Origin of the sequence: Kitasatospora sp. Root107 (assembly GCF_001424875.1) — a bacterium.
Classification (GTDB): Bacteria; Actinomycetota; Actinomycetes; order Streptomycetales; family Streptomycetaceae; genus Kitasatospora.
Genome location: NZ_LMCT01000029.1, coordinates 1 through 57,391 on the forward strand (window position 1 = coordinate 1; position 57,391 = coordinate 57,391).

At 70.2% G+C, this 57,391-nt stretch carries 47 protein-coding genes and 4 pseudogenes; 30 read left to right on the forward strand and 21 right to left on the reverse strand.

Annotated features, from left to right (window positions below; genetic code table 11):
- Nucleotides 1-559: 559 nt before the first annotated feature.
- The gene (locus ASC99_RS23835; protein ID WP_157543726.1) at nt 560-904 is read right to left on the reverse strand and encodes a hypothetical protein; all 345 of its coding nucleotides are present in this window, start codon (nt 902-904) and stop codon (nt 560-562) included.
- A gap of 539 nt (nt 905-1,443) precedes the next feature.
- On the opposite strand from ASC99_RS23835, the gene ASC99_RS23840 reads away from it, so the two are divergent.
- The 9 genes from ASC99_RS23840 to ASC99_RS23880 all read left to right on the forward strand — a co-directional run bounded on the left by ASC99_RS23840 (nt 1,444) and on the right by ASC99_RS23880 (nt 12,578).
- The gene (locus ASC99_RS23840) at nt 1,444-2,436 is read left to right on the forward strand and encodes a LacI family DNA-binding transcriptional regulator (RefSeq protein WP_057235590.1); all 993 of its coding nucleotides are present in this window, start codon (nt 1,444-1,446) and stop codon (nt 2,434-2,436) included.
- Nucleotides 2,437-2,745: 309 nt separating this feature from the next.
- Nucleotides 2,746-3,732: an ABC transporter substrate-binding protein gene (locus ASC99_RS23845; RefSeq protein ID WP_057235424.1), complete on the forward strand. Its 987-nt coding sequence runs from the start codon at nt 2,746-2,748 to the stop codon at nt 3,730-3,732.
- 70 nt (nt 3,733-3,802) lie between these two features.
- Nucleotides 3,803-5,314 carry a sugar ABC transporter ATP-binding protein gene (locus tag ASC99_RS23850; RefSeq protein ID WP_057235427.1) on the forward strand — a complete coding sequence of 504 codons (1,512 nt, stop codon included), beginning with the start codon at nt 3,803-3,805 and terminating at the stop codon, nt 5,312-5,314.
- A complete protein-coding gene (locus tag ASC99_RS23855; RefSeq protein ID WP_057235430.1) occupies nt 5,311-6,360 on the forward strand; it encodes an ABC transporter permease in 1,050 nt (349 codons plus the stop codon). Before ASC99_RS23850 ends, ASC99_RS23855 begins: the two co-directional genes overlap by 4 nt.
- Nucleotides 6,357-7,343, forward strand: a complete 987-nt coding sequence (yjfF, locus tag ASC99_RS23860) for a galactofuranose ABC transporter, permease protein YjfF (RefSeq protein WP_157531707.1) — start codon at nt 6,357-6,359, stop codon at nt 7,341-7,343. The genes ASC99_RS23855 and yjfF overlap by 4 nt, the downstream gene beginning before the upstream one ends.
- 200 nt (nt 7,344-7,543) lie before the next feature.
- Nucleotides 7,544-9,238 carry a ribulokinase gene (locus ASC99_RS23865; RefSeq protein WP_057235434.1) on the forward strand — a complete coding sequence of 565 codons (1,695 nt, stop codon included), beginning with the start codon at nt 7,544-7,546 and terminating at the stop codon, nt 9,236-9,238.
- On the forward strand, nt 9,235-9,915 hold the full coding sequence (locus ASC99_RS23870) for an L-ribulose-5-phosphate 4-epimerase (protein ID WP_057235437.1): 681 nt from the start codon (nt 9,235-9,237) through the stop codon (nt 9,913-9,915). Before ASC99_RS23865 ends, ASC99_RS23870 begins: the two co-directional genes overlap by 4 nt.
- On the forward strand, nt 9,912-11,414 hold the full coding sequence (gene araA, locus ASC99_RS23875; RefSeq protein ID WP_057235440.1) for an L-arabinose isomerase: 1,503 nt from the start codon (nt 9,912-9,914) through the stop codon (nt 11,412-11,414). Before ASC99_RS23870 ends, araA begins: the two co-directional genes overlap by 4 nt.
- Before the next feature lie 93 nt (nt 11,415-11,507).
- The gene (locus ASC99_RS23880; protein WP_057235443.1) at nt 11,508-12,578 is read left to right on the forward strand and encodes an aldose epimerase family protein; all 1,071 of its coding nucleotides are present in this window, start codon (nt 11,508-11,510) and stop codon (nt 12,576-12,578) included.
- A 9-nt stretch (nt 12,579-12,587) separates the two neighbouring features.
- Here the strand turns inward: ASC99_RS23880 and ASC99_RS23885 are convergent, their stop codons facing one another.
- Nucleotides 12,588-13,568 carry an ArsR family transcriptional regulator gene (locus ASC99_RS23885; RefSeq protein WP_057235446.1) on the reverse strand — a complete coding sequence of 327 codons (981 nt, stop codon included), beginning with the start codon at nt 13,566-13,568 and terminating at the stop codon, nt 12,588-12,590.
- Between the two features lie 89 nt (nt 13,569-13,657).
- On the opposite strand from ASC99_RS23885, the gene ASC99_RS23890 reads away from it, so the two are divergent.
- The 5 genes from ASC99_RS23890 to ASC99_RS23910 all read left to right on the forward strand — a co-directional run.
- A partial coding sequence (locus tag ASC99_RS23890) for an MFS transporter (protein ID WP_235583107.1) occupies nt 13,658-14,762 on the forward strand: 1,105 nt, incomplete at its 3' end.
- 355 nt (nt 14,763-15,117) lie between these two features.
- The gene (locus ASC99_RS23895) at nt 15,118-16,596 is read left to right on the forward strand and encodes a family 43 glycosylhydrolase (protein WP_057235453.1); all 1,479 of its coding nucleotides are present in this window, start codon (nt 15,118-15,120) and stop codon (nt 16,594-16,596) included.
- A gap of 11 nt (nt 16,597-16,607) precedes the next feature.
- Nucleotides 16,608-18,050 carry a family 43 glycosylhydrolase gene (locus ASC99_RS23900; protein ID WP_057235456.1) on the forward strand — a complete coding sequence of 481 codons (1,443 nt, stop codon included), beginning with the start codon at nt 16,608-16,610 and terminating at the stop codon, nt 18,048-18,050.
- A 77-nt stretch (nt 18,051-18,127) separates the two neighbouring features.
- Complete coding sequence (locus ASC99_RS23905) at nt 18,128-19,474, forward strand: glycoside hydrolase family 43 protein (protein WP_057235458.1); 1,347 nt, start codon at nt 18,128-18,130, stop codon at nt 19,472-19,474.
- 87 nt (nt 19,475-19,561) lie between these two features.
- Nucleotides 19,562-20,377 (forward strand): alpha/beta fold hydrolase, encoded by an 816-nt coding sequence (locus ASC99_RS23910; protein WP_157531708.1) that lies wholly within the window; start codon nt 19,562-19,564, stop codon nt 20,375-20,377.
- Nucleotides 20,378-20,431: 54 nt separating this feature from the next.
- Here ASC99_RS23910 and ASC99_RS23915 read toward each other — a convergent pair whose 3' ends face one another.
- Nucleotides 20,432-20,779 carry a hypothetical protein gene (locus ASC99_RS23915; RefSeq protein WP_157531709.1) on the reverse strand — a complete coding sequence of 116 codons (348 nt, stop codon included), beginning with the start codon at nt 20,777-20,779 and terminating at the stop codon, nt 20,432-20,434.
- A 111-nt stretch (nt 20,780-20,890) separates the two neighbouring features.
- Nucleotides 20,891-21,577: a TetR/AcrR family transcriptional regulator C-terminal domain-containing protein gene (locus ASC99_RS23920; RefSeq protein ID WP_057235467.1), complete on the reverse strand. Its 687-nt coding sequence runs from the start codon at nt 21,575-21,577 to the stop codon at nt 20,891-20,893.
- A 100-nt stretch (nt 21,578-21,677) separates the two neighbouring features.
- Between ASC99_RS23920 and ASC99_RS23925 the strand changes: the two genes are divergently transcribed.
- The 3 genes from ASC99_RS23925 (at nt 21,678) to ASC99_RS23935 (ending at nt 24,141) form a co-directional block, all read left to right on the forward strand.
- Entirely contained in the window at nt 21,678-22,328 is a 651-nt protein-coding gene (locus ASC99_RS23925) for a DUF4386 domain-containing protein (RefSeq protein ID WP_057235469.1), read from the forward strand.
- A gap of 153 nt (nt 22,329-22,481) precedes the next feature.
- Complete coding sequence (locus ASC99_RS23930) at nt 22,482-23,219, forward strand: Mut7-C RNAse domain-containing protein (protein WP_057235473.1); 738 nt, start codon at nt 22,482-22,484, stop codon at nt 23,217-23,219.
- Nucleotides 23,220-23,307: 88 nt separating this feature from the next.
- Nucleotides 23,308-24,141, forward strand: coding sequence for a PIG-L family deacetylase (locus ASC99_RS23935; RefSeq protein ID WP_057235477.1), 834 nt, complete (start codon nt 23,308-23,310; stop codon nt 24,139-24,141).
- A gap of 7 nt (nt 24,142-24,148) precedes the next feature.
- Here ASC99_RS23935 and ASC99_RS23940 read toward each other — a convergent pair.
- A pseudogene (locus tag ASC99_RS23940) lies at nt 24,149-24,589 on the reverse strand (flavodoxin family protein); the annotation flags it as partial.
- 1,326 nt (nt 24,590-25,915) lie between these two features.
- On the opposite strand from ASC99_RS23940, the gene ASC99_RS40995 reads away from it, so the two are divergent.
- From ASC99_RS40995 to ASC99_RS41010, 4 genes and pseudogenes are all read left to right on the forward strand, one after another.
- Nucleotides 25,916-27,049: a PP2C family protein-serine/threonine phosphatase gene (locus ASC99_RS40995; RefSeq protein WP_235583108.1), complete on the forward strand. Its 1,134-nt coding sequence runs from the start codon at nt 25,916-25,918 to the stop codon at nt 27,047-27,049.
- Nucleotides 27,050-27,130: 81 nt separating this feature from the next.
- Entirely contained in the window at nt 27,131-28,918 is a 1,788-nt protein-coding gene (locus ASC99_RS42190) for a SpoIIE family protein phosphatase (protein ID WP_369825151.1), read from the forward strand.
- Between the two features lie 81 nt (nt 28,919-28,999).
- Nucleotides 29,000-29,236, forward strand: a pseudogene (locus ASC99_RS23955) (carbohydrate-binding protein); the annotation flags it as partial.
- Between the two features lie 132 nt (nt 29,237-29,368).
- Nucleotides 29,369-29,925 (forward strand): annotated as a pseudogene (locus tag ASC99_RS41010) (hypothetical protein); the annotation flags it as partial.
- Nucleotides 29,926-30,024: 99 nt separating this feature from the next.
- Here the strand turns inward: ASC99_RS41010 and ASC99_RS23960 are convergent.
- The 3 genes from ASC99_RS23960 to ASC99_RS23970 all read right to left on the reverse strand — a co-directional run bounded on the left by ASC99_RS23960 (nt 30,025) and on the right by ASC99_RS23970 (nt 33,074).
- Nucleotides 30,025-30,681, reverse strand: a complete 657-nt coding sequence (locus tag ASC99_RS23960; protein WP_057235484.1) for a dihydrofolate reductase family protein — start codon at nt 30,679-30,681, stop codon at nt 30,025-30,027.
- A gap of 976 nt (nt 30,682-31,657) precedes the next feature.
- Nucleotides 31,658-32,308, reverse strand: a complete 651-nt coding sequence (locus ASC99_RS23965) for an HAD family hydrolase (RefSeq protein WP_063857164.1) — start codon at nt 32,306-32,308, stop codon at nt 31,658-31,660.
- Nucleotides 32,309-32,312: 4 nt separating this feature from the next.
- Nucleotides 32,313-33,074, reverse strand: a complete 762-nt coding sequence (locus ASC99_RS23970) for a DeoR/GlpR family DNA-binding transcription regulator (RefSeq protein WP_057235487.1) — start codon at nt 33,072-33,074, stop codon at nt 32,313-32,315.
- 73 nt (nt 33,075-33,147) lie between these two features.
- On the opposite strand from ASC99_RS23970, the gene ASC99_RS23975 reads away from it, so the two are divergent.
- Nucleotides 33,148-34,341, forward strand: coding sequence for an MFS transporter (locus ASC99_RS23975; protein ID WP_057235594.1), 1,194 nt, complete (start codon nt 33,148-33,150; stop codon nt 34,339-34,341).
- A gap of 580 nt (nt 34,342-34,921) precedes the next feature.
- Here the strand turns inward: ASC99_RS23975 and ASC99_RS23985 are convergent.
- Nucleotides 34,922-35,362: pseudogene (locus tag ASC99_RS23985) on the reverse strand (flavodoxin family protein); the annotation flags it as partial.
- Nucleotides 35,363-35,869: 507 nt separating this feature from the next.
- Between ASC99_RS23985 and ASC99_RS23990 the strand changes: the two are divergent.
- Nucleotides 35,870-38,305, forward strand: a complete 2,436-nt coding sequence (locus tag ASC99_RS23990; protein ID WP_057235492.1) for a SpoIIE family protein phosphatase — start codon at nt 35,870-35,872, stop codon at nt 38,303-38,305.
- A 1,013-nt stretch (nt 38,306-39,318) separates the two neighbouring features.
- On the opposite strand, the gene ASC99_RS23995 is transcribed toward ASC99_RS23990, so the two are convergent.
- Nucleotides 39,319-40,035 (reverse strand): flavodoxin family protein, encoded by a 717-nt coding sequence (locus ASC99_RS23995; protein WP_057235597.1) that lies wholly within the window; start codon nt 40,033-40,035, stop codon nt 39,319-39,321.
- 289 nt (nt 40,036-40,324) lie between these two features.
- Between ASC99_RS23995 and ASC99_RS24000 the strand changes: the two genes are divergently transcribed.
- Nucleotides 40,325-41,977 (forward strand): hypothetical protein, encoded by a 1,653-nt coding sequence (locus tag ASC99_RS24000; RefSeq protein WP_157531710.1) that lies wholly within the window; start codon nt 40,325-40,327, stop codon nt 41,975-41,977.
- 73 nt (nt 41,978-42,050) lie between these two features.
- Here the strand turns inward: ASC99_RS24000 and mmsB are convergent, their stop codons facing one another.
- The 6 genes from mmsB to ASC99_RS24035 form a co-directional block, all read right to left on the reverse strand.
- Complete coding sequence (gene mmsB, locus ASC99_RS24005; RefSeq protein WP_057235499.1) at nt 42,051-43,262, reverse strand: multiple monosaccharide ABC transporter permease; 1,212 nt, start codon at nt 43,260-43,262, stop codon at nt 42,051-42,053.
- A gap of 4 nt (nt 43,263-43,266) precedes the next feature.
- Nucleotides 43,267-44,808, reverse strand: a complete 1,542-nt coding sequence (gene mmsA / locus ASC99_RS24010; protein WP_057235503.1) for a multiple monosaccharide ABC transporter ATP-binding protein — start codon at nt 44,806-44,808, stop codon at nt 43,267-43,269.
- A 63-nt stretch (nt 44,809-44,871) separates the two neighbouring features.
- Nucleotides 44,872-45,972, reverse strand: a complete 1,101-nt coding sequence (gene chvE / locus ASC99_RS24015; protein ID WP_057235506.1) for a multiple monosaccharide ABC transporter substrate-binding protein — start codon at nt 45,970-45,972, stop codon at nt 44,872-44,874.
- Nucleotides 45,973-46,289: 317 nt separating this feature from the next.
- A complete protein-coding gene (locus ASC99_RS24020; protein WP_057235509.1) occupies nt 46,290-47,018 on the reverse strand; it encodes a glycoside hydrolase domain-containing protein in 729 nt (242 codons plus the stop codon).
- Between the two features lie 521 nt (nt 47,019-47,539).
- On the reverse strand, nt 47,540-47,836 hold the full coding sequence (locus ASC99_RS24030) for a hypothetical protein (RefSeq protein WP_057235515.1): 297 nt from the start codon (nt 47,834-47,836) through the stop codon (nt 47,540-47,542).
- A gap of 207 nt (nt 47,837-48,043) precedes the next feature.
- Nucleotides 48,044-48,277: an alpha/beta fold hydrolase gene (locus tag ASC99_RS24035; protein WP_057235518.1), complete on the reverse strand. Its 234-nt coding sequence runs from the start codon at nt 48,275-48,277 to the stop codon at nt 48,044-48,046.
- A 42-nt stretch (nt 48,278-48,319) separates the two neighbouring features.
- Between ASC99_RS24035 and ASC99_RS24040 the strand changes: the two genes are divergently transcribed.
- Nucleotides 48,320-48,895 carry a PadR family transcriptional regulator gene (locus ASC99_RS24040; RefSeq protein ID WP_057235520.1) on the forward strand — a complete coding sequence of 192 codons (576 nt, stop codon included), beginning with the start codon at nt 48,320-48,322 and terminating at the stop codon, nt 48,893-48,895.
- Nucleotides 48,896-48,897: 2 nt separating this feature from the next.
- On the forward strand, nt 48,898-49,878 hold the full coding sequence (locus tag ASC99_RS24045) for an NADPH:quinone reductase (RefSeq protein WP_057235522.1): 981 nt from the start codon (nt 48,898-48,900) through the stop codon (nt 49,876-49,878).
- A 225-nt stretch (nt 49,879-50,103) separates the two neighbouring features.
- On the opposite strand, the gene ASC99_RS39800 is transcribed toward ASC99_RS24045, so the two are convergent.
- Nucleotides 50,104-50,334 (reverse strand): Tn3 family transposase, encoded by a 231-nt coding sequence (locus tag ASC99_RS39800; protein WP_200948398.1) that lies wholly within the window; start codon nt 50,332-50,334, stop codon nt 50,104-50,106.
- Between ASC99_RS39800 and ASC99_RS37655 the strand changes: the two genes are divergently transcribed.
- Nucleotides 50,333-50,482 (forward strand): hypothetical protein, encoded by a 150-nt coding sequence (locus tag ASC99_RS37655; protein WP_162257914.1) that lies wholly within the window; start codon nt 50,333-50,335, stop codon nt 50,480-50,482. The genes ASC99_RS39800 and ASC99_RS37655 overlap by 2 nt on opposite strands.
- 57 nt (nt 50,483-50,539) lie before the next feature.
- Here ASC99_RS37655 and ASC99_RS24050 read toward each other — a convergent pair whose 3' ends face one another.
- From ASC99_RS24050 to ASC99_RS24060, 3 genes are all read right to left on the reverse strand, one after another.
- Nucleotides 50,540-51,640 carry a calcium:proton antiporter gene (locus ASC99_RS24050; RefSeq protein ID WP_057235525.1) on the reverse strand — a complete coding sequence of 367 codons (1,101 nt, stop codon included), beginning with the start codon at nt 51,638-51,640 and terminating at the stop codon, nt 50,540-50,542.
- Between the two features lie 123 nt (nt 51,641-51,763).
- Nucleotides 51,764-52,291: a peptidylprolyl isomerase gene (locus ASC99_RS24055; protein ID WP_057235528.1), complete on the reverse strand. Its 528-nt coding sequence runs from the start codon at nt 52,289-52,291 to the stop codon at nt 51,764-51,766.
- Between the two features lie 98 nt (nt 52,292-52,389).
- Nucleotides 52,390-52,905, reverse strand: coding sequence for a GNAT family N-acetyltransferase (locus ASC99_RS24060; RefSeq protein ID WP_057235530.1), 516 nt, complete (start codon nt 52,903-52,905; stop codon nt 52,390-52,392).
- A 128-nt stretch (nt 52,906-53,033) separates the two neighbouring features.
- Between ASC99_RS24060 and ASC99_RS24065 the strand changes: the two genes are divergently transcribed.
- From ASC99_RS24065 to ASC99_RS24075, 3 genes are all read left to right on the forward strand, one after another.
- On the forward strand, nt 53,034-54,230 hold the full coding sequence (locus tag ASC99_RS24065; protein WP_063857165.1) for an Ig-like domain-containing protein: 1,197 nt from the start codon (nt 53,034-53,036) through the stop codon (nt 54,228-54,230).
- 165 nt (nt 54,231-54,395) lie between these two features.
- Nucleotides 54,396-56,039 (forward strand): phosphoglucomutase (alpha-D-glucose-1,6-bisphosphate-dependent), encoded by a 1,644-nt coding sequence (pgm, locus tag ASC99_RS24070; protein ID WP_057235536.1) that lies wholly within the window; start codon nt 54,396-54,398, stop codon nt 56,037-56,039.
- Nucleotides 56,040-56,113: 74 nt separating this feature from the next.
- On the forward strand, nt 56,114-56,440 hold the full coding sequence (locus tag ASC99_RS24075; protein ID WP_057235600.1) for a hypothetical protein: 327 nt from the start codon (nt 56,114-56,116) through the stop codon (nt 56,438-56,440).
- A gap of 31 nt (nt 56,441-56,471) precedes the next feature.
- Here the strand turns inward: ASC99_RS24075 and ASC99_RS24080 are convergent, their stop codons facing one another.
- Nucleotides 56,472-57,254 carry a hypothetical protein gene (locus ASC99_RS24080; RefSeq protein ID WP_057235539.1) on the reverse strand — a complete coding sequence of 261 codons (783 nt, stop codon included), beginning with the start codon at nt 57,252-57,254 and terminating at the stop codon, nt 56,472-56,474.
- Nucleotides 57,255-57,391: the final 137 nt, after the last annotated feature.

Consider the following 57,391-nt stretch of genomic DNA (forward strand, 5'->3'; position numbering starts at 1 on the left):
TCAGATCCGACGGATACCCGCCCCCGGAACCACTCACGCACGGCTCAACGACCCCGCCAGCCACGGGACACGGCAGATCTCAAACACGGTCTCAGAGAGCTCCGGATGGAGTGGGCGGGCGTTCGGCGGAAGGGTGGCGTGTGATGGCGTGGGTGAGCTCGAACTTGTCTGCGCACTACCGGGTGTCGTTGATCTTGACGATGACGCCGACGGGGCTGGTCGCGGTGCGCGCGATGCGCAGCGGTGGGGTGCCCTTGGTCAGGTGGAGTTCGGCGGTTTCCGGGGAAGCCGTGGCGCCGACGTCTCACCGAACCGCAGGTGTCCCTGCGTCCTGGCCTCGGCCGACGCAGGTCGGCGCAGTCTGCGCCGCAGTCGCCGTACGCCGCAGCCGTCGGCCGATCGGGTCAAGAGACCGGACGGCGAGAGGTCGCGAGCCGGCCGGTGCAGGTCCGGGGTGGGCCAGTGCGGTGGGTGAGCCTGAAGTGGAGCCGCGTGGCCGGGAGTTGTGGCCCGGGTTCGGCTGGTCGTCCGGCGGATCCGACAGCTGCGGCCGCCCGGCTTACCCGGCCGAGGCGTAGGGCCAGGCCGGCGGGCCGGGAGGAAAGTACCCGGTCGCCTGGGCCCGGCGGGTGGACCATGCCACGCCGCCGGCCCCCGAGGCGAGTGTGGCCAGGCCGACCAGGAAGGCGACGGCCGGTATCAGGTAGCCGGAGGGGAGCAGGAGCGCCCACACCGCCGTCTGACCCGAGGCCACCAGCAGGAGCAGGCCGATCCGCACGGGCACTGCCAGCTTGGCGGTCAGCAGGCCGGTGACCAGACCGAGCACGGCGGCCGGTCCCGCCGTGATGAGCACTCCGGCAGCCAGGAAGAAGATCAGGGCGAAGATCACGTCGTACGCTCCCAATTGTTGGGACGGCAGGGGTACGTGACAGCCGATCGGCTGCCGCCGTGTTGCCCGGCCGACATCGAGTGATGCCATCCTGGCAGATACTTTGAACGTGTTCAATATTGATTCGGGGCAGTGTGACCGGAGTGGCTCTGCGTGCTGATGATCAGGTTGGTGAGGGTGTCTCCGCAGACCTCGCGCACTTTCTCCGAACGCTGCCGACGGCCGGCCGGTGAAGATCGTTCCTGCTGTCTGCGGCAGGTGCGCCGGGTGCGCGTTCTCCGTGCTCGTCGACGATGTTGAGCGCGTGCGTGCCGGGCGGGCCGGCCCCGACGGGATTGTGCGAGAGGCCCGCGGTCTGCGGAGCGATGGCCGAACGGGGCGCGGGTGCAGGTGTCCACGGCCGGTGGCAGGGAAGAAGCGGGCCGGTCGTGCAGGTCCGGGGTGGGCCAGTACGGTCTGTGAGCGTGAACAAGAAGTACGCTCTGCTGAACGCCATCAGGAAACCTAGGGGGCCATTCGTGGGGACCGACAGTGCCGAGCTCCGGCAGCCGGTGATGGCGGACGTGGCGAAGCTCGCCGGGGTGTCGCACCAGACCGTCTCGCGGGTGCTCAACGGTGCGCCGCACGTCCGCCCCGACACCCGGGACCGGGTGCTGGCCGCGATCCGGGAGTTGGACTACCGGCCGAACTCGGCAGCCCGGGCGCTGGTCACCAAGCGGTCCCAGACGCTCGGTGTGGTCAGCTTCGACAGCACCCTGTACGGTCCGGCCTCGATGTTGGACGGGATCGAGCAGGCCGCCCGCAGCGCCGGGTACTTCGTCAGCGTCGCGAGCCTGCGCTCGCTGGACAGCCGCTCGGTGCAGGAGGCGGTGGACCGGCTGCGCGACCAGGGCGTCGAGGGTGTGGTGGTGATCGCCCCGCAGATCTCGGCGGTCAGCGCGGTGGCCAAGCTGTCCAGTTCGGTGCCGGTGGTCGCGGTCGGTTCGGGGAACCAGGCCCGGGTGCCGATGGTGTCGGTCGACAACCAGGCAGGCGCCGCGGCGGCGACCCGGCACCTGCTGGACCTCGGCCACCGGACCGTCCATCACCTGGGCGGGCCGAGCGGCTGGTTGGAGAGCCAGGACCGGCAGGCCGGCTGGCGGCAGACGCTGGAAGCAGCCGGTGCCCAGGCGCCGGAGGTGCACAGCGGTGACTGGAGTGCCCGGTCGGGCTACCAGGCCGGGCTGCGGCTGGCCGAGGATCCCGAGGTCAGTGCGGTGTTCTGCGCGAACGACCACATGGCGCTCGGACTGCTGCGGGCCCTGCACGAGGCGGGCCGGTCGATCCCGGGGGACATCTCGGTGGTGGGCTTCGACGACATCCACGAGGCGGCGTACTTCACCCCGCCGCTGACCACCGTCCGGCAGGACTTCGGGGAGCTGGGCCGCCGGGCCCTGGGGCTGCTGGTCGACGCGGTCGCCGGTGTCGGGCACGCCCGCGAGCACGTACTGATCTCGGCGGAGCTGGTGCTGCGCCGCAGCAGCGGCCCGTTCGCCACCCGCCGCTGACGCCTGGTCGATCCCGCTGCGGCTGCTCCGCCGCAGCGGGCTGACGCCTGCCCGGAATCGACAGGACCCGGGCCGGTGGGCTTCGGGCTGCCGCGGCCCTGGGCGGCGGGGCTGGTCAAGATTGGGTAACTGGTCGCTGGGCCCTTGCCTCGGCCAATTGTTAGCGTTAACAATCTCACTCAGACGAAACATCACCGGCATCCCCCGTTCACCGAGGGGCGCCGGTGGTGGCCCCACCCTTTCGTGCTCGGGTCGCGCATCGCCCCCGGCCGCACCCTGCATCGCCCCCACCCGAGAGGAACCCCCAACATGTCCAAGAGAGCTGCGGTGGCCCTGGTCGCCACCGCGATGGCCGTCGCCCTCACCGCCTGTGGTTCCGGCGGCGGCTCGGGAGACAAGGCGGGCGGCAGCGGCGACAAGGCGCTCACCGTCGGTTTCTCCCAGGTCGGTGCGGAGAGCGGCTGGCGCACCGCCAACACCAAGTCGGTCCAGGATGCGGCGAAGAAGGCCGGGATCACCCTCAAGTTCTCCGATGCGCAGCAGAAGCAGGAGAACCAGATCAAGGCGATCCGCTCGTTCATCCAGCAGAAGGTGGACGTCATCGCCTTCTCGCCGGTGGTCGAGTCCGGCTGGGACACGGTGCTCAAGGAGGCCAAGGACGCCAAGATCCCGGTCGTCCTGACGGACCGTGCGGTGGACTCCAAGGACGAGTCGCTGTACGCCACCTTCCTCGGCTCCGACTTCGTCGAGGAGGGCAAGAAGGCCGGCGACTGGCTGGTCAAGGAGTACCAGGGCAAGACCGAGCCGGTGAACATCGTCGAGCTCCAGGGCACCACCGGCTCCGCCCCGGCGAACGACCGCAAGTCCGGCTTCGGCGACGTCATCAAGGGCGACGCGAAGTTCAAGGTGGTCGCCTCGCAGACCGGTGACTTCACCCGGGCCAAGGGCAAGGAGGTCATGCAGGCCTTCCTGAAGTCCCAGCCGAAGATCGACGTGCTCTACGCGCACAACGACGACATGGCGCTCGGCGCGATCCAGGCGATCGAGGAGGCCGGCAAGACGCCCGGCAAGGACATCAAGATCATCTCGGTGGACGGTGTCAAGGACGCCTTCACCGCGATGGCCGCGAGCAAGATCAACGTCGTGGTCGAGTGCAACCCGCTGCTCGGTGACCAGCTCATGGAGCTGATCAAGAAGGTCAAGAAGGGCGAGACCGTCGAGCGCCGGATCAAGACCGTCGAGGGCGTCTTCACCATGGACCAGGCAGCCGCCGCGCTGCCGACCCGTCAGTACTGACCCAGCCCGGTGAGGTGGGCGGCCGTCGGCGGACGGCCGCCCACCTCACCGACCACGAGAGGAGGAGCGGGTGCGAGCGCAACCGGTCCTGGAAGTACGGGGGATCCGCAAGGAGTTCCCCGGCGTGGTGGCACTGGACGGGGTCGACTTCCGACTCTTCCCCGGCGAGGTGCACGCGCTGATGGGCGAGAACGGCGCGGGCAAGTCCACCCTGATCAAGGTGCTCACCGGCGTGTACGAGTCGGACGGCGGCGAGGTCAGCCTGGCCGGGCAGACGGTACGGATCGGCGGTCCGCTGGAGGCCCAGCAGGCCGGCATCAGCACCGTCTACCAGGAGGTCAACCTCTGCCCGAACCTCTCGGTCGCGGAGAACATCTTCATCGGCCGCGAGCCCCGCCGGTTCGGTCTGATCCACTGGGCCGAACTCCGGCGCAGGGCCGCCGCGTCGGTGGCCGCGCTCGACCTGGACATCGACGTCACCGCCCCGCTGAACAGCCACTCGATCGCCGTCCAGCAACTGGTCGCGATCGTCCGCGCGGTGGACGTGCAGGCCAAGGTCCTGATCCTGGACGAGCCGACCTCCAGCCTGGACCGCGACGAGGTCCGCCAGCTCTTCACCGTGCTGCGCCGGCTGCGCGACCAGGGCGTGGCGATCCTGTTCGTCTCGCACTTCCTGGACCAGATCTACGAGATCTGCGACCGGCTGACCATCCTGCGCGGTGGCCGCCAGGAGGGCGAGTACCTGACCAGCGAGCTGAACCAGACCCAGCTGGTCGCCCAGATGATCGGCGGCGAGCTGACCGGTCTGGCCGAACTCGCCGACGCCACCCGCACCGAGCCCACCGGCACCTCCTTCCTGCGCGCCGAGGGCCTCGGCCGCCGGGGTGCGGTGGAGCCGTACGACCTGGCGATCCGGCCCGGTGAAGTGGTCGGCCTGGCGGGCCTGTTGGGCTCCGGTCGGACCGAGGCGGCCCGGCTGCTGTTCGGTGCGGACCAGAGCGACCAGGGGACCGTGAAGATCGACGGCGCCGTCACGGCGCTGCGCAGCCCCCGGTCCGCGATCGGGCACGGCATCGCGTTCTGCTCGGAGAACCGCAAGACCGAGGGCCTGGTCGGAGAACTGACGGTCCGGGAGAACATCGTGCTGGCCCTGCAGGCCGCGCGCGGCTGGACCCGACCGCTCTCCCGCGCGGCCCAGGACGAGCTGGCGATCCGCTGGATCCGGGCCCTGGACATCCGCCCGAACAACCCCGAGGCGCTGATCCGCAACCTCAGCGGCGGCAACCAGCAGAAGGTGCTGCTGGCGCGCTGGCTGATCACCGACCCCAAGCTGCTGATCCTGGACGAGCCGACCCGGGGCATCGACATCGGTGCCAAGACCCAGATCCAGAAACTGGTCGCCAAGCTGGCCGGTGACGGTATGTCGGTGCTGTTCATCTCGGCCGAGCTGGAGGAGGTGCTGCGCCTCAGCCACCGGGTCGGGGTGCTGCGCGACCACCGGTTGGTGGCCGAGCTGCGCAACGACGGCACGCTCACCCCGGAGCGGATCATGTCGACCATCGCGAGCGGAGCCACCTCATGAAGCTGGTGACCGGACACCGCCTGTTCTGGCCCGCCGTGGTGCTGATCGCACTGCTGCTCGCCAACCTGGCGTTCACCCCCGACTTCTTCGCGATCCGGCTCAGGGACGGGCACCTGTACGGGAGCCTGATCGACATCCTGCACTTCGGCTCGCCGCTGATCCTGGTCGCGCTCGGCATGACGCTGGTGATCGCCACCGGCGGGATCGACCTCTCGGTCGGTTCCACCGTGGCCATCGCGGCAGCGCTGGCCTGCCTGCACATCAGCGAGTCCGACGACCCGGGCAGCGTCGGCACGGTGCTGACGGCGGTGGCGATCGCGCTCGGCGTGGCGCTGCTGCTCGGCGCCGCCAACGGTGTGCTGGTGGCCCGGATCGGGGTACAGCCGATCATCGCCACCCTGATCCTGATGGTCGCCGGGCGCGGCGTGGCCCAGCTCATCACGGACGGTCAGATCATCACCGTCACCAGCGAGCCCTTCAAGCTGATCGGCGGCGGGTACTGGCTCACCGTGCCGTTCTCGATCCTGCTGGCCGCCGCCGTGGTGCTGTTCGCCTCGATGCTCACCCGGCGCACCGCGCTCGGGCTGCTGCTCGAGTCGGTCGGCGGCAACCCGGTGGCCAGCCGGCTGGTCGGCATCCGGGCGGCCGGTCTGATCGGGCTGGTCTACGTGGTCAGCGCGCTCTGTGCGGCGCTGGCCGGGCTGATGATCAGCTCCAACGTCTCGGCGGCGGACGGCAACAACGCCGGGCTCTGGATCGAGTTGGACGCCATCCTCGCGGTGGTGGTCGGCGGCACCTCGCTGAACGGCGGGCGGTTCTCGCTCGGCGGCACGGTGCTCGGCGCACTGGTCATCCAGACCCTGTCCACCACCGTCTACACCATCGGCATCCCGCCGGAGACCACCCTGGTCTTCAAGGCCGTCGTGGTGATCGCCGTCTGTCTGGTCCAGTCGCCGGTGTTCCGGGCCAAGGCCGCCCGCCGCAAGTCCGGCGCGCGGCACGGCAACCGGCCGGTGGCATCGAAGAAGCTGGAGGTCGGCGCATGAGCACCGACACCGTCCTGTCCACGCTGACCCGGCGCGGCCGGGGCCAGATCCCGATGCTGGTCACCTCCGTCCTGCTGGTGGTGATGTTCGCCGCCGGGTCGGTGAGTTACGACGGTTTCCTCTCCGGTCAGGTGCTGCTCAACCTGCTGATCGACAACGCCTTCCTGCTGGTGGTCGCGGTCGGGATGACCTTCGTGATCCTGACCGGCGGCATCGACCTCTCGGTCGGCGCGATGGTCGCACTGTCCACCATGATCTCCGCCTGGCTGGTCCAACTGCACGGCTGGCCACCACTGTTGGTGATCCCGCTGGTGCTGGCGATCGGCACCGGGGCGGGCCTGGCGATGGGCTGGGTGATCCACACCTTCGAGATCCAGCCGTTCATCGTCACGCTGGCCGGCATGTTCCTGGCCCGCGGCCTCTGCTACACGATCAGCATCGACTCGATCTCGATCACCGACCCGACGTACACCTCGATGGCCCAGACCCGCATCCCGCTGGGCGAGTTGTTCATCTCGCCGAGCGTGCTGATCGCCGTGCTGGCGGTCGTGGCGGCGTTCGTGGTGCTGCACTACAGCCGCTTCGGCCGGAACGTGTACGCGCTCGGCGGCAGCGAGCAGTCCTCGGTGCTGATGGGGCTGCCGGTGTCCCGGACGAAGATCGGCGTGTACGGCGTGAGCGGCTTCTGCTCGGCGCTCGGCGGCGTGCTGATGACCTTCTACATGCTCTCCGGCTACGGCCTGCACGCGGTGGGGCTGGAGCTGGACGCGATCGCCGCCGTGGTGATCGGCGGCACGCTGCTCACCGGTGGCACCGGCTACCTGCTCGGCACCGTGCTGGGTGTGCTGGTGCTCGGCCTGATCCAGACCGTGATCAGCTTCCAGGGCACGCTCAGCTCGTGGTGGACCAGGATCGTGATCGGCGCCCTGCTGTTCGTCTTCATCCTGCTCCAGCGGGTGCTGACGTCCCGTCGGCGCACCTAGTAACCAACGCACACAGTCTCCGCTCGCTGGACCGGCCCACCCGCTTCGGTCGCCCAGCAACGCGGCCCCGTTCCCAGGAGTTTCCCCGGAACGGCGGNNNCGGCGGACCGGCCGCCGGGCCCGCACCGTCGCGGACCCGCCCGGCGGCCGGAACCAGTACCCAGTGCAAGACCAACTCTCCAAGAACTTCCCAGAAGGACGTGAACGTGCCCTCTTCCCCCGAGGCCCCGGAGCGCTACGTCGTCGGCGTCGACTTCGGTACCCTGTCCGGCCGCGCCGTGGTGGTGCGGGTACGCGACGGCGAGGAGCTCGGCACCGCCGTCCACGAGTACCCGCACGGTGTGATCGAGCACCGACTGCCCGGCACTGACGCCCTGTTGCCCCCCGACTGGGCACTCCAGCACCCCGAGGACTGGCGCGAGGTGCTGCGCACCGCCGTCCCCGCCGCGCTGGCCGCGAGCGGCGTCGACCCGGCCGCCGTGATCGGCATCGCCACCGACTTCACCGCCTGCACCGTGCTCCCCGTGCGGGCCGACGGCACCCCGCTGGCCGAGACCGAGCTGGCCGAACGCCCGCATGCCTGGCCGAAGTTGTGGAAGCACCACGCGGCCCAGGGGCAGGCCGACCGGATCAACGAGCTGGCGCACCAGCGCGGGGAGAAGTGGATCAGCCGCTACGGCGGGAAGATCTCCGCCGAGTGGCAGTTCGCCAAGGCCCTCCAGCTGCTGGAGGAGGACCCGGCGGTCTACGCGGCCACCGAACGGTGGATCGAGGCCGCCGACTGGATCGTCTGGCAGCTCACCGGTGCCGAGAGCCGCAACACCTGTACGGCCGGCTACAAGGGCATCCTCCAGGACGGCAGTTACCCCTCCGAGGACTATCTCGCCGCCCTGCACCCCGACTTCGCCGACTTCGCCCGGACCCGCCTGGAGCACCCGCTCGCCCAACTCGGCTCCCGGGTCGGATCGCTTAACCCCGAGGCGGCCGGCTGGACCGGCCTGCCCGAGGGCATCGCGGTCGCCGCGGGCAATGTGGACGCCCACGTCGCCGCGCCCGCAGCCCAGGCCGTCGAGAACGGCCAGCTCCTCGCCATCATGGGCACCTCCACCTGCCACGTGGTCAACGGCGCCACCCTGGCCGACGTCCCCGGCATCTGCGGCGTGGTTGAGGGCGGTATCGTCCAGGGCGCCTACGGCTACGAGGCCGGGCAGAGTGCGGTCGGCGACATCTTCGCCTGGTGGCTGCGCCAGGGCCTGCCTGCCGACTACCTGGCCGAGGCCGAGGCGGCCGGCTTGGACGCCCACCAGCTGCTCACCGACAAGGCCGCCGGCCAGCCGGTCGGCGGGCACGGACTGGTTGCGCTGGACTGGCTGAACGGCAACCGCTCCACCCTGGTGGACCACCACCTCTCCGGTGTGATCGTCGGCCTGACCCTGGCCACCCGGCCGGAGGAGATCTACCGCGCGCTGCTCGAGTCCACCGCCTACGGCACCCGTACCATCGTCGAGGCGTTGGAGCAGGGCGGCGTGCCCGTCACCGAGTTCATCGTCACCGGCGGGCTGAAGAAGAACGCCCTGCTGATGCAGATCTACGCCGACGTGCTGCGCCGCCCGGTCTCGCTCGCCGCCTCCGCCCAGGGCCCGGCGCTCGGCTCCGCCATCCACGCCGCCGTCGCCGCCGGGGCCCACCCCGACGTCCGGACCGCCGCCGCCGCGATGGGCCGGGTGGAACGGAGCGCGTACCTGCCGGACCCCGAGCGGGCCGACGCCTACGACGCGCTGTTCGCCGAGTACGCCGAACTGCACCGGCACTTCGGCACCGGCGCCGACAAGCAGCTGCACCGGCTGCGCCGCATCCGCAACACCGCACTCACCCAGATTGGCGAGGCCTCATGACCGACCTCATCCAGCTGCTCCGACGCCAGGTCAGCGACCTGCACCAGGAGTTGGTCCGCTACCAGCTGGTGGTCTGGACGGCAGGCAACGTCTCCGCCCGGGTCCCCGGCGAGAACCTGATGGTGATCAAGCCCAGCGGCGTCTCGTACGACGAGCTGACGCCCGAGAACATGATCCTGTGCGACCTCGACGGCACGGTGATCGAGGGCGCGCACTCGCCGTCCTCCGACACCGCCGCGCACGCCTACGTCTACCGCCACATGCCCGAGGTCGGGGGAGTGGTGCACACCCACTCCACGTACGCCTGCGCCTGGGCCGCCCGGGGCGAGGCCGTCCCGTGCGTACTCACCGCGATGGCCGACGAGTTCGGCGCCGAGATCCCGATCGGCCCGTTCGCGCTGATCGGTGACGACTCGATCGGGCGCGGCATCGTGGAGACCCTGCGCGGCCACCGCTCGCCCGCCGTGCTGATGAAGAGTCACGGCGTCTTCACCATCGGCAAGGACGCCAAGGCCGCCGTCAAGGCCGCCGTGATGTGCGAGGACGTCGCCCGCACCGTGCACATCTCCCGCCAGCTCGGCGAACCGCTGCCGATCGCGCAGAGCGACATCGACAGCCTCAACTTCCGGTACCAGAACGTGTACGGCCAGCAGTCAGTCAAGGAGACCCACGCATGAAGTCGACCGAAGGCCGCGAGATCTGGTTCCTGACCGGCAGCCAGGGCCTCTACGGCGAGGACACGCTCCGTCAGGTGGCCGAACAGTCCCAGCAGATCGCCGAGACCCTGGGCGCCTCCGGCCTCCCGGTCAAGGTGGTCTGGAAGCCCGTGCTGACCGACGCGAGCGCGATCCGGCGGATGTGCCTGGACGCCAACTCGGCGGACGAGTGCGTCGGCCTGATCGCCTGGATGCACACCTTCTCGCCGGCCAAGATGTGGATCGCCGGGCTGGACGCCCTGCGCAAGCCGCTGCTCCACCTGCACACCCAGGCCAACGTCGAACTGCCCTGGGGCACCATCGACATGGACTTCATGAACCTGAACCAGGCCGCCCACGGCGACCGCGAGTTCGGCCACATCCAGTCCCGTCTCGGCGTCGCCCGCAAGACCGTCGCCGGGCACGTCAGTGACCCCTCGGTGGTCCGTCGGGTGGCGTCCTGGGCCCGGGCCGCCGCAGGCCGCGCCGAGCTCTCCCAGCTCAAGCTCGCCCGGTTCGGCGACAACATGCGCGACGTCGCGGTGACCGAGGGCGACAAGGTCGAGGCGCAGCGGCGGTTCGGCGTCTCGGTCAACACCTACGGCGTCAACGACCTGGTCGACGTGGTCGACGCGACCGGTGACGCCGAGATCAGCGATCTGGTCAAGGAGTACGAGGAGCTCTACCGGCTCGCCCCCGAGCTGCGTCTGGGCGGCGAGCGGCACGACTCGCTGCGGTACGCCGCCCGGATCGAGCTCGGCCTGCGCAGCTTCCTGGAGGAGGGCGGCTTCCGCGCCTTCACCACCAACTTCGAGGACCTCGGCGGGCTGCGCCAGCTGCCCGGCCTGGCCGTCCAGCGCCTGATGGCCGACGGGTACGGCTTCGGCGGCGAGGGCGACTGGAAGACGTCCGTGCTGCTGCGCACCCTCAAGGTGATGGCCAACGGCCTGGAGGGTGGCACCTCCTTCATGGAGGACTACACCTACCACCTGGAGCCCGGGCGGGAGTTGATCCTCGGTGCGCACATGCTGGAGGTCTGCCCGAGCATCGCCGCCGCCACCCCGTCCTGCGAGATCCACCCGCTCGGCATCGGCGGCCGGGAGGACCCGGTCCGGCTGGTCTTCGACGCCGCGCCCGGCCCGGCCGTGGTGGTCGGCCTGGCCGACATGGGCGACCGGTTCCGGCTGGTGGCCAACGAGATCGACGTGGTCGAGCCCGCCGCCCCGCTGCCCAGCCTTCCGGTGGCCCGCGCGGTCTGGCAGCCCCGGCCCGACTTCCGGACCTCGGCCGAGGCCTGGCTGGCCGCGGGTGCGCCGCACCACACCGTGCTCAGCAGCGCGCTGGGCGCGGAGGAACTGGACGACCTGGCCGAGATGCTCTCCACCGAACTGGTGCTGATCGACGCCGACACCACCATCCGTCAGCTCACCAAGGAGCTGCGCTGGAACCAGGCGTACCACCGCCTGGCGCAGGGCTTCTGAGCCCCCAATTGCCGGTCGGTCTAAGCCCGCTGGGGCGGCACCCGCACGGGTGCCGCCCCACACGTATTGACCTCACGAACGGAGCGCCGCGCGATGACCGGTGACCTGACCATCCAGCACCACCCGGCAGGCGAGCTGCCGGACGGCCGAACCATCGACCGCTGGGTCTTCGGCACGGCGGGCGGTGTCACGGCGGAGGTGCTGAGCCTCGGCGCCCGCCTGCAGTCGCTGCACGCCCCGGACCGGGACGGCCGACGGGCCAACGTGGTGCTCGGTGGCACCTCGACCGCTGAACTACTCGGCGAAGCGGCGTACTTCGGCGCCACCGTGGGCCGCTACGGCAACCGGATCGCGGGCGGCGAGCTGCTACTGGACGGGGCCGTGCACCGGCTCGCCACCCAGCCGAACGGCCACACCCTGCACGGCGGCCCGGACGGCTTCGCCACCCGACTGTGGGGCGGGGAGCAGGTGCGGGACGCCGGCCGGGTGGGCGTCCGGCTGACGTTGCACAGCGCGGACGGTGACCAGGGCTTCCCCGGTGCGCTGGACGTGACGGTGACGTACCTGCTGGACGGCGCAGGTGAGCTGACGGTCTCGTACGAGGCGGTCACCGATGCCCCGACCGTGGTGAACCTGACCAACCACGCCTACTTCAACCTGGGCGGCGAGGGCAGCGGGATGGTGCTGGACCACCTGCTTCAGGTGGCGGCGGACCAGTACCTGCCGGTGGACCGGGAGTTGATCCCGTTCGGGGCGCCCGAACCGGTCACGGGGACGCCGTTCGACCTCACCGCGCCGACCGGCCTGGGCGGGCGGGTCTCGGCGGCGCACCCGCAGATCTGGCTGGCCGGGGACGGGTTCGACCACAACTGGGTGCTCCGGCCGGGAGAGGGGCTGCGGCAGGCGGCCACGCTGTTCCACCCGGGCTCCGGCCGGCGGTTGGACTGCCTGACCACCGAGCCCGGCCTGCAGGTCTACACCGGCAACCACTTCGACGGCGGGCTGACCGGCCCTGGCGGCAGCCCGTACCGCCGGTACGCGGGCATCGCGCTGGAGACCCAGCACTTCCCGGACTCGCCGCACTTCCCCGACTACCCCTCCACCGTCCTGCGCCCGGGGGAGCGGTACCGGTCGACCACGGTCTACCGGCTGTCGGCGGCGTGACGCGCCCGTTCAGCCGACCAGCTGGTCGCCGAGCGTGCTGCGGCGGTACAGGACCTGCCGTCCGTCGCGCGCCCGGGTCAGCAGGCCGGTGGCGTGCAGGACGCGCAGATGCTGGGACACGGCACTGGGCGTGACCCGGAACCGGCGAGCGATCTCGGTGGTGGGCAGCGGCTCCTCGAGGAGAACGAGCAGCCGCGCCCTCGCCGCGCCGAGAAGTGACACCAGATCAGCGGAGCCGGCGGTCGTCGTCGCGGTCCACAAGGTCGCCACGCCACGGCTGGGGTACACCAGTACCGGCGCCTCCCCCGGGCCGACCGGGGGAGCGGGCTGGTGAGCGAAGACGGAGGGCACCAGGAGCAGTCCGCGACCGGACGCGGTGACCTCGTGACTGCTGATCATCTTCTCGATCCGCAGCACACCGTCCTGCCAGTGCAGGTTGGGGTGCATGCCGGCGAACAGCAGACGGGCGCCGCCCACGGCCAACTGCCGTGCGCGGTAGGTCATGTCGGCTTCCAGCAGCAGCCGCATCCGGGGCCAGGCCGGCTCCACGGCGATCTCCCAGTAGCGCCGCAGGAGCTCGCAGACGGTGTCACGGAGCTCGATGACCGGTGCCTCGGTGGTGGCGGTGGCGCCGGACAGGGCCGCGGGGAGCGGATCGGGTGCGTGGGCGGCCAGCAGATCGCGGCGCACCCGGTCCGGAGAGGTCGCGCCCACCACGGCCAGTTCGTCTTCGAAGGCGGGGGCGAAGCAGGCCGGACGGGGGGTCAGGAAGTCGGGGAGAGTGCGCCGCTGCGCCACCAGCGACATCAGCAGGTCCACGTCCAGGTCGAGCCCGCCCAGCCGGCCGAGGACGGATCTGCGCCATGGCAGGTGCAGGGCGGAGAGACCCGGGTCGCGCAGCACCCGCAGGCTGAAGACGGTCTCGCTCAGCGGCGAGAGCGCGAACCGGGTGTCCGCAAGGTCCTCGACGCCGAGCACGAAGCTGATCATTAAGTCACACGCTACATCGGTTGGCGGCGGGACGCGGATGTCGTGAACTTCCGGGCATGACAGAGACAGCTCCCGAGTTGAGCCGACGGATGCTCCTGCTGCTGGCCGTGACCTGTGCCGTGGCGGTGGGTACCGTCTACTTCCCGCAGGCGATCAGCCCCCTGGTCGCCACCGCCCTGCACGTGTCCGCCGATTCAGCCTCCCTGACGGTGACGGCCACTCAGATCGGCTACACCGCCGGGATGTTCCTGCTGGTGCCGCTCGGCGACCGGCTGCCGCATCGGCCGTTCCTGGTCACCCTGCTCGCCCTCACCGGGCTCGGCCTGCTCGCGGCGGGATGCGCGCCCACGCTGCCGCTCCTGGTCGCCGCCGGCCTGCTCGTCGGGACCACCACCGTGGCCGCGCCGGTCATCGGCCCGCTGGCGGCCGGCCTGGTGGCGGGCGATCGCCGGGGGGAGGTGACCGGCACCCTGCTGAGCGGGTCGATCGGCGGCATGCTGCTGGCCCGCACCTTCAGCGGGGCCCTCGGTGAGTGGCTGGGGTGGCGGGCCCCCTACCTGGTGGCCGGTGTCGTGGTCCTCCTGCTGGCGGCTGTCCTGGCCTGCACGCTGCCGCGGACCTCCGCGTCGTCGCGAGAGCCGTACCGGGTGTTGCTGACCGGGTCGCTGCGGTTGCTGCGCACCGAGCCGGAACTGCGGCGTTCCTGCTGCTACCAGGCGACGGTCTTCGCGGGGTTCTCGGCCGTGTGGACCTGCCTGGCGCTACTGCTCACCGGTCCGGCCTACGACTTCGGCAGCCAGGCGGTGGGGATGCTCGCCCTGGTCGGCGCGGCCACCATGCTCTGCACTCCGCTCGCCGGGCGGCTGGTGGACCGCAAGGGGCCCGATCCGGTGAACCTGGTCTGCCTGCTCGGGGTGGTGCTCGCGGCCGCGGTTCTCGCCGCGGGCGGCTCAGGCGGTGCAGTGGGGCTGACCGCACTGACGGTCGGCACGCTGCTGCTCGACGTGGCGATGCAGTGCGGGATGGTGGCCAATCTGGCGCGGGTCTTCAGCCTCCGCCCCGACGCGCGCAGTCGGTTGAACACCGCCTACATGACCTGCGCGTACCTGGGTGGCAGTGCGGGGTCCTGGCTCGGGGTCAGGGTGTACGGCCGGGCCGGGTGGTGGGGCGTGTGCGTGCTCGTCGCGGCGCTCGNCGTAGGGCACCCTTTGCGCGCCCTTACGGTGCACGACACACCCCTGATGGGGCGTGGGACGAGACGAGTCCCACGCCCCATCGGTGCGTCGGCTCTGGCCCGCCACCTAGTGCCGTGCCCCAGGCCGGTGGCGAGGTGATCCGACCGAGACCGTCCAGTGCCTTGACTGATCGACTGTGAGCGTTAACATTCTCGACACGCGGTCGAGACGAACGGCGGGGTGTCGGCGGAATCCACGAGCCCTCGCGCCGAACAGCCGCGCCCCGCCCCGCCTTTGACGGAGAGCACCCTGTGCCCGCGGGAGAGCCGCTCCGCGTCCCCCCGCGCGGTGCGAACGTCCGGAAGGGACCCTCAGTGACCCGTACTCGTCCGTGGCTCGCGCTGCTGTTCGCGCTGGTGGCGCTGATCGGCAGCAGCCTGACCTTCGCCGGGCAGCCGGCCACCGCCGCCGCCGGGCGCGCGTACACCAACCCGGTCAAGTCCCAGAAGGGGGCGGACCCTTGGCTGGAGTACTACAACGGCAACTACTACCTGGTGACCACCTCCTGGTCGTCCGAGATCACCATGCGCAAGTCGCCGACCCTGGCCGGGCTGGCGACCGCCCCGAGCGTGCAGATCTTCAAGGACACCAACCCGAACCGGTGTTGCAACATCTGGGCCCCGGAGATCCACCTTCTGAACGGGAAGTGGTACCTGTACTACGTCGCCGGCCAGGGCATCGCGGACTACAACTCCACCCAGCGGATGCACGTCGCGGAGAGCGCCGGCACCGACCCGATGGGCCCGTACACCTTCAAGAACGACCTGGGAGCACCAGGTAACGACACCTGGCTGATCGACGGCAGCGTGCTCAAGGTCGGCAGCGCGCTCTACCTGCTCGGCAGCGCCTTCAGCGGCGGCACGCAGAACCTGGTGATCGCGCCGATGAGCAACCCGTACACGGTGAGTGGTGCGCTGAGCGTCATCTCGACGCCGACGTACAGCTGGGAGAAGTCCGGCGCGGCCGTCAACGAGGGCCCGGAGCCGCTGTATCACGACGGCAAGACCTTCATCGTGTACTCCGGGAGCTACTGCACCACACCCGACTACAAGCTCGGCCAGCTGGAACTGACCGGCAGCAACCCGCTGTTGGCCTCGTCCTGGACGAAGAGGTCGACGCCGGTGTTCCAGCGCAACGATGCGGCGGGGGTGTACGGACCGGGGCACAACGGGTTCTTCAAGTCACCCGACGGGACCGAGGACTGGATCGTCTACCACGCCAACAACTCGGCGAGTGGCGGCTGCGACAACAACCGGACCACCCGGGCGCAGAAGTTCACCTGGAACGCGGACGGTACGCCGAACTTCGGGGTGCCGGTCGGAGCGGGTGTGACGCTGTCCGGCCCGTCGGGGGAGACGGCGGCGACGCCGACGAGCTACTCCCTGGTGAACCGGAACAGTGGAAAGTGCCTTGACCTGGTGGACGGTTCGTCGGCCGACGGGGCGAACGTGCGGCAGTTCACCTGCAACGGTGCGGCTGCTCAGAAGTGGCGGGTGGAGGACCAGGCGGACGACACCAGCCGGCTGGTGAACGTCGCGAGCGGCAAGGTGCTGGATCTGGCGGACTGTTCCGGCGCCGACGGTGCCGATCTGCGGCAGTGGTCGTGGCTGAACAACAGCTGCCAGCGGTTCCGGCTGGTGATCAGCGACTCCGGCGGCTGGGTCCGGCTGGTGAACGCGAGCAGCGGCAAGGTCGCCGATGTCGCCAACTGCGGTACGGCCGACGGCGCCGACGTCCGGCAGTGGACCTGGTTGAACAACGCCTGCCAGCAGTGGCAGCTCACCGCGAACTGAGGAGAAGAGCCATGACGAAGACCCGTTCGCTGGCGGTCGGTGCCGCCGTGCTGGCCGCGCTGATGCTGCCGGTGGCCCCCGCGCAGGCAGCCACCCCTGCCTCGCCGGCCGTCTCGTACAGCAACACCCTGATCAGCCAGCGTGCCGACGCGCAGATCTACAAGCACACCGACGGCTACTACTACTTCACGGCCACCGCCCCGGAGTACGACCGGATCATCCTGCGCCGGGCCACCAGCATCCAGGGCCTGGCCACCGCGCCGGAGACGGTGATCTGGACCAAGCACGCGAGCGGCGCGATGGCCAACCACATCTGGGCGCCGGAGATCCACTTCATCGACGGCAAGTGGTACGTCTACTTCGCAGCCGGGGACTCCGCCGACCAGTGGAAGATCCGGATGTACGTGCTGGAGAGCTCGGCCGCCAACCCGGTCACCGGCGGTTGGACCGAGAAGGGCCAGATCGCCACCCCGATGGACAGTTTCGCGCTGGACGCCACCACCTTCGTGGTCAACGGCACCCGCTACCTGAGCTGGGCCCAGAAGGACCCGGCGATCGCGACCAACTCCAACGTCTACATCGCCAAGCTCGCCAACCCCTGGACCATCAGCGGGACTCCGGCCCGGCTGACCGTGCCGACGTACGCCTGGGAGACGGTCGGCTACAAGGTCAACGAGGGCCCCGCGGTGATCCAGCACGGCGGGAAGGTCTTCATGACCTTCTCCGCCGCCGCCACCGACAGCAACTACTGCCTCGGCCTGCTCACGGCTTCGGCGAGCAGTGACCTGACCAACCCGGCCTCCTGGGCCAAGACCGCGACCCCGGTCTTCACCAGCAACGCGGCGACCTCCCAGTACGGCCCCGGGCACAACCAGTTCACCACCTCCGAGGACGGCAAGAGCGACATCCTCGTCTACCACGACCGGGGCTACAAGGACATCACCGGCGACCCGCTGAACGACCCGAACCGCCGGACCCGGGTGCAGAAGCTGTACTGGAACTCCGACGGCACGCCCAACTTCGGTATCCCGGTGGCGGACGGGACGACGCCGGTGCGGCTGTCCTCGTACAACTACCCCGACCGGTACATCCGCCACTGGGAGTACCGGGCCCGGCTGGACGCGGACGTCGCCAACCTGGCCGACTCGCAGTTCCGCACGGTCACGGGTCTCGCCGGCTCCGGCACGGTGTCGCTGGAGTCCGCCAACTTCCCGGGCTACTACCTGCACTCGCGCAGCAACGGCGAGGTCTGGGTGGAGAAGAACGACGGCACCACCGCGTTCAAGGACAGCGCCAGCTTCTACCAGCGGGCCGGTCTCGCCGACGCGGCGGGCGTCTCCTACGAGTCGTACAGCCTGCCGGGCCGGTACGTGCGGCACTACGACTACCTGCTCCAGGTGCAGGCGGTGAGCACCACGGTCGCCAAGGCCGACGCGACGTTCTACCAGCAGTAGCCCCCCATTACGTCCGGCCGTGCCCTCCCCCAACCTCTGCGGGTACGGCCGGACCTGTCTCCGATGGAGTAGACACCTTGTCAGGAACCCTTCGCCGCCTCGCGGCCACGCTCGCAGCCACCTTCGTCCTCGCGGGCCTGCCCGTCGGCGGGGCCGAAGCCGCCGCGCCCCCGGCCGGCTCGGCGACGCGGTACACGATGACCGCGTTCACCAACACCAGCGAGTCCAACATGTACGTCTACGACTCCCCGGACGGCACCGGCTACCGGCTGGTCAAGTCCTCGGCGTACACGCCGCCTTCGGGCCTGATCCGCGACCCGAGCATCATCCGGCACACCGACGGCAAGTACTACATCACGTACACCACGAACTGGTCCGGCGACACCATCGGCTTCGCCTCCAGCACCGACCGGGTGAACTGGACCTTCCTCGGCAACCACACCATCCCGCTGGCCGGCCTGCAGCGCACTTGGGCGCCCGAGTGGCACGTGGACACCGACGGCAGCGTCAACGTGATCGTCTCGCTCTCCACCTCGGCCTCGGGCGCGGACTTCCAGCCGTACCGGCTGACGGCGACCAACTCGGCGCTCACGTCGTGGAGTTCGCCGACGGCGCTGGCCGGGATCACGGGGAACCACATCGACACCTTCGTGGTGAAGATCGGCTCGACCTACCACGCGATCACCAAGAACGAGACCACCAAGTACCTGGAGCACGCCACCTCGAGCAGCCTCGGCGGCCCGTACACGATCACCGGTACCGGGAACTGGTCCGGCTGGGGCAACTGGGTGGAGGGCCCGGCGCTGGTGCAGCTCGACAACGGCGGCTGGCGGATCTACTACGACGGCTACAGCGCGCACAAGTACTACTACAGCGACAGCTACGACGGACTCGCCACCTGGTCCACGCCGACCGAACTGCCCGGACTCACCGGTTTCGCCCGGCACTTCACCGTGCTGAAGGAGACCGTCGCCGGGGGCGCCACGCTGCCGGTCAACACCACCCGTTCGCTGCAGTCCGTGAACTACCCCGGACGGTACGTCAGTTCGCGCAGCGGCCTCGGCTACCTCGACCCGGTGACCACCGCCAGCAGCGCCACCGTCAAGCAGGACGCCACCGTGACGGTGGTGCCCGGCCTGGCCGACGCCAACTGCTACTCGCTGCGCGCCGCCGACGGCCGCTACCTGCGCCACTGGGACTTCAAGCTCCGGCTCGACAGCAACGACGGCAGCACCGCCTTCCGGGGCGACGCCACCTACTGCGCCCGCCCCGGCTCGGCGGCCGGCTCGGTCTCGCTGGAGTCCTACAACTACCCCGGGCGCTACCTGCGCCACTACAACTACGAGCTGCGGGCCGACGTCTACCAGGACAGCGACACCTTCCGCGCCGACAGCTCCTTCCAGGTGGTCAGCCCCTGGGCCTGATGCTGATCCCGCCGTGACGGTCGGCGACACACCGCGTCCGGAGCAGGGTGATTGCCTGGGCCGGGCGGGGGGATCAGGCTGTGGCACATGAGCACGGAGAGTGGGCGCGCGGGCTGGGACATCCGGAGGGCCGGGCCGGAGGGGGCCGGGCGTCGGGTGCTGATGCTTCCGGGCGGGATGTGTACGACGGAGTTCTACGCGGATCTGATGGCCGAGCCCGCGCTGGCGGATGCCGGGCTCGGCATGGTGGCGGTGACGCTGCCGGGGTTCGGGCGGACCCCGCCGCCGGAGGATCTGACGATGGAGAACTACGCCAGGCTGATGGGGGAGTTCGCCGCCGAGGCGGGCTGCGACGTGCTGGTGGGGCACAGCATGGGAGCGAACGTGGCGATCGAGATGGCGGCGGCCGGGGTGTTCTCGGGGCCGGTGGTGCTGCTGTCGCCGACGTTCTCCCGCCGGGACGAGGCGAAGTTCCTGGAGGTGATGGACCACGTGGGCCGGGTGCCGGGCCTGGGCCCGCTGGCGTGGGCGGCGATGATGAAGACCTTGCCGAGGGCGATGAAGCGCGAGCTCCCGCCGGAGCGCGCGGACGTGTTGGCGGCGGACCTCGGCCGGAACGATCCGAGGTTCTGTCGCCGGAGTGTGCGGCGCTACTACGAGTACCTGGACCGGCACGGGTCCCTGGTCGCCCGGCTGTGCGACTCGGGGGTGCCGGCGTGGGTGGTGCGCGGCGACCGCGACGAGATCGGGCTGGCTGAGGAGGAACTCCAGGGGTTGCGGGCGTGCTCCCGGGTCACGATGGTCACGGTGCCGGACGCGGGGCACATGGCGCTGGTGGAGCAGCCCGCGCGGATCGCCGAGGTGATCGTCGAGGCGGCCGGGGCGGGCCCGGGGCGGGGGTGACCGCAAGACGGCAGGCCGGATCTCCGCTTGCGGCCCACACCGGCCGGCGCGTCGTCAGGGCGGCGTCGGGCAGGAGGTGTCGCCCGAGCCGGCCAGCGTGATCAGGACCACCGCCACCGTGAGCACCGCGAAGGCCGTCGACAGCAGCTCGGTGAACGTCCTGGCCTCGGGCTCGAAGTCGGCTTTCCTGGCGATCCAGCCGCCTGTCCAACCGCCGAGGTACACCGCTGCGAGCTCCAGGACGAACGCCACGGGCAGTGCGGCCGACAGTGCGGCTTGTGAGCCGGGCTCCAGGTGGCTCTCACACCCCTGCCATCGCTGCCCGATCTCGATGACCGTCCCCACCGCCCCGAGCCCCGCCGCTATCGGCCCCAGGCAACCGAGCTTGACCCACATGCGCAACTTCAACCCCCTCTGTCACAGCCTCGGACGCCAATCGGTGACGGGCGGTTGCGTTGGCCACCGTCACCGTCGCATCCGGCTCGGTCCGGTGAGATGCGCCGTCATAGCCTGCTAGCCGCCGGAGGACCAGCCTCGGCGGCGGAGGCGTTCGAAGCCGTCGAGGAGCAGGTCCAGGGCGAACTCGAACTCGAACTGGTCGTCACATCCGGGGCCCACGACGGAAGTCTCGTCGTGGGCCCCGGCCATGGCCAGCTCGGCGATGTGCGGGTAGTTCGCCGCCAGCGCCTGCAGTACGGCCGGGTCGGCCGGGCCGGGGCCGGGGGAGTCGTCGAAGAGTTCCTGGGTGAAGCCGAGCAGCCGGCTGCCGAGCGCGTGCATCGCGTGGTGGGTGAGGTCGACCGAGAATCCGCCGGTACGGAAGAGGCCGATCACCGAGTCGGTGTACCCGAGCAGCGCCGGGGTCGGGGCGGTGCGGGACTGGATCACCCTGGCCGCCCAGGCGTGGCCGAGCAGCGCGCTGCGGGCGGCGAGGATGCGCGCCCGGACGGTGCTCTGCCAGTCCGGGCCCGGGACCGGCGGGCCGATCTCGCCGAGCACGAAATCGACCATGCCGTCCAGGAGTTGGTCCTTGTTGGCGACGTGCTTGTAGAGCGCCATCGGCACCACGCCCAGCTCCTGCGCGAGCTTGCGCATGCTGAGGGCGTCGATCCCGGTCTCGTCCGCGAGCGCGACGGCGGCGCGCAGTACCCGGTCGCGGCTCAGCGGCGCCCGGCGGGTCGGCTCCGGCAGCCGAGTCATCGTCAACTCCCTCGTGGTGGCCGGCGGACCCGAGTGTACGGCGTACGCCTAATCTCTGCGGAAGGTGTACGCCGTACACCTGTCCGTGGGGAGGGTACTGATGAGCTCAACCAGAAGGACCGCGTTGGTCGCGGGTGTGCTGTTCCTGATCACCGAGGTCGCCGCGATCGGCGGCCTGCTGCTGTACGGTCCGGCGCTGAAGGCCGGCTACGTGGCCGGCGCCGGGGCGGATGCCCGGGTGTTCGCGGGGGCGCTGTGCGAGATCGTCCTGGTGCTGGCGGTGATCGGGACCGGGGTGGTGCTGTATCCGGTCGTCAAGCGGCAGAACGAGGGCGCCGCGCTCGGCTACGTCTGCGGACGGCTGCTGGAGGCCGCCGTGATCGCGGTCGGCATCGTCGCGGTCCTGTCGGTGGTGACGCTGCGTCAGGAGGCGCCGGGTGGCGACGTGGCCACGGTGGCCCGCGCGCTGGTGGCCGTCCACGACTGGACGTTCCTGCTCGGGCCGAACTTCGTACTGGGGGCGAACACGCTGGTGCTGGCGGTCCTGATGTACCGCTCGCGGCTGGTGCCCCGGTTCATCGCCGTTCTGGGGCTGGTCGGCGGTCCGCTGATCTGCGCCTCGGCCGTCGCGGTGCTGTTCGGGCTCTACGGGCAGGTCTCCCCGCTGGGGTCGCTCGCGGCCTTGCCGGTGTTCGCCTGGGAGGTGACGCTCGCCGTTCGGCTGATCGCCCGTGGCTTCAGCGAGAACTGATGCACCGTCACCCGTTGACCACAGCTCGGGCCCCCGGCGCATCTGTCACCCGGGTCCAACTCGAGGCGGACGCCCGGCTGCTCGCGGCCGCGTTCGCCGCGACCTCGGGCACCTGACGGCAGCCGACACAGCGGCGGCTGGCATGCTGTCGGTGTGGAGAAGCCGGAGATCTGGATCGAGTTCGCTGCCGAGCTGCACGTCTTCGTCGGCGCGCCCCGGCGGGCCGGCTGGTCGGCGGTGCGGACCGACGGCACGGCGACGCTCGGCCACGTGGTGGAGTCGCTCGGCGTGCCGCTCACCGAGGTCGGCTCGCTGCGGGCAGCCGGGGGGCCGGTGGCCGCCGCCCACGTCCCGGTGGACGGTGAGCGGTTCTCGGTGCTGGCCGTGGCCAGGCCCCAGCAACTACCCGGCCCGGCCCGCTTCCTGCTCGATGTCCACCTCGGGACGCTGGCGCGTCGGCTCCGGCTGCTGGGCGTCGACGCGGCGTACGAGAGCGTGGACATCGGGGACCCGGCCCTGGCGGCGCGTTCGGCCGCCGAGCAGCGGGTGATGCTCTCCCGCGACCGGGGGCTGCTGCACCGCCGGGAGCTGTGGGCGGGCGGCTACGTGTACAGCCACCGACCCGTCGAGCAGCTGCGGGACGTGCTCTCCCGGTTCGCTCCGCCGCTCGCGCCCTGGACCAGGTGCACGGCCTGCAACGGGACGCTCCGGACTGCCGAAAAGGCGGAGGTCAGGAAGCAGCTGCAGGACGGCACCGAGCGGGCGTACGACGTGTTCGCGCAGTGCGCCGACTGCGCGCAGGTGTACTGGCGCGGTGCGCACCACTCGCAGTTGGACGCGATCGTGGCGGCGGCGGTGGACGAGTTCGGCGGGCCGGGCCGGCCGGCCTGAGCGGGACGCCTGAGATATTGCGGGCGGCAGCCTGCCCGCCTACCGCAGACTGGGGCCGAGTACTTTTCAGACCGGAGGATGGTTTTTCATGGTTGACCGGCCCTTGACGCTGATGGCAGTTCACGCCCACCCCGACGACGAGGCCACCGGGACAGGGGGTGTCCTGGCGCGGTATGCGGCGGAGGGCATCCGCACGGTGCTCGTCACGTGTACCGACGGCGGTTGCGGTGACGGACCGGGGGGTGTCAAGCCGGGCGAGCCCGGGCACGATCCGGCGGCTGTCGCCGCGATGCGCCGTCAGGAACTCGAGGCGAGCTGCGAGGTGCTGAAGGTCAGTCACCTGGAGCTGCTGGACTACGCCGACTCCGGGATGATGGGCTGGCCGGCCAACGACGCGCCAGGTTCCTTCTGGCAGACGCCCGTGGAGGAGGGCGCCGCCCGCCTCGCCGAACTGTTGCGGCGCTACCAGCCCGACGTGGTCGTGACGTACGACGAGAACGGGTTCTACGGCCACCCCGACCACATCCAGGCGAACCGCATCACGATGGCGGCGCTGGCGATGACGGGGATGACGCCGAAGGTGTACTGGACGACGGCGCCGCGCTCGATGATGCAGCGGTTCGGTGAGGTCATGCGCGAGTTCGGCGCGGACTGGGAGGAGCCGGATCCGGCCGAGGCCGCCGCGATGGCCGAGATCGGACTCCCCGACGAGGAGATCACCACCTGGGTGGACACCACCGAGTTCGGCGGGCAGAAGTTCGACGCACTGGCCGCGCATGCCAGCCAGGGCGAGAACATCTTCTTCCTGAAGATGGGCAAGGAGAGGTTCACCGAGCTGATGGGCGTGGAGACCTTCGTGCGGGTCCAGGACACGACCGACGCGGCCGTCCCCGAGAGCGACCTCTTCGCCGGGCTGCGCTGACCCCCACTCAGCGGTGCTCGGGGTTCTCGAAGTCGAAGCGGCAGCCGGCGTCCCATTCGGAGCGCTGGTTGCCGTGGGCCGGGATGCCTCCGGCGTCCTTGAGCATGCGGGCGAGGTGGAGCTGGTTCCAGGTCATGAAGGTGGTGTTGCGGTTGGTGAAGTCGTTCTCCGGGCCGCCGGAGCCGGGGTCGAGGTAGGAGGGACCGGGCCCGGCCGGGCCGACCCAGCCGGCGTCGGCCTGCGGCGGGACGGTGTACCCGAGGTGCTGGAGGCTGTACAGGACGTTCATCGCGCAGTGCTTGGCGCCGTCCTCGTTGCCGGTGATCAGGCAGCCGCCGACCCGGCCGTAATAGGCGTACTGGCCCTGGGAGTTGAGGACCGACGAGCAGGCGTACAGTCGCTCGACGACCTTCTTCATGACGGAGGAGTTGTCGCCCAGCAAGGTGGGCGGAATACCCTGGCACCACGCCTGACCAGCAGGAATGTGAGAACCAAGTCCCGGATGGCGTTTGGCCTCGCGGGCTCCGGCCCGTCCGGATTCGGATGCCTCACCGGTCGAAGGTGGATCGCCGGCGGGACGGCCTCGGGGCCCGGCCGCGAAGCGGCGGCGGGACATCCGGTGTCGGCGAGGCCAAGATGGGAGGGAGGCCACCGGTCCACTCGTCGGCTCGAATGGAGTTGCCGCCGTGGACATGTCACTGAATCCATTGCCGCGGCCCGGACGCGAGCCCGCCGAGGCGACGGCGAAGCACGGCCTTGAGGTCCTGGCACAGAAGCTCCGGTCGGCGCAGAATCGGCTCGACGCGCACATCGGCGGCCTCTACCTGCTGTCGGAGGACCGTCAGCTGCTCGAACTCGCGGTCACGATCGGTGCCGCCCGGCAGTTCACCAGGCCGTGGCAGCACGTCGGCGTTTCCGCACCGATCCCGGTGGCCGATGCCGTGCGCAGCGGCCACGTCGTGTGGGTGGGCGGTGCACAGGAGATGGCACGCCGCTATCCGAGGGTCGCGGTCGCCATGCCGTACCCGTTCTGCCTCGGGGCCGTGCCGCTCGTCGCGCGGCGGACCATGTACGGGGCCGTCTTCCTGATCTGGCCCGCGTCGCATCCGCCGGACCTGTCGCCCGGTGAGCGCGACGGGCTCGACGCGCTCACCTCCGAGCTGGCCGGGGTGCTGGCCGAGGCAGACGGCTCAGGCTGCCCGATCCGCCCCGGCCCGCGCCCTGTCGTGACGCAGGAACGTTCCGTCGATCCGATCACCGCGATGACCGCCCGGCTGCCGGACGGCTTCTGCGACATCGACCTGGACGGCCGGCTGGCAGCGGTCACCCCGGCCGCCGCCGAGCTACTCGGCGAGCCGGTCGAGCGGCTGCTGGGCGCGCGTCCGTGGACGGCACTGCCGTGGCTGCGCGATCCGGTGTACGAGTACCACTACCNGGGGAGCCGGTCGAGCGGCTGCTGGGCGCGCGTCCGTGGACGGCACTGCCGTGGCTGCGCGATCCGGTGTACGAGTACCACTACCGGGCGGCGGTCATCAGCGGGCAGTCCACCTCGTTCGTCGCACTGCGACCGCCGGACCGGTGGCTGTCCTTCCAGCTCTTCCCGGACACCACCGGACTCACCGCTCGGATCACCGCGGCCGATGCCTTCGGCCACGGCCCGCCCGCCGAAGCGCCCGCCGAGCCTGCGGTGCACACCCGACCCGGAGCGCTCTACCACATCCTTCACCTCGCCAGCGCGCTGACCGAGGCGGTCAGCGTGCAGGACGTGGTGAGCATGGTCTCCGAGCAGATCGTGCCGGCCTTCGGCGGCCAGGCTGTCGCGGTGCTGCTGGCCGAGAGCGGCCGACTGCGCATCGTGGGCCACCACGGCTATCCCCCCGGCCTGGTCGACCGGTTCGACGGCACCCCGCTGACGGAGGCCACGCCCGGTGTGCGGGCGTCGACCAGCCCGGTGCCGGCCTTCTTCGAGAGCCGCGCGGAGCTGGAAGGGCTCTACCCCGACCGCCCCGAGACCCGGGACGGGATGGCCGCGTGGGCCTATCTGCCGCTGGTGACCTCGCGCAGGCTGATCGGTACCTGCGTGCTTGCGTTCGCCGAGCAGCACCGCTTCAGCACGGAGGAGCGCACCATCCTCACCTCACTCGGCGGTCTGATCGCCCAGGCACTGGACCGGGCCCGGCTGTACGACACCAAGCTCGGCCTCGCTCGCGGACTCCAGGACAGCCTGCTGCCCCACGCGCTGCCCGCCGTCCCGGGCCTGCAGACCAGCGCGCGCTACCTGCCGGGCACCGAGGGCATGGACGTCGGAGGCGACTTCTACGACATCATCCGCGTCGGGCCCGACACTGTGGCCGTCGTCATCGGCGACGTCGAGGGCCACAATGTCAACGCCGCCGCGCTGATGGGCCAGATCCGCACCGCTGTGCGCGCCTTCGCAGCGGCCGACGCCGATCCCAGCACCGTGCTCGCGCGCACCAACCGCCTCCTGGCCGACCTGGACACCGCCCTGCTGGCCAGCTGCGCCTACCTTCGCGTCGATCTCAGCCACCGCGTGGCCTGGCTGGCCGATGCCGGCCACCCCGTGCCTTTGCTGTACGGCCCGGACGGGCGGGCGCGGCCGCTGGAGCCGCCCAGCGGAGTAGTGCTGAACGTCGACCCCGACGCCGAGTACCCGCAGATGCGCATCGACCTTCCGATCGGCACCACCCTGGTCCTCTACACCGACGGCCTCGTCGACACACCCGGTGCCGACCTCGATCAGGCCCTGGCCGACCTCACCGCCACGCTCGCCCGCCACGGCGGCGACCCGCTCGACCAGCTGGCCGACGCGCTCGTCGGCCGGGCCAGACAAGCAGAGCACCGGACCGATGACATCGCGCTGCTGCTGGTCCGGTCCGTCGCCCGGTGAAGCGCGACGGGGAAGGAGACGGTTTCCGTGGCACGCACTCCCCTGCTGGCCCTGCGCGGCATCTCCAAGCGGTTCGGTTCCGTGCAGGCCCTCAGCGACGTCGGCCTCGACGTCGCTGAGGGGGAGGTCGTCGCGCTGGTCGGGGACAATGGTGCCGGCAAGTCCACCCTGGTCAAGATCATTGCCGGAGTGTGCCCGCCGGACAGCGGCGTCATCGAATGGGAGGGAAACCGGGTTAACCTCCGCCAGCCGATGGACGCCCAGAACCTCGGCATCGCCACCGTCTACCAGGATCTGTCGTTGTGCGACAACCTGGACACGGTTGGCAATGTCTTCCTCGGCCGCGAACTGCGCAGGTTCGGCATCCTCAACGAGGTCGAGATGGAACGCCGCTGCCGCGAGCTGCTGAGCGCCCTATCCATCCGGATACCCAGTCTGCGCGTCCCGGTCGGCTCGCTCTCCGGCGGCCAGCGGCAGACCGTCGCGATCGCGCGCTCACTGATCGGCCAGCCCCGGATCGTGATCCTGGACGAGCCCACCGCCGCCCTCGGCATCGGACAGACCGCCCTGGTCCTGGAGCTGGTCGAGCAGCTGCGTGCCCAGCGGCTCGGTGTGCTGATGGTCAGCCACGACCTGGAGAACGTACGGGCGGTCGCCGACCGGGTGGCGGTGCTGCGTCTCGGCCGCAACGGCGGCTCCTTCGACACGAGGTTCGCCACGCACGAGCAGCTCGTCGCGGCCGTCACCGGCGACCACAGCACGGCCGTGACCCTCCAACAGAGCCTGCTGCCACATGGACTGCCCGAGCAGAACGCGCTCGACGTCGCCTACCGCTACCTGCCCGCACAGCAGGGCGTCGGCGGAGACTGGTTCGATGTCATCCCGCTGTCCGGCAGCCGCGTCGCGCTGGTCGTGGGAGACATCGTCGGACACGGCGTACACGCCGCCGCCACCATGGGCCGCCTCAGAACGGCGGTGCACAACTTCTCGATGCTGGACCTGCCGCCCGACGACCTCCTGGCCCACCTCGACGAGCTCGTCAGCCGGATCGACAAGGACGAGGCCATCGCGCACAGTGATCCCGGGATCACCGGGGCCACCTGCCTGTACGCGATCTACGACCCGGTGTCGGGATACTGCGAGCTGGCCCGGGCCGGTCATCTTCCACCCGCGCTCATCGCGCCCGACGGCACGGCGGAGTACGTCGACCTGCCGGCCGGCCCGCCGCTCGGCGTGGGCGGACTGCCCTTCGAGACGGCACAGCTGAAGGTGCCCGAGGGCAGTCGGCTGGTGCTGTACACCAACGGCCTCGTCGTGGACCGCAGCCGGGACATCGACCATGGACTCGAGATCCTCCGCGACACCCTGGCCGGTGCCAACCGGACGCCCGAGGAGACCTGCGACGCCGTGCTCGACACACTGCTGCCCACGAGCTCAAGGGACGATGTCGCCCTTCTCGTGGCGCGCACCCGCGCATTGGCGGACGACCGCGTCGCCCAGTGGGACGTGCCCTCGGACCCTGCCGCGGTGGCCGACATCCGGGCCCGGGCCACGGTGCAGCTGGCCGAGTGGGGCCTGGAGGAGATGGCGTTCAGCACCGAGCTGATCCTCAGCGAGCTGGTCACCAACGCGATCCGGTACGGCGGCGCGCCGATCACCGCCCGCCTGCTGTGGGACCGCACGCTGATCTGCGAAGTCTCGGATACCAGCAGCAGTGCCCCACACCTGCGCTATGCCGCGACCACGGACGAAGGCGGGCGCGGACTGTTCCTCGTCGCCCAGATCGCCGAGCGCTGGGGCAGCCGGTACAGTCCAGCCTGCAAGATCATCTGGGCGGAGCAGCAACTCCCCACGGCGCCGCTCCGCTGAACGATCGGGCTCCGTGCGGCCGCACTGAGAGCCCTCTCCGCACATCAAGCAAGGCTTAAGGGAACGTCAAGTCGCGAGTCCGCCCGCTTCGCATCCGGCGCGGCCGCCGGGGTGAGCGGCCTGGTGCAGGTCCGGCTCGGCAGCCCCACGGCCCCGCCGGTCGGCAGCTTCGCCATCGCCTCCACCGGCGGCTGGCAGAGCTGGCGCACGGTCCCGGCCGACATCGGCCGGACCACCGGCACCCACGACGTCTACCTCACCTTCGACAGCGGCCAGCCCGCCGACTTCGCCAACCTCAACTGGTTCACCTTCGGGTAGCACCACGCCCGAACCGACGTCGTGCCGCGTCCGACCCGTGGCAGCGCCGAGTCCGGTCCCCGTCCAGCAGGCCAGGGACCGGACGTCCCCGGCCTCGTGCTCGTCCAGTTCACTCGGCCCGCCGAGGGTGGACAGCTCGGAGGCGAACTGGGTGTGAAGGTCCTGCCCGTTCAACGGGCGCGCCGCGGCGAGGATCCGCAGGCGCGGCGCGCTGCACTCGCCGACCATCTGCGCGAGAGCGGCCGCCTGAGCGCTGAGATCAGGGTTGATGACACCCTCGGAAACATCGCGATCGTTGCCGACCTCCGCGTCGGAAAGCTGCGGACCTCCATTGAGATCCTGGCTCCAGAGCAGGTATATCCGCTGAGCTGGGTCAAGCGCCTGGTCCGGCAACTCGCCGAGGCACCGGCGGACCTGCATATCGAGACCCTGACGGACGGCACCGGCCTCGGCCCGCGGGGAACCTTGGAGAGGCTCCGCCCGAGCCGGGCGACCTGCTGCCGAAGGATGCTTCCAAGATTACTGGCTTCCGGCTGTCCCTCTCCAAGAGCGTGGGAAGCACCCGCGGCAAGGCCGAGTCCAGCTTCATCCGCAGTGTCGACGCCGCCGTAGAGCGATTCCACCACGGTGTGGTCGCCTGTCTCGATCATCGCGCAATCCGCCGACCGCAGTCGGTCGGCGTGGCGGCAGCCGGTATCGGACGACCCGTCCCAACTCGAGGCCGCGGACTGGACGGCAGGACCTGCGAGCCCCGGCCCAGCCTCCGGAGCTCTCCCCGACCCGTCCGGTCAGCCGTCTGACTCCGTCCGGCGCATGGTGATGTGCGTGACGCCGCTGGGGGTGGTCACGGACTCGATCCCGAAACGCTTCTCAACACCTTCGAGGCCGTCCCACAGCCGCACGCCCCGGCCCAGGACCATGGGGACGACGACGACGTGCAGATGGTCGATGAGGTCCGCGGCCAGGAACTCCCGGACGGTGCTCGGCCCGCCGCCGATCCGCACGTCCAGGCCGCCCGCGGCCCTACGCGCCTGGCGAAGCGCCTCCTCGGGCGTGGCGTCGATGAAGTGGAAGGTGGTACCCCCTTCCATCTCGACCGAAGGGCGACGGTGGTGGGTCAGGACGAACACCGGCGTGTGGAACGGCGGATTGGGCCCCCACCACCCGGTCCACTCATGGTTCTCCCACGGGCCGCGCTGGGGCCCGAACTTGTTCCGCCCCATGATCTCCGCGCCGATGCCCGTAGCCCAGGTGTTCGCCATCGCGTCATCGACCCCGGCGCCGCCCCCGCTCTCCCCGCGCATCTCATGGAAACTCCGCGTCTGGAAGAACCACTCGTGCAATCGCCCGCCCGCATGCCCGAACGGCGCGTCGAGACTCTGCCCTTCACCGGTCGCGAAGCCGTCCAGGGATACCGAGAAGTTGTGCACTCTCACACCCGACATGACGCACCCTCCTACTACCTCGCACCCATGTGAACCGACAGACCCGCCCATCAAAGCCCTTCGCACCGATGCCGTCACGCACCATCACCCACAAGTGGTCATGTCGGGCCACATGGTGACCCCGCGGCCCGAGGCCGCTTCCGGCGTTCGAGCTGCGGCCGATCAGCATCAGCGCTGCGTCGGCCGGTGCCGGATCCTTCGACGCCGACGTGAGACGGTCGGCAGCCAGAGCCTCGTGTCACTGTTCACGCTGTGTGCATCGGTCTTCGGCATCGCCGGCACGGACGCGGGCCGTTGACGAGTGCCCGCCGAAGGAAGCCAACTTCAGCCGGCGCATCGGTTCTCCAGACGAGTGAAGGTGTCTCACCCGGTGTACTTGACGAATCGCCGGCTCAGCCGGGCGACCCAGCTGTCGCCCGCCTACAGCTCTCCTGCCGTGGAACCCGTCACGGGCGGATCTTTCAACTGTCGACGGCGACGCGGCCGGAGATGCAGGCGATGCCATGGGGGCCGCTCTCGCCAGGCGTCGCCGATGGCGATGTCGCCGGCCACTGCCGCGCTCTTGAGGTGACCACGGTGACCGTGACGCCGGGCCGCGTTGGAGACGTACGCGAAGGCGCTGTCAGGCGAGGAGCTGATCGTCAGCGGCGTCAGTCCCACCTCGACGCTGCCGCGGGGCTCGAATGTCCCGGCCGCGAACAGGTGGAGCCGTCCGGGTGTGAGCTTGGGCAGGTCTCCCTCAACCGCGGCGGGATGAAGCCGACCTCGCCCGCCAGCAGCGTGCCGTCAGCGGTGATGTGACGGGACAGCAGGTCCGGGGAGTCGGACGGTCCGCACGAGCGTGTCCGTCACGGTGTCGAACACACTCAAGCGGGAGGTTCGGCGCTGTTGCCGGTGAGAGAGAGTTTGGGTGTGGCGACGACGACCCAGCGGCCGTCGGGTGTCACCACCAGGCCCTCGCTTCCGGACATCAGGATCACGTCGGCCAGCTTGCGGGCCGTAGTTGGCGTCTGCCCTGAGTTTCGGTCAACGAGCTGTTCTCGTAGCTGCGCGGGCGTGGTGAACAGGTGGGTGCAGACCGAAAGAGCACGCGGCCTGGATGTTGTCGCTGCGGTCGTCGACGAAGAGGACCTGTTCGGCACGGGTGTCGAGCGCGTCCAGGCACCATGCGAAAGCGGCCGGCAGCGGGCTTGGCGTGGCCGATACGACAGGCGTAGGCACGCAGCTCGAAGTGGTCGAGCCAGGCGTGGCGACTGTCGTAGTGGACGGCGAGTTCCTCGGGAATGTTGGACAGCAGGGCGAGGCGGAGCCCGGACGAGGCGAGCTCGCCGAGGAGGTCGACCATGGCGCCGTCGACGGAGCTCCAGCTTGCGATATCGGACGCGACGAGGTCGGCGATCTGCCGGTCGTCGAAGCCGGTGCCCAGCGAGCGGGCGACCTGCTGCCAGTAGCCGGGGCCGGTGGTCAGACCCTGATCGTAGGGCGGGCGAAGTTGCCAGTACGCGTCCCAGAAGGCCCGTTCACCTACGTCGCTCACGCCGGCCAGGGAGGCCAGACGGTTCCGGCCGTCGGAAGCCTGGTCGTGGGCGATGACACCGAAGAGATCGAAGAGGACGGTGTCGGTCATGGGGTCATACTTTTCGGACCGTTACGCCGGCGGCCGTGATGGCCGCGACCTCGTCGTCGGGAGCGGATGTGTCGGTGACCAGCGCATGCAGGGAGGTGACGGGTGCGACGAAGGCGAGGGCGGTGCGGTGGAGTTTGCCGGCCTCGGTGACGGCGATGACCCGGCGCGCCGAGGCGATGGCAGCGCGTTTGATGTCGGCGTCCTCCAAGTCGTAGGCGGTCAGGCCGTGTTCCGCGTTCAGGCCGCAGCAGCCGATGACCGCGGTGTCGAAGCGGAGAGCCGCCAGGGAAGCCCGGGTCAGCGGACCGGTCAGGGCCCCTTCACCCGGTCGGGGCCGGCCGCCGGGGATCAGCAGGGTCAGCTGTCCTGGGGACTCGGCGAGGCTGTTCACCGCCTGCAGTGACAGCGGCATCACGGTCACACGCCGCTCCCGCAGGACGCGGGCCACCTCAAGACAGGTGGTGCCGCTGTCGACCACCACCGACTCCCCGTCCGCGATCAGCCCGACGACCTCCGCGGCGATCCGCTGCTTCACCTCCAGACCCTCCTGGGCCCGGAGGGCGAAGGGCAGCTCCTCGCCGCGCAGGAGCAGATTCCTGGCCCCGCCCCGGTAGCGCTCCAGAGCACCCTGCCCGGCGAGCGTCTCCAGGTCGCGCCGGATGGTCATCTCCGACGCCCCGGTCAGCGCTGCCAGCTCCGCGACCCCGAGGCTGCCCGCCTCGCGTACCGCGTCTGTGATCTGCCTCAGTCGGTCCGTGTTCGCCATGAACTCATTGAACAGTTTTGATGTTTGAAAAGCAAGTATTCAAACATCTACTGTGTTTGCTATGTTCGTTGGCATGGATCGAGCCTTGCGTGCCGCACGACTGGCCACCTTCGCCCACTTCACCCTCAACGGCGCCCTCATGGGCATGTGGATCGTTCAGATCCCTGCCGTCGAGCACCGCGTCGGCATCAGCCACGCCGTCCTGGGAGGGCTCCTGCTCCTGCTCGCGGGAGGAGCTTTCGCGGGTATGCGCCTGGTCGGCCCCCTCACTGACCGCCTGGGCGCTCGCATCGTCGTGCCGGGTAGCGCCGCGTTATGCAGCGCCGCCCTCGCGCTCCCGGGCCTCGCGACGAACGCGTGGGAACTCGCGGCAGCGCTCTTCGTACTCGGCGTCGGCAACGGCTGTCTGGACGTCAGCATGAACACCCACGCCGTCCAGGTCGAACGCGCCTACGGGCGGCCGATCCTGGCCGCGTTCCACGCGGCCTTCTCCGTCGGCGGCGTCCTGGCAGCGCTCGCCGGCGCCCGTGCGGCGAGCTGGAACTGGACCCCCGCCGCCGCGCTCGGCACCTCGTCCCTGCTCGGCATCGCGATCGCCGTCGCGGCGGCCCCCGCGCTCCTGCCCCGAGACACCAGCACGGCTCCGGCCAGCGATGCGGCCGCGAAGGCCTCACGTGCGGCCCCGCCGCGCATCTGGGCCCTGGCTGCGCTCGCTCTGATGATCATGCTTTGCGAGGGGGTAGCCAACGACTGGAGCGCGTTGCACCTGCGGAACGTCCTCGACGCACCGGCCGCCACCGCCGCCCTCGCATACGGCGCCTTCTCGTTCGCGATGACAGCCGGCCGAGTCCTGACCGACCGAACCGCCGCGCGATTCGGCGCGGTGACCGTGCTGCGGTACGGGGCAGCCGTCGCGACCCTCGGCATAACGGTGGCCGCCATCGCCCACAGGGTCCCCCTGGCCATCGTCGGCTGGGCCCTGTTCGGGGCCGGACTGTCCGGTTGCATCCCCCAACTGCTCAGTGCCGCCGGCCACGCCGACTCCGAGGCCGCGGGTGCGAACGTGGCGCGGGTCGCCAGTCTCGGCTACCTCGGCATGCTCGCCGGTCCCGCCGTGATCGGCTGGCTCACTCACCTCATGCCGCTGAACGTCACGTTCTTCCTGCCCGCCGTGTGCTGCGTCGTCACTGCCGTGACAGCCAGGCTGGTGCGACCTGATCACCAGTCATATGAGCTTCCGCTGGCGCGACAGCGGCCGAATCACTGATCCGCGGGAGGCCGGCCTGACAGCGGCCCTCCAGGAATGCGACCCCGGGGAGACGGACATGCTCAGGCCGGATCATCCTGGCCAACATCTCCTGGCCATCAGGTGCCGCGGCACCGAGACCGGCGACCGCGAGCAGGTGGAGAGGACGGGAGGTCTTGCCGCACCACACGTGGCAGCCCACCCACCGACAACAGCCGGAAGGCGCTTCACGTGACGGACTTCGCCAGCCCGCTCCCGGACCAGCGACCAGAGCAGGTCCGCGCTGCCCGGAGTGGCGCGCCCTGTGCAGGCGGCCTCGCGATCAGCAGGCAGCGCCCTGCTGGACAGCCGACTGCCGAGCGCCGGGGGGAAGGTGGCGAAGCCCGGCGGCACCGCCTCCTCGGCCGGGAATCCGAAGAGCGACGACACGAACACCACACGGTTCACCTTCGCGATGGTCGCGGCGCTCCCGGGAAGGACCGGGTACTGGTCGTCCAGTCCTCGCGTGCCTGCCTGATCTCCTCGTCCGATCGGGCGATGAGGTTCCATCGCTTGACGAGCGTTCAACTGACGCGCAATCCGTATCCCCCCGCTTGTCCGCTCAGCGGTGTTCGGGGTTCTCGAAGTCGAAACGACAGCCGGCGTCCCACTCGGAGCGCTGGTTGCCGTGAGCGGGGATACCGTCGGCGTCCTTGAGCATCCTCGCCAGGTGGAGAAGGTTCCAGGTCATGAAGGTGGTGTTGCGGTTGGTGAAGTCGTTCTCCGGACCGCCCGAGCCCTCGTCCAGGTAGGAGGGGCCGGGGCCGGCGGGGCCGACCCAGCCAGCGTCCGCCTGCGGCGGGATCACGTAGCCGAGGTGCTGGAGGCTGTAGATCACGTTCATCGCGCAGTGCTTGGCGCCGTCCTCGTTGCCGGTGATCAGGCAGCCGCCGACCCGGCCGTAGTAGGCGTACTGGCCCTGGGAGTTGAGGACCGACGAGCAGGCGTACAGCCGCTCGACGACCTTCTTCATGACGGACGAGTTGTCACCGAGCCAGATCGGCGGAACACTCTGGCACCCTACCTGACCAGGAGAAACCACAACGCCGTCTCATCCACCCTCAGTTGCAGCGGTCAGAGCGGCGTGTTCCGATCGGGCGCACACAGTCTGCCCTTTTCCTCCCCGAAGGGCCCACCTGAGGGCTAAGCTCCCAGCTGCCATGCCGGCATGCACCAGTGGCAAAGGACAAGGTAGGACGGCTGCACGAACTCCGGCGCGCAGCCTGCTTCCGCTGGGGGGACATCAGTGCAGGAGATGGTCAAGGGTGCGAACGTCGGGCTGGCTACGCTGGGCGAGAGTGTCGACCTCGCCACCTGGGCCGGCACCTCCCCCACATGCCACCGCGACATACCCACACCGATACGAACCTGACCAAGCCCTACTAGCAGGGCCGGGGCGCCACCGGCCGCTGTGCCGGTGGCGCCCCGTTGCGGCCGCTGCTGCGCGCGGCCCGGACCCGTCCTAGGGTGGAGACGGCGCCGGAATCCCGTTCCGGCGGGCACGGCTGCCATGGCACGGAGGCGTCGCGTGGAGACGACCGACAAGCAGGACGCCCCCACCGCCGCGGTCATGGTGGACCCGGACGGCGTGGTGAGTGGCTGGAGCGAGGGCGGGCGGCTGCTGCTGGGTTGGACGGCGCAGGAGACCGTCGGGCGCCCCGTCGCCGACCTGGTGGCCGATCCACCGCCCGGGTTCCCAGGGAACGGCGAGACCGGACCCGCGCGCGTGCTCGCCCTGCGTCACCGCAACGGTTCCACGGTGGACGCCGTGGTGACGTCGCACCCTCTGCACGGCAGTGACGGCCGGCCCCTGAGCCGTGTGGTGACCGTCCAGCGCTGGGACCGCCGTCCGGTGATCGCCGACCGGGCCTTTGAGCAGTGCCCCTTCGCCCTGGGTGTGTACGACCCCGACCTGCGGTTCCTGTGGGTCAATGCCGCCGCGTGCGCGGTGATGGCGCACTCCGAGGAGCAGGTCCTCGGTGAGAAGTACCGCGAGCTGTTCCCCGAACTCGACGACATGGCGTACACCAACAAACTCTCCGAGGTCGCCCGGACGGGCGAACCCGCACGTCTCATCACGGTCTTCCGCCCGCTCGGCAGCAACTACGCCAACGCCTGGGCCACCAGCATGTGGCCCGTCCGGGATGCCGAGGGCACGATCCGCGCGGTCGCCAACTGGGGCTTCGACATGAGCGCCGAGTACTGGGCCCGGCAGCGGCTGCTTGTCCTGGGCGAGGCCAGCAGCGGCATCGGACGGACCCTCGACGTGATCAGCACCGCCGAGGAACTGGCCAGGGCCTCAGTACCGGGATTCGCCGACCGCGTCACCGTCGACCTCTTCGAGGAGGTGCTGAGCGGGGACGAACCGCCCTTGTCCGCGGCGTTCACCGTCGACGGAACCGTCGCGCTCAGGCGGGCCGGCCGGTACGGCGTGAAGGAGGACACAGACGAGCGTCCCGAGCTCCCGCCGCCGGTCAACTACTCTCCGAATTCCGTCGCGGTCCGATGCATGGCCGCCGGCAGGTCGACGGTGCAGCTCGCCGCCGAATCCGGCCCGGGCGGCGAATGGGGCTTCGGCCCCGGGCTCGCCGCCGACCCGGCCCACTGGCCGCCGGGCAACCCGGTGATCGACGGGACCATCGCCGCAAAAGGGCAGACCGGCCGGATCACCGTACCGCTGCTGGCGCGCGGCGCCCTGCTCGGCGTCGTCGCCTTCGCCCGCAGCGACCGGCCCGAGAGCTTCACCGCCGACGACCTGATCCTCGCCGAGGAGCTGACCGCCAAGGCGGCGGTGGCCATCGACAACGCCCGCCGGTACACCCGCGAGCACACGACCGCGCTAACCCTGCAGCGCAGCCTGCTGCCGCAGCGGCTGCCGCGTCAGGCGGCGATCGAGGTGGCCAGCGGCTATCTGCCCGCCGGAGCCAGCGCGGGAGTGGGCGGTGACTGGTTCGACGTCATTCCGCTCTCCGGTGCCCGGGTCGCCCTGGTCGTCGGCGATGTCGTCGGGCACGGCCTGCACGCCTCGGCCAGCATGGGCCGGCTGCGCACGGCGGTCCGCACGCTGGCCGACGTGGACCTGCCGCCGGAGGAACTGCTGACCCACCTGGACGACCTGGTCATGCACCTGCCCAGCGGCCTGCAGCCCGAAGGCCGTTTCGAGTCGACCAGTGAGTCCGGGGCCACCTGCCTGTACGCCGTCTACGACCCGGTCTCCCGCCGCTGCTCGCTGGCGAGCGCCGGCCATCCGTTTCCGCTGGTCGTCTCTCCGGACGGCACCCTGATCCCGGTGCCCGCCCGGCCGGGACCCCCGCTCGGCATCGGTGGGCTGCCGTTCGAAGCCACCGAGTTCGAACTGCCGGCGGGCAGCCTGCTCGCCCTCTACACCGACGGACTGGTGGAGAGTCGCGAGCGTGACGTGGACCAGGGCGCTGCCGAGTTGTTCCGGGTCCTGAGTGAGCCGGCCGGCTCGTTGGAAGCCCTCTGCGATGCGGCGATGAAGGCCATGCTCCCCGACCACCGCACCGACGACGCCGCCCTGCTGCTCGCTCGCACCCACGCGCTCTCTCCCGACCACGTTGCGGTCCTGGATGTCGAGCCCGACTTCACGCAGGTGGCGCACGCGAGGCAGTTCGCTGCCGACCGGTTGGGCGCTTGGGGCCTGGAGGAGGAGGCGTTCGTCACCGAACTGGTCGTCAGCGAGCTGGTCACCAACGCCATCAAGTACGGCCAACCGCCGATCAGGCTGCGGCTGATCCGCGACACCTCGCTGATCTGCGAGGTGTCCGACGCCAGCGACACCAGTCCGCACCTGCGGCGGGCGCGCATCTTCGACGAGGGCGGCCGGGGCCTGATGCTCGTCGCCCAGCTCACCCAGGGCTGGGGCACCCGGCACTCCACCAACGGCAAGACGATCTGGTGCGCGCAGACCATCGGCTTGCCCTGAGTCCGCTCGCCACCCGGACCGCTCGTCTTCCGAGGCCGGGTGGGCCGGGTGCGTGAGCCTCACCGGAAAGCGTCCATGGCCGTGAGGAGTGCCGCAAGGCTCGTGGCCGCGCCTGCCGGGTCGCCGGCGTCGCCCTGGCACGAGGCGAGGTTGTTGGAGCTGGCCGCTTCGGTCAGTGCTCGGAGTCCTGCGACGGGAACCGGAACCGGAAACCGCCGGCCGCCGGGAGGTGGAGGCGGATCAGCTACGCATTCTCAGCCCCGACCACCCAATTGTTCTAACCGTCCGGGCCAACGCCGCAAACTGGCAAGCCAAAGGGGGTGACGTGGCCGCCGCGACCACCGAGCTGCATCTCCTGCTCGCGGACCAGGAGCGGCTCCTCGGAAACGATCATCCGGCTGTCCTCATGACGCGGCACAATCGCCGATCGTGTCCGGGTCCTGGGGCACGAGCACCCGGACACGCCGGTCACCCGGCCACCACCGCCACACGCCGCCAGCTCGACCAATGGCGGTGATGACCTTATGGGGGCGTCCGGTGACGATGTGACTTCCCGAGTGCCGGCGCTTGGTCAGGTGCTCGAGGCTCGGTCGGAGACCAGGCCGGCGACGGCGACGTAGGTGGCCGGGAAGTCGTCTCGGCGGCGATGATCCCGCCCCAGCTGCCCGACCCGGGCACTTGGACGTACCTGCGCCGATCCTACTTACGCTGGCGCAGGACCTGACCCGTCGCCTGGCCACATGCCTACCTCCCCCAGGCCCAGCGCGGCGAGCCTGGTGTTAGAGGCCGTGGCCATACCGGAGGTCTACGAGGAAGTATCCACGATCGAGGCGTGCCGGGATGTCGGCTGGGTTGCGTAACTTTCAGGACCGCCTGGCGCCAGGGTCTCGTTTGGTATGGCCGGAGAGCCCGGCTACTGTCTCGCCGCGTGATAACAGAGAGCACCGAATTCGGCTCGCTCAACAGGCGTCGAAGGCCTGCCGGGAACGGCCGACACGCACTCGGGTTGAGTCTCAGCGGTGCTCGGGGTTGTCGAAGTCGAAGCGGCAGCCCGCGTCCCACTCGGAGCGCTGGTTGCCGTGCGCGGGGATGCCGCCGGCGTCCTTGAGCATCCGGGCGAGGTGGAGCAGGTTCCACGTCATGAAGGTGGTGTTGCGGTTGGTGAAGTCGTTCTCCGGCCCGCCCGAGCCGGGGTCCAGGTAGGACGGCCCGGGGCCCGCCGCACCCACCCATCCGGCGTCGGCCTGCGGCGGGATCACGTAGCCCAGGTGCTGGAGGCTGTAGAGCACGTTCATCGCGCAGTGCTTGGCGCCGTCCTCGTTGCCGGTGATCAGACAACCACCGACCCGCCCGTAGTACGCGTACTGGCCGTGCTCGTTGAGGATCGACGAACACGCGTACAGCCGCTCGATGACCTTCTTCATGACGGAGGAGTTGTCGCCCAGCCAGACCGGCCCGGCCAGCGTGAGGATGTCGGCGGCCATCACCTGGGAGTAGAGGACCGGCCAGTGGTCGGTCCCCCAGCCGTGCTCGGTCATGTCCGGCCAGACGCCGGTCGCGATGTCGAGGTCCACCGCCCTGATGACGTCGACCTGGACGCCCTGGCGCTCCAGGATGCCGGTGCTGACGTCGATCAGCCCCTGGGTGTGGCTCCGCTCGGGGGACCGCTTGAGCGTGCAGTTGATCACCAAGGCACGCAGGTCACGGTAGGACGCGACTGGCTCCGACATCGGCAGGGTCTCCCTGGGGTACGGCAGGCCGACGGGCACCGTGGCCCGACGCTGCGCTGGTCTCGCTGGCTCCGCCTCCCACCCCACCAGGGTGCCGACCGCACCGCACAGCGGACTGGGCCATCAGCCTGAGCGAGCCGGCCAGGACCGGGTGTCGTGGGCGGGTCGGATCGGGCGCCAGGCTCGGGCCGGTGCGCACAAAACCCTTACAGCGGCTGGCATTTCCCCTACATTGCTGTGCGGGGGGCCCGTTCCGACGGGCCGGTGGACCACCAGCCGGGAGCAGCAGTTGACGACTTTCATCATGGGCCACGGAAACTACAGCGAGCCGGACACCTTCGTTCCCGCCGGCGGGAAGGTGGGGATCTACGCGGGCGTCGACACCGTGCTCGCCATCACGATCGGCATGGCGGTGCTGGCCCAGCCGGGCGGCTACGAGTCGGTGACGACGTACGACTCGACGGACGGTCGGATCTCGCCGATCCACAACTACCGGGTCGGCCCGCTCACGCACCCCGAGTTCCAGCGGATGCGGACGGTCGACTCGGTGAAGAACAAGATCATCTATGTCGGTTACGACGAGCGGTTCATGACGGAGACCCAGCTCTGCACCGACCTGGCAGGCTGCGGGGCCGGGCAGCACCGGTGCGACGGCCTGCTGGGCCGGATCACCGATGCGGACAACGACATCCGGCTGGCCTTCTGCCTGGGCAGTGAGCGGCGCTCCGGGCTGGCCTCGATGACGACGGTCTTCCCGTCGACCCAGGCGTACACGGGTGCGAACGCCCACCTGGAGGAGTACCTCAAGAAGGCCAAGGACTGGTACGACCGGATCACGGCCGACCCCGACCAGGAGATCCCCGAGTTCCACCGGCTCGCGACCAGCGTCCCCGGTGCCCGCGAGGCCGCGTTCATCCTGGCCTCCTCCAAGTCGCTGGACGAGCTGCTGATGCTCCACGACGCCCGGGAACAGCGCAGGAAGCTGACGGCCGGGAGCTTCCTCAACTACCTGTACGGAGTGCCGGAGAAGTCCCGCGGGACGATCGTGGCGGAGCTCCGGAAGGACCCCGTGACCGCGCTGGACCTGTTCGTCGACTCCTTCTTCGCCGCCACCACGCAGCAGCGCTGCGCCGCCTGGGCGGACCTCACCCCGGAGGAGCAGCAGCAGGCTGCGGGCAACCAGCTGATCGGGCCCTGGGCGGCCGGGGTCGTCCCGGTGGTGGCGCGATACCAGCGGCTGGCCGACTCCGCCGACCAGCCGGCCGGCTGGTTCGAGGCTGCGGCCCTGAGGACCGGCCTGTCCGAGTACGGCGAGGACGAGGCCCAGACGGTCGATGCCTACCGGGACGCCATCAACGCCTGTATGGAGTTCGGCGCCTCGGCGTCTCCGGCGGCCAGACTGGCGCTCTGGGCGCGGCTCGACGGCAATCAGGACGCCCAGCGGATGCTGAGCACCGTGACCAACGAGGGCCTGGCGGACTGGAAGGTGCCGGGGCGGCCCGGCGATCCTGCCGACCCGCTGGAGGCCTGGCTGGCGACGTACCGGGAGCGTCTGTGGAAGGCCGCGCAGTCGGCGGGGTCGGACGTGCCCGGGGCCGGGAAGGCCGCCGCAGACGCCGCATCCGAGTCGAGCGATGAGACCGAGGACTTGTTCGAGGACTACTGGGACGATCTCGACACGGCGAACCAGCGGGCCGCCCGCGGGTGGGTGCAGCAGCAGGTCGTCCAGCTGATCGAGGACAGCGGCAGGTTCAAGTTCGCCGAGCGGACCCCGGCGGTGGAGGCCGCGTTCCCGCAGGCCAGGTGGACCACCTTCGAGGTGACCGCGCTGACCATGAGCGGCGCCACCCTCACGGAGAAGGGCAACGTGGACCGGGCCGCGTTCGGCAGCTACCTGGAGGCCCTCGCGACCGGCACCCGCACGGTGATCACGCTGAACTGAGGGCTGGTCACAGCAGTGACCTCGCCCGTGCGGGCGAGGTCACTGCGGGTTCCGGAGGCTGCCCGGCGTCGGGTCAGGAGCCGACCTTGCGCTTGTTGTAGACGTCGAAGCCGACGGCGGCGAGCAGGACCAGTCCCTTGATGACCTGTTGGTAGTCGGTGCCGATGCCGACCAGCGACATGCCGTTGTTGAGGACGCCGAGCACCAGGCCGCCGATGATGGCACCGAGCACGGTGCCGACACCGCCGGTGGCGGAGGCACCGCCGATGAACGCGGCGGCGATCGCCTCCAGCTCCGGGGTGCCGGCGTTCAGGCGGGCGGCGAAGACCAGGCCGGCCAGCGCGGCGAGCACGCCCATGTTGACGAAGGCGAGGAAGACGACGCGCTTGCTCTTGACGCCGGAAAGCTTCGCCGCCGCCTCGTTGCCGCCGATCGCGTAGGTGTGCCGGCCGAGGATCGAGTTGCGCATCAGGTAGCCGAAGCCGACCAGCAGGCCGCCCAGGATCAGCAGCACGATCGGCACACCGTGGTAGCTGGCCAGCAGCAGGGTGAAGACGGCGACGGCCGCCGTGATCGCGGCGAGCTTGGCCGCGAAGAGCCCGACGGGCAGCAACTCCAGCCCGTACGAGGCGGCTTGGCGGCGCCCCCGGACCTCCTGGAGGACGGCGATGGCGAGCACGGCCGCGCCGATCAGCAGGGTCAGGTTGTGGTAGTTGGTGCTCGGCCCGACCTGGGGGAGGAAGCCGCTGCCGATCTTCTGGAAGCCGGTCGGGAACGGGGCGATCGACTGGCCCTGGAGCAGGATCTGGGTGCCGCCGCGGAACAGCAGCATGCCCGCCAGTGTGACGATGAACGACGGGATACCGATGTAGGCGATCCAGAAGCCCTGCCAGGCACCGGCGAGTCCGCCGATCAGCAGGGCCGCCACCAGCGCTACGGGCCAGGGCATGTCGTGCTTGACCATCATCACCGCCGAAGCGGCCCCGACGAAGGCGGCCAGCGATCCGACCGAGAGGTCGATGTGCCCGGCGATGATGACGATCATCATGCCGATCGCCAGGATGAGGATGTAGCCGTTCTGCTGGATCAGGTTGGTGATGTTGAGCGGCTGGAGCAGGATGCCGTCGGTCCAGAACTGGAACAGCAGCACGATCAGGGCCAGCGCCACCAGCATGCCGTACTGCCGGACGTTGCCCCGCAGGGCTCGGACCAACAGCGCTCCGGTTGAAGCGCGTTCGGTCTTCGGTAGCACCGGCGCCTGGGGGGACTCGGTCGTCTGGGCCATTGCCTTACACCTGCTCGTGTCGTTGGTCCGCGGCCTGGGTCATCAGCCGCATCAGGGATTCCTGGGTCGCCTCGGAGCGGTCCACCTCACCGGTGATCCGGCCCTCGGCCATGGTGTAGATCCGGTCGCAGAGACCGAGCAGTTCGGGCAGCTCCGAGGAGATCACCAGCACCGCCTTGCCCTGGGCGGCGAGATCGGCGATCACCGTGTAGATCTCGGCCTTGGCACCGATGTCGATGCCCCGGGTCGGCTCGTCCAGGATCAGCACCTCGGGTCCGGTGAAGATCCACTTGCTGAGGACGACCTTCTGCTGGTTGCCACCGCTGAGCTTGCCGGTCTCCGCGAACACCGAGGGGGCCTTGATGTTCATGGACTTCCGGAACGACTCGGCGACCTTGGTCTCCTCGTGCCGGTTGACCCAGCCGCGCCGGGCCACCTTGCCGAGCGCGCTCAGCGAGATGTTGCGGCTGATGTCGTCCATCAGGTTGAGCCCGAGCTGCTTGCGGTCCTCGGTCACGTACGCGATGCCGTGGCCGATCGCCTCCGGCACCGTACGGGTGCGGATCTCCTTGCCGTCCAGCAGCACCCGGCCGCCGGTGTAGCGGCCGTAGGAGCGGCCGAAGACGCTCATCGCCAGTTCGGTACGCCCGGCGCCCATCAGTCCCGCGATGCCGACGATCTCGCCGTGCCGGACGTTGACCGAGGCGCCGTCGACCACCTTGCGCTGGTGGTCGAGCGGGTGCTGCACCGTCCAGTCCTCGATCGCCAGCGCGATCTCGCCGATCTCGGGAGTGCGCTCGGGGTAGCGGTGCTCGAGGTCGCGGCCGACCATGCCCCGGATGATCCGGTCCTCGGTGATGCCCTCGACCGGGATGGTCTCGATGGTCTGTCCGTCCCGGAGGATGGTGACCGAGTCGGCGACCCGGGCGATCTCGTTCAGCTTGTGCGAGATGACGATGCAGGCGATGCCCTGGGCCTTGAGCTCCAGGATCAGGTCGAGCAGCTTGCGGCTGTCCTCGTCGTTCAGCGCGGCGGTCGGCTCGTCCAGGATCAGCAGCTTGACCTCCTTGGCCAGGGCCTTGGCGATCTCGACCAGTTGCTGCTTGCCCACGCCGATGTCGGCGACCCGGGTGTGCGGGCTCTCGTCCAGGCCGACCCGCTTGAGCAACTGCTGGGCGTGGGTCAGGGTGCGGTTCCAGTCGATGAAGCCGCGGCCCGCGTGCTCGTTGCCGAGGAAGATGTTCTCCGCGATGGAGAGGTAGGGCACCAGGGCGAGTTCCTGATGGATGATCACGATGCCGCGCCGCTCGCTGGCCCGGATGTCCTTGAACTCGCAGGGCTCGCCCTGGAACTCGATCTCGCCCTGGTAGGAGCCGTGCGGGTAGACCCCGCTGAGCACCTTCATCAGGGTGGACTTGCCCGCGCCGTTCTCGCCGCAGATCGCGTGCACCTCGGCCGGCGCCACGCTCAGGTTGACGTCCGAGAGCGCCTTGACGCCGGGGAAGGTCTTGGTGATCGAACGCATCTCCAGGATGGGTCCGGCCATGATGGTGCTTCCGTTCGCCGGGGGCCCGCTCCGATCGGAGCGGGCCACGGGGGGTGGGGTCGGCTACTTGACCTGGTCGGCGGTGTACTGGCCGCCGTCGATCAGCACCTTCTGGTAGTTCTCCTTGTCGACGCTGACCGGCTGCAGCAGGTAGGCGGGCACCGTCTTGGCGCCGTTCTCGTACTGGCTGGTGTCGTTCACCTCGGGCTTGCCACCGGTCAGCAGCGCGTCGCCCATCTGGACGGCCACCTTGGCGAGCTCGCGGGTGTCCTTGTAGACGGTCTGGGTCTGCTCGCCGGCGATGATGGACTTGACCGAGGCGAGCTCGCCGTCCTGCCCGGTGACGATCGGCAGCTTCTTGCCCGAGCCGTAGCCGACGCCCTTGAGCGAGGAGATGATGCCGATCGAGATGCCGTCGTACGGCGAGAGCACCGCGTCCACCGAGGCCGAGGTGTAGGACTTGCTCAGCAGGTTGTCCATCCGCGACTGCGCGAGCCCGCCGTCCCAGCGGAGGGTGGCGACCTGGTTGAAGGCGCTCTGGCCGCTCTGCACGACCAGCTTCTTGTCGTCGATGTACGGCTTGAGCACGCTCATCGCGCCGTTGAAGAAGAAGTTGGCGTTGTTGTCGTCCGGGGAGCCGGCGAACAGCTCGAGGTTGAACGGGCCCTTGCCGTCCTTGAGGCCGAGCTTGTCGACGATGTAGCTGCCCTGGAGCACGCCGACCTTGAAGTTGTCGAAGGTGGCGTAGTAGTCGACGTTCTTGGTGCCGCGGATCAGGCGGTCGTAGGAGATCACCGGGATCTTGGCGTCGGCGGCCTTCTGCAGGACGTTGGTGAGCGAGGAGCCGTCGATGGCGCCGATCACCAGCAGCTTGGCGCCCTTGGTGATCATGTTCTCGAGCTGCGAGACCTGGTTCTCGACGACGTTGTCGCCGTACTGCAGGTCGGTCTTGTAGCCCTTCGCCTGGAACTCCTTGGCGATGTTGTTGCCGTCGTTGATCCAGCGCTCCGACGACTTGGTCGGCATCGCGATTCCGATCAGCGCGCCCTTGGCGTCCGCGGGGCCCTTGGCCGCATCGTCGCCGAGGCCGTTGGCGCTCTGGCCGCAGGCCGCCAGGGTGAGCGAGAGGCCCGCCGCAGCGAGTCCGATCGAGAGCTTCCGCACTGTTCCTCCAGGGATGAGCCGCGCCGCTCGGGTGGGGCGGCGGACTCTGAGTGTTAACGCTCACAGAAACCTCGTCAAGGGCTCTGCGGGTCACCGTTTCGTCTCGTGTCGGCGGCTTGACCGCAGTGATTGTTAGCGCTAACAATCATGCGACGATGGGATCGACCACGTCGCCAGGGTGTTGCTGACCGCTGCCGTCATGGACGTCATCGGAGGTGCTGGGGGCCACGGAAGACGGCCCGCCGATGGTTCCGGGCACGGCAGAGTTCCTGCGGGCCTGGGTCGGGCCATCGCGGCGCAGCTCGACGAAGCAGCGGTCAGCCGATGACCGCCACGGGTGCGTCCCAGGCGTTGCGGTCGACCGTGACGGTGGCTCCGCCGTGGGTCTCCTTCTGGTTGACCAGGTACTGGTGGCCGCGCCGGTGGCCGCTCCACTGGCTGCCGAAGGGGAAGGTGGCAGCGGTGTCGGCCTGGCCGTCGTACTGCGCGTACCAGAGGGCGGCCGGCATGTCCGGGGCGCCCTGCTGGGCGGCGCGGGCTATCACGGCCGCCGAGGAGGTGGCGTAGGCGTACGTGCCGGCGACGTACCCCTTCTGATGGACGGCGCGGGTCCAGCCCTGCAGGTAGCCCAGCACCGCGTCGGCGCACGCGGCGTCACCGGTGTTGAAGGCCTCGACGTCCAGATACAGGGCGCTGCCGGCGCGCATGCCGAGGGCGGATGCCTTGGCGACGGCGTCCGCGCCGTCGGCTGCTCCCTGCGGCGCGGGGTTGGCGGCGTCGATCCGGTAGGGGCTGCGGCCGCTCTGGCAGGGGGCCTGCGCTCCGACGTAGAGCGGGACGAGCTTCCAGCCCGCGGTGTCCACGGACTTCACCCAGGAGCTGGTGAGCTGGGGCTGTGCGCAGCCGCGGTTGCGGCCGCCGATGTAGACGGCGGCCGCGCCGAAGGGGGAGTTCTTGCGCCAGGTGTCCATGGTGGCCAGGCCGGGGGCCGTACAGGTGTCGAAGGCCAGGCCGCTGAAGACGGCGCCCGGCTGCGGGCGCGGCACCGACGGTGGAGCGGGGGTGGCGCTCTGACCTTGGGTCGGCGAAGGAGAGGTGGTGCCTGCCGCCGAGGGGGACGCCGACACCTTGCCACTGGCGGAAGTCGACGGGGACGCTGACGGCGCTGCGGACAGGGAGGCGGAGGCAGACGGCGAGGTGCTGGGCGTGGCCTGGTCGGAGGCGGAGACGCCGAGTACCGCCTCGCCCGCAGCGGCGGTTCTGGGCGCGGCAGCTGGGTCTGCGCTCTGGCCGCTCGTGGCAACTGTCACCGCCACGCTCGCGGCCACCACCAGACCTGCGCCCGTCAACGCGGCACGCCGCCGCGTCGATATCCGGCTGCTCGCCATGACAACTCCTCAATGCGGCGCATCAGCGCGGTGCAGACCTTGATCGACAGACTGCCTATCACTTTCGCGACACCCGCCGCCAATTCCGTTGCTCGATCCTTGACCTGTAGCTTCTGGGAGGCCCGTAAGGGGGAAGCTGAGCCCGTGGCTGTCGACTCCTCCTCCGACTCGGCCTGTCATCAGAGTGACGCTCGGTCAGGGACAGCGAGGCGAGGTCCGGGAACTTCGCCGCCCGAGCGGCGCCGCAGGACGGTGTGCAGCATGTCGTCGGTGATGACGGGCGGTCGGCCGCCGTGCTTGCCCTTACGGGCTGCGGTGTCGAGCCCTTCGAGAGTGGACTCGCGGCCGTGGGCGGTGAGGTGGTCGGCGAGGGCGGTGAGTTCGGCGGCGTCGCGGCCGAGCCGCTTCATCTCGTACACCGTGAAGATGACCCGGCAGTGCGGGGCGTGGGCCTTGACCTCCCGCGCCGTCCGCAACGCCTCCTCGAACCGGGGACGGACGCGCCCCCGGGTGCTGATCCGCGGTCGGCCGGGGCAGGCACCCGCAGCGCCTTCTTCAGTCGGGGCAGGCGGGCGTCGGGCAAGGCCTGGTGCAGGCGGCGGGAGACGTCGGTCAGCCAGCGTGGGCTGAGTTCGCCGATCACAAGGAGGGTCGGGATGTCGAGGGTGGTGAAGCGGGTGAGGTCATCGCCGAAGCTGTCCATCGCGCGCATCGCCCCGGCCGCGGCGGTCGATTGCGTAGGTGGTGAAGTGCGGAGCCAGCAGGTCGGCGAGGAGCTGCCAGTCCTGGGATGCGTTGAGGGCACCCGGGGAGATGGCCAGGGGGCGGCCCTGGCCGGTAAGCGTGACGGCGATCTCTGTTCCGTCGGTGGAGGTCACGCGGGCCTGGCGGGGGTAGCGGCAGTCATGACGTTGCATCGAAACGATGTGTATATCGTTTCGATGTGAGATCCTGGGATCATGCTTGAACTCGCGATACTCGGCTTCCTCGCCGAAGGCCCCCTGCCGGGTCACGAGCTGCGCCACCGCATCGCGCACCTGACCGGCTACAGCCGTCCGGTCAGCGACGGCACTCTCTACCCGGCGATCAACCGGCTGACGAAGGCCGGGCTGATCGAACGGCGCCGCGCACCGGAGGCGGGCAGCGGCCGGTACGTGCTGAACCTGACCGCGGCAGGACACGAGGACATGCTGCGGCGGCTGCGGGAACCGGCCGAGCACGAGATCACCGACTTCTCCCGCTGGTTCGTGATCCTGGCGTTCCTCTCACTGCTGCCCGACAGCGCCGAGCAGCACGCCGCGCTGCGACGCCGCCTGGACTTCCTGGAGGCCCCCGCCAGCTTCTTCTACGACGGTGACACCCCGCTGCGCGCCGAGCAGGTCACCGACCCTTACCGGCGCGGCATGATGCTCACCGCCCGCGCCACCAGCCGCGCAGAACGCGCCTGGCTCCACGAGGTCCTGGACGGCGACGGCATCCGAGCAGCGGACGAGCAGCCCCACCGTCGGACCCACACCCGTGATCGGAAGGACTGAACATGCTTGCGTCCTGGTACGACCAGCAGGGCCCGGCCGCCGAAGTGCTCCAGCTCGGTGAGCTGCCCGACCCCACGCCCGGCCCTGGTGAGGTCCGTGTCCGCGTCACCGTCTCCGGCGCCAACCCCGGCGACACCAAGAAGCGTCGCGGTTGGACCGGCTCGGCCATGCCCTATCCGCGGGTGATCCCGCACAGCGACGCCGCCGGCATCGTCGACGCCGTTGGCGACGGCGTCGACGCGCGCCGCGTCGGGCAGCGCGTGTGGGTGTACGGCGCCCAGTCCTACCGCCCCTTCGGCACCGTCGCCCAGTACACCGTCGTCCCCGGCGACCTCGCTGTCCCACTGCCCGACCACCTGTCCGACGACCTCGGCGCGAGCCTGGGCATCCCCGGCATCACCGCGCACCGCACCGTCTTCGCCGACGGCCCCGTCGACGGCAAACTGGTGCTGGTCAACGGCGTCCTCGGCGGGGTCGGCTCACTGGCCGCCCAGCTCGCCCGCTGGGGCGGGGCGACGGTCATCGGCACCGTCCGACGCGGCACCGAACTGGACAGGATCGATCCCGCGGTCGTCTCCCACGCCGTCGCCCTCGACTCAGGCGACCCAGCCGCCGCGATCCGCGCCCACGCACCCGACGGCGTGGACCGGATCATCGAGGTCGCCCTGTCCGACAACGCCGACCTGGACGACGCCGTAGCCGCGAACGGCGCGGTCATCGCCGCGTACGCCACGCGCCACGACCGCACCGAGATCCCGTTCTGGACCCTGCTGTTCAACAACGTCACCCTGCGCCTGCTCGGCAGCGACGACTTCCCCGCCGAAGCCAGGCGCCAGGCCGCCCGCGACCTCACCGCCGCGGCCGCCGTCGGCGCCCTCACCGTCGATGTCGGCGACCGCTTCCCGCTCGCCGACATCGCCAAGGCTCACGACCGCATCGACGTCGGCGGTCGCGGCCGTGTACTGGTCGACATCCCCCAGTAGAGATGCTCCGGCGTGACCTCCTCATCCCCCAGCAGTCGAGCGTGAGGGCGCTGCGGGCAGGGTGGAAGCCTCCGCCGCCGGTTCGGGAGTCTGCGTGTGGCCGCTGCGCCGGCGAGATCGAGGTGGGAGTTCATGTCCAGCTCGAACCGGCCGTAGGGGTTCACATGGGTCCAGAACAGCGGAGACAGGGCCCGCCGGTCGGCATCGGTGAGCCGCTTCTGTCACTCACTCAGGATGTCCTGGAGGAACAGGGTGTTGACATGCACCAGCGCCGACCGGAGCAGGTGCAGTGCCGGCATCGAGGCCGTCGTTGATCTCACGCCGCAGGTCGGCGTCGGCGAGGTAGTCGCAGATGAACGCCGTACGCACCGCGCGGCCCAGTTGCTCGATCGCCCGGTAGGTGGGGTGCTTGGGCCCGCCGCGGGTGAACCGCCCGGATTGTCCGGAGAACACCATGGCCGATGCAGAACGATGGGCGGCCGGGATCGCGGGTCCGGCGTATGCGATCGACGAGCAGACCGCCATCAAGGTGGCCGGCGGCGCCGTCGAAGTGGTCTCCGAGGGCCACTGGAAACTGTTTCAGTGCCCGGTTGAGCAGTCCTGACAAGTTGTCGGCTCGACAGTCGAGTTGACGGCATCGCCCAGGGTGGGCGGGTGAGGCTCAGGGGCTGACGGCCAGGACCAGGAAGGCGGCCATGATGGTCAGGTGGACGCCGCCCTGGAGGGGGGTGGCTCGGCCGGGCATGACGGTGAGGGTGCCGACGGCGATGGTGAGGGCGAGCAGGATCATGTGGGTGGAGTCGAGACCCAGGACCAGGGGGCCGCTGAGCCAGGCGGAGGCGACCGCGACGGCGGGGATGGTCAGGCCGATGCTGGCGAGGGCCGAGCCGTGGGCGAGGTTGAGGCTGGTCTGCATCCGGTCCCGAGCGGCGGAGCGGACGGCGGCGATGGTCTCGGGAGCCAGGACCAGCATGGCGATCACCACGCCGACCACCGAGGCGGGCAGGCCGGCGTCGGCGACCACCCGTTCGATGGTGGGGGAGACGCCCTTGGCCAGCCCGACCACCGCGACCAGGGCGACGCCCAGCAGGGCGAGGCTGAAACAGGCCGCCCGGGCGGTGGGAGGCTCGGCGTGGTCGTCGCCGTCCAGGACCTTGCCCTCGGCGGTCAACGGCAGGAAGTAGTTGCGGTGACGGACGGTCAGGGTGGAGACGAAGAGCCCGTAGACGATCAGCGAGGCGGTCGCCGCGAAGACCAGCTGGGTGGTGGAGAACTGCGGGCCCGGCTTGCTGGTGGTGAAGGTCGGCAGCACCAGGCTGAGCGTGGCCAGGGTGGCGATCGCGCTGAAGGCGGCCCCGGTGCCCTCCGGGTTGAAGACCGCCACCCGGTGCCGGAGGGCGCCGACCAGGATGCACAGCCCGACGATGCCGTTGCAGGTGATCATCACCGCCGCGAACACCGTGTCCCGCGCCAGGGTGGCGTTCTTCTCGCTGCCGTCGGCCATCAGCGTCACGATCAGCGCGACCTCGATGATGGTCACCGCGACCGCCAGCACCAGCGAGCCGAACGGTTCGCCGACCCGGTGCGCGATCACCTCCGCGTGGTGCACCGCCGCCAGCACGGCCGCCGCCAGGAACAGCGCGACCAGCACCACCAGCGCGGTGGGCAGCGATCTGCCCCAGGTCAGGGCGAGCAGGACGAAGGCGAGCGCGGGGGCGAGGGTGGTCCACTGCAGGGCTTCACTGCGGGCCTTGGCGATCATCCCCTGAGTTTTCCAGGGCCGGGCCGCCCAGGCAGTGGGCCCGCCCACCTCGGCGTGTCGGCGGCCGGAGCACCCCGGGTCTGGCGCGCAGGAGTTGGACGCCGCAGCGCGACGGTGTCGGGGTCAGCGGGTCTCGATGACGACCTTTTCGATGATCATGTCCTTCACCGGGCGGTCGGTGCGGGGGTTGGTGTCGGTGGTACCGATGGAGTCGACGACCTTCTTGCCGGCGTCGTTGGTGACTTCGCCGAAGATGGTGTGCTTGCCGGTGAGCCAGGTGGTGGGCGCCAAGGTGATGAAGAACTGGGACCCGTTGGTGCCGGGACCGCTGTTGGCCATGGCCAGCAGATAGGGCCTGGTGAAGGCGAGGTCAGGGTGGAACTCGTCGGCGAACTTGTAGCCCGGCCCGCCCGTGCCGTTGCCCAGGGGGTCGCCGCCCTGGATCATGAAGCCCTCGATGACCCGGTGGAACACCGTCCCGTCGTACAGCGGGTCGGTGCTCTTCTTCCCGGTCCCCGGGTCGACCCACTCGCGGTCGCCCTTCGCCAGCTCGACGAAGTTGCGCACCGTCTTCGGGGCGTGGTCCGGGAACAGCCGGACCTCGATGTCGCCCTGATTGGTCTTCAACGTCGCGTACAGCTCTTCCGCCATGACGATCCTTCGGTGTGCGGGCTACTTGGCCCGGCCAGTCTCCCGGCCGGGCCGACGAACCCGGGGCAATGACACGACATCTCACCCGCACGAGTGGGTCAGGGCGCCGGGACCGGGCCGGGGGAGCCGGCGGGCACTGCCAGGCGGTAGCGCAGTTTGGTACGGGCCTCGGCGCCGATGCGGTCGTAGAAGCGGGCGGCGCCCTCGTTCCAGTCCGGGGTCTGCCACTGCACCTCGGTCATGCCGAGCCGCCCGGCCAGTGCGGCGACCGCGTCCATCAGCAGGACGCCCAGGCCCGAACCACGGGCGGCGGGGCGCAGGAAGAGGCAGTCCAGGTGCAGGTACTCGCGGCCCTGCCAGGTGGACAACTCGGGTGCGGCGGCGGCGTAGCCGACCACCTCGCCGTCCGGTAGTTCGGCCAGCAGGCAGTGCAGCCGGGGTATCGGAGCGCCGAAGAGCAGCGCGTCGAGGCGGAGGACGAGGTCGGGGGCGGGCGGGGCGGCGCGCTCGTACGCGGCGTGCTCGGCGGCCAGTTCGACGATCCGGGGGAGATCGGCGGGGCGGGCGGGCCGGATCCGGGCGGCGGCCGGTGACGGTTCCTCAAGATCGTTCATTGGGTCATCATGCCGCCGCACCCCGGGTGAGCGGCAGGTTCCGTGGCCGAACCGTTGGGAGAGCGGCAGAACCTCTTCGTATGCTTTGCGCGTGGTGTTGAGGGAACGACACCTTGGGAGAGGGACGAATGAAGCGACTTGGCAGGGCACTCACCTCCGGCGCGCTCGGCGGCGTACTGGCGTTGACGGCGGCGTGCTCGGGAGGCGGGGCACCGAAGGCGGGGCAGGCGGTGTCGGCGAGTCCGTCCGCGTCGAAGACCTCCTCGGCGGTGATCAGCATCGAGCCGGGCAACGGCAGCACCGGCGTCAAGCCGGCCGGGGCGCTCAAGGTCTCGGTGCAGGGCGGGAAACTGACGGAGGTGCAGGTCGCGGCGAAGGGCGGCGCTGCGGTGCCCGGGACCTTCACGGCGGACGGCTCCGGCTGGACCCCGACCGGAAACCTCGCGGTGTCCACCGAGTACCAGGTGAATGCGCACGCCGTGGACGCGAACGGGGTGGCGGCCGCTCTCCAGGGCGGGTTCAGCACGCTGACGCCCGCCAAGGGCGCCGGGCCGGTCGACAACATCGCCGACGGTCAGACCTACGGGGTCGGCATGATCGTCTCGCTGGAGTTCAAGGTGCCGGTCAAGGACCGGGCGGCAGTGGAGCAGGCGGTGGCCGTCGAGACCGGCGACGGCACGGTGGTCAAGCCGCACTGGTTCAGCGCACAGCGGGTCGACTTCCGCCCGGAGAAGTACTGGAAGCCGCAGAGCAAGGTGACCGTCAAGTACCGGCTGAAGAGCGTCGAGACCTCACCGGGTGTCTACGGCGAGGTGGACAAGGAGCAGACCTTCACGGTCGGCCGCTCCCGGATCAGCACCGCCGACGCCAGCAGCAAGCAGATGCTGGTGCAGGAGGACGGCAAGCCCGACGAGACGGTGCCGATCAGCGCCGGCGCCAGCTCCCCGGCCTCGCAGAACACCTTCAACGGCACCATGGTGGTGATGGCGAAGGAGGGCACCGCCGTGATGGACTCCAGCACGGTGGCCAACCACGAGGGCGCGGACTACCGGGTGGAAATGCCGCACGCCCTGCGACTCACCCCGACCGGCACCTACGTGCACGGCAAGAACGCCGCCCCGAGCATCTTCGGCCGGCAGAACATCAGCCACGGCTGCATCGGTCTGCTGGACGGTGCCGGCGACGGGCGGTCCGACCTGCCGGGCGGCAAGTTCTACGACGCGGCCATGGTGGGTGACGTGGTGACGGTGAAGAACTCGGTCGGCCAACAGGTGGACGCGGCCAACGGCATGAGTGGCTGGAACATCGAGTGGAGCAAGTGGTAGCCACCGGGCGGCGCCGAGGTTTGACCTGACGTTGTCCGGCTGCTCGGCGGCGCGTCGGCCGCAGCTGCTTCGATGCCGGACAGCGGGCGGCCGGTGCCCGGTTAGGCTGCCTGCCGGGAGGTCCGCCCCGCAGGCGGGCAGCGCGGACGGACGAAAGAGGACACGATGGTGCACGCACGGGCAGGCCGGCAGGCCGAGCCGCAGGATCTGGTCGACGTGGCCCGGCTGGTGACGGCCTATTACGCGCTGCGCCCGGACCCGGCGGAGGTCGGGCAGCAGGTCGCCTTCGGCACCTCCGGGCACCGCGGGTCCTCGTTGGACACCGCCTTCAACGAGGACCACATCGCCGCGACCACCCAGGCGATCTGCGAGTACCGGGCCGCCCAGGGCATCACCGGGCCGCTCTTCCTCGGCATCGACACCCATGCGCTCTCCGAGCCCGCCCGGGTCACCACCATCGAGGTGCTGGCCGCCAACGGCGTGACCGTGCTGCTCGACAGCGCCGACGGCTACACGCCGACCCCGGCGGTGTCGCACGCGATCCTCACCCACAACCGGAGCAACCCGGCCGGGCGGGCCGACGGCATCGTGGTCACGCCCTCGCACAACCCGCCCGCCGACGGCGGCTTCAAGTACAACCCGCCGCACGGCGGCCCGGCCGGTTCGGACGCCACCGGGTGGATCCAGGACCGGGCCAACGAGCTGATCCGGGGCGGGCTCGCGGACGTCCGGCGGATGCCGTACACCCGCGCGCTGGCCGCGGACACCACCGGACGCTACGACTTCCTCGGCACGTACACCGAGGACCTGCCCTCGGTGCTGGACCTGGACGCGATCCGGTCCGCCGGGATCCGGATCGGGGCGGACCCGCTCGGTGGGGCGTCGGTGGCGTACTGGGGCCGGATCGCCGAGACGCACCGGCTGGACCTGACGGTGGTCAACCCGCTGACCGACCCGGCCTGGCGCTTCATGTCGCTGGACTGGGACGGCAAGATCCGGATGGACTGCTCCTCGCCGTACGCGATGGCCTCGCTGATCGGCCGTCGGGACGAGTACACCATCGCCACCGGCAACGACGCGGACGCCGACCGGCACGGCATCGTCACGCCGGACGGCGGTCTGATGAACCCCAACCACTACCTCGCGGTGGCGATCGACTACCTCTACCGCAACCGCCAGGACTGGCCGGCCGGTGCGGCGGTCGGCAAGACCCTGGTGTCCTCGTCGATGATCGACCGGGTGGCCGGCGAGCTGAAGCGCGAACTGGTCGAGGTGCCGGTCGGGTTCAAGTGGTTCGTCGACGGGCTGCTGGGCGGATCGGTCGCGTTCGGCGGGGAGGAGTCGGCCGGGGCCTCGTTCCTGCGGCGCGACGGCGGGGTATGGACCACCGACAAGGACGGCATCCTGCTTGCGCTGCTGGCCGCCGAGATCACCGCAGTGACCGGCCGCACCCCGTCCCAGCACTACGGCGAACTGACGGACCGTTTCGGCGCTCCGGCCTACGCCCGGGTGGACGCCCCGGCCGACCGGGCGCAGAAGGCGGCGCTGGCCAAGCTGTCGGCCGAGCAGGTGAAGGCCGCCGAGCTGGCCGGTGAGCCGATCACCGCCGTGCTCACCGAGGCACCCGGCAACGGCGCGGCGATCGGCGGGCTCAAGGTCTGCACCGAGAACGCCTGGTTCGCGGCCCGGCCGTCGGGCACCGAGGACGTGTACAAGATCTACGCCGAGAGCTTCCACGGGGCGGAGCACCTGGCCCGGGTGCAGGAGGAGGCCCGGGCCCTGGTCGGCGAGGCGCTGGGCTCGGTCTGACGCAAGGTCACGCCGTGCTCCCGGGTTGCCGGGGGCACGGCGGGCCGGATGGGCTGCTCGTCGACATCGCCGCGATGGTGGAGTCCGAGCACAGCAATCAGATGCCCCTGACCGTGGTCGTCCCCGGCGCCGTCATCACCGGACGGCTCGCCCCGCAGAGCCTCTGGCGGGAACGGATCGCCGAAGTCCTCGCGGCTTCGGACCACCTCAAACCCTTCGCCGGCCTCTTCACGACCCCCGGTCCTGACAGTGCCGCCGCCCCTCCCACCCATCTGCACCTGCACCTCGCCCGGATCCTGCAGGGCAGTTACGGCCTGCCGCACACCGGCGGCATGTACCGGATCGCGATCGCCGACATCAGCAGCTGGACGGTCGGCGACCTCAGCTACACCGACCAGTAGCCGGCCCCGGCGCGGCCTGGACCGCAGGGGTTCAGGCCGCGCTCGGCACCGTCGCAGGAAGCCGGGCCGGCTCCGGACCGGCGTCAGCGGTGACCGACGGGGACAGTCGGTAGGCCGTGTACAGCAACACTGCGGTGAGCGTGTCCAGCAGCGCCCCGGCCAGCAGCGCCCCAGCCTGGACCAGCGGGTAGGAGGGCTGCGGCGAGTACTGGAACGCAGCGGTGACCAGCCACCGATGCACGATGTCGGACGCGACTCTGCCCAGCACCACCACCGGCAGCACCCGCAGGACGGTGCGCCAGTGACGATGGGTCAGCCGCCAGGCCCGGCGGACACCCCGTCCCTCCAGCAGGATCGCCATCGGCAGCAGTGCGGCGGCGAACTTCAGGTAGAGGGCACCCAGAAGGACCGCCGGCATCGCGGGCGAGAAGACGAAGTCGGCATAGGCGTCGATGTCGACGAAGGACAGGAATCCCAGCAGGCCGATGACGTCCAGCGCCAGCAGCCAGCCCGCCAGCCATCCGATGCGCCGCAGGTCGGGCCGGAGCGCGGACAGGAAGCCGTGGCCGCCGTCCAGGATCCGCAGCTTGGCCGACCAACTCCAGGCGAAACCAAGGCCACTGGCGCCGAAGAACAGCGCGTTTCGGACCGGGAGCAGGTCTGGTCCGATGGACGTCGTGCACAGTGTGAGCGTGGCCCAGCCGGCCCCGGCGAACAGCAGCTCCACTGCCAGCAGCTGCCACCAGCAGGCCGCCAGTTTCTCCCGTATGAGTGCCGAGCTGGTCGGTCCGGACTGCTCCGTTGATTCGATCACCGGCCGACCCTAGCGGCTGACCTGCGTATTCGCACCCTCATTAGCCGACCGGGTGCACCGGCCGCGCGCACCCCCTACCGGGGTAGGGGGCCGGAGTTCGCTCCATGGCGTGACGTCCGTGAGTGGTTCGAAAACTA

Excerpts from the sequence above, each read along its gene's own strand:
- ASC99_RS23840 (WP_057235590.1), top strand. The coding sequence starts at position 1,444 with ATGGCGGACGTGGCGAAGCTCGCCGGGGTGTCGCACCAGACCGTCTCG.
- ASC99_RS23845 (WP_057235424.1), top strand. The coding sequence starts at position 2,746 with ATGTCCAAGAGAGCTGCGGTGGCCCTGGTCGCCACCGCGATGGCCGTC.
- ASC99_RS23855 (WP_057235430.1), top strand. The coding sequence starts at position 5,311 with ATGAAGCTGGTGACCGGACACCGCCTGTTCTGGCCCGCCGTGGTGCTG.
- yjfF (WP_157531707.1), top strand. The coding sequence starts at position 6,357 with ATGAGCACCGACACCGTCCTGTCCACGCTGACCCGGCGCGGCCGGGGC.
- ASC99_RS23870 (WP_057235437.1), top strand. The coding sequence starts at position 9,235 with ATGACCGACCTCATCCAGCTGCTCCGACGCCAGGTCAGCGACCTGCAC.
- araA (WP_057235440.1), top strand. The coding sequence starts at position 9,912 with ATGAAGTCGACCGAAGGCCGCGAGATCTGGTTCCTGACCGGCAGCCAG.
- ASC99_RS23880 (WP_057235443.1), top strand. The coding sequence starts at position 11,508 with ATGACCGGTGACCTGACCATCCAGCACCACCCGGCAGGCGAGCTGCCG.
- ASC99_RS23885 (WP_057235446.1), bottom strand. The coding sequence starts at position 13,568 with ATGATCAGCTTCGTGCTCGGCGTCGAGGACCTTGCGGACACCCGGTTC.
- ASC99_RS23900 (WP_057235456.1), top strand. The coding sequence starts at position 16,608 with ATGACGAAGACCCGTTCGCTGGCGGTCGGTGCCGCCGTGCTGGCCGCG.
- ASC99_RS23910 (WP_157531708.1), top strand. The coding sequence starts at position 19,562 with ATGAGCACGGAGAGTGGGCGCGCGGGCTGGGACATCCGGAGGGCCGGG.
- ASC99_RS23920 (WP_057235467.1), bottom strand. The coding sequence starts at position 21,577 with ATGACTCGGCTGCCGGAGCCGACCCGCCGGGCGCCGCTGAGCCGCGAC.
- ASC99_RS23925 (WP_057235469.1), top strand. The coding sequence starts at position 21,678 with ATGAGCTCAACCAGAAGGACCGCGTTGGTCGCGGGTGTGCTGTTCCTG.
- ASC99_RS23935 (WP_057235477.1), top strand. The coding sequence starts at position 23,308 with ATGGTTGACCGGCCCTTGACGCTGATGGCAGTTCACGCCCACCCCGAC.
- ASC99_RS40995 (WP_235583108.1), top strand. The coding sequence starts at position 25,916 with ATGGTCTCCGAGCAGATCGTGCCGGCCTTCGGCGGCCAGGCTGTCGCG.
- ASC99_RS23960 (WP_057235484.1), bottom strand. The coding sequence starts at position 30,681 with ATGTCGGGTGTGAGAGTGCACAACTTCTCGGTATCCCTGGACGGCTTC.
- ASC99_RS23965 (WP_063857164.1), bottom strand. The coding sequence starts at position 32,308 with ATGACCGACACCGTCCTCTTCGATCTCTTCGGTGTCATCGCCCACGAC.
- ASC99_RS23970 (WP_057235487.1), bottom strand. The coding sequence starts at position 33,074 with ATGGCGAACACGGACCGACTGAGGCAGATCACAGACGCGGTACGCGAG.
- ASC99_RS23975 (WP_057235594.1), top strand. The coding sequence starts at position 33,148 with ATGGATCGAGCCTTGCGTGCCGCACGACTGGCCACCTTCGCCCACTTC.
- ASC99_RS23990 (WP_057235492.1), top strand. The coding sequence starts at position 35,870 with ATGGCACGGAGGCGTCGCGTGGAGACGACCGACAAGCAGGACGCCCCC.
- ASC99_RS23995 (WP_057235597.1), bottom strand. The coding sequence starts at position 40,035 with ATGTCGGAGCCAGTCGCGTCCTACCGTGACCTGCGTGCCTTGGTGATC.
- mmsB (WP_057235499.1), bottom strand. The coding sequence starts at position 43,262 with ATGGCCCAGACGACCGAGTCCCCCCAGGCGCCGGTGCTACCGAAGACC.
- mmsA (WP_057235503.1), bottom strand. The coding sequence starts at position 44,808 with ATGGCCGGACCCATCCTGGAGATGCGTTCGATCACCAAGACCTTCCCC.
- ASC99_RS24035 (WP_057235518.1), bottom strand. The coding sequence starts at position 48,277 with ATGCAACGTCATGACTGCCGCTACCCCCGCCAGGCCCGCGTGACCTCC.
- ASC99_RS24040 (WP_057235520.1), top strand. The coding sequence starts at position 48,320 with ATGCTTGAACTCGCGATACTCGGCTTCCTCGCCGAAGGCCCCCTGCCG.
- ASC99_RS24045 (WP_057235522.1), top strand. The coding sequence starts at position 48,898 with ATGCTTGCGTCCTGGTACGACCAGCAGGGCCCGGCCGCCGAAGTGCTC.
- ASC99_RS37655 (WP_162257914.1), top strand. The coding sequence starts at position 50,333 with ATGGCCGATGCAGAACGATGGGCGGCCGGGATCGCGGGTCCGGCGTAT.
- ASC99_RS39800 (WP_200948398.1), bottom strand. The coding sequence starts at position 50,334 with ATGGTGTTCTCCGGACAATCCGGGCGGTTCACCCGCGGCGGGCCCAAG.
- ASC99_RS24050 (WP_057235525.1), bottom strand. The coding sequence starts at position 51,640 with ATGATCGCCAAGGCCCGCAGTGAAGCCCTGCAGTGGACCACCCTCGCC.
- ASC99_RS24055 (WP_057235528.1), bottom strand. The coding sequence starts at position 52,291 with ATGGCGGAAGAGCTGTACGCGACGTTGAAGACCAATCAGGGCGACATC.
- ASC99_RS24060 (WP_057235530.1), bottom strand. The coding sequence starts at position 52,905 with ATGAACGATCTTGAGGAACCGTCACCGGCCGCCGCCCGGATCCGGCCC.
- ASC99_RS24065 (WP_063857165.1), top strand. The coding sequence starts at position 53,034 with ATGAAGCGACTTGGCAGGGCACTCACCTCCGGCGCGCTCGGCGGCGTA.
- pgm (WP_057235536.1), top strand. The coding sequence starts at position 54,396 with ATGGTGCACGCACGGGCAGGCCGGCAGGCCGAGCCGCAGGATCTGGTC.
- ASC99_RS24075 (WP_057235600.1), top strand. The coding sequence starts at position 56,114 with ATGGTGGAGTCCGAGCACAGCAATCAGATGCCCCTGACCGTGGTCGTC.